Here is a 56,842-nt window from a genome sequence, read left to right as displayed (position 1 = left end):
CGAAGCGGCCCCGGCGCAGGCGATACTGAGACTGCTGGAACAGCGCCATCGGCAGCAGCACGGCAATGGCACCGCAGGCGGCCAGCACGAACATCAGTCCGGCGCCGTTGAGCGCCGGTAGCGGTGTGCGCCTGAATTCGAGTGCGAACAACAGGCCGCCCACCAGCTGGGCCGGCAGCATGCCGGCAGCCAGCACCGCCAGGATCGAGGCCTGGGCAAGGCGGCCGGCATCAGTGGCAGGAATCTTCATGTGCTGTCTCCCGTCCGTGGGAAGGCGGGAGGCGCCCGTTGCGGGCGCCCCGGAGCCACATGCGGCTCAGAACTCCAGGTTGTCGATCAGCCGGGTGCTGCCCAGGCGCGCGGCAATAAGCGCCACGCGGCCACCGCCGTCGAAGGTCGGCTCGGCCAGCTCCGGGGTGCGCAGCACCGCGTAGTCGACCTGGAAACCAGCCGTCTGCAGCGCGGCCGTCGCATCGGCCTCGATCTGCGCACGCGACTGGCCAGCCACATAGCCTTCGCGCATGCCCAGCAGGGTGCGGTGAAGGGTCGTCGCGACCGGGCGCTGTTCGGCGCTCAGGTACTGGTTGCGCGAACTCTTGGCCAGGCCATCCTCGTCGCGCACGATCTCCGCGCCGACGATCTGGATCGGGAACGACAACTCCGCCACCATCTGCCTGATCACGGCCAGCTGCTGGTAGTCCTTGCGGCCGAACACCGCCACATCCGGCTGCACCTGCAGGAACAGGCGTGCCACCACCGTGCACACGCCGTCGAAGTGGCCCGGGCGGCTGGCACCCTCCAGCACTTCGCTCACGCCCGGGGCGTGCATCTGCGTGGTCTTGTCCACGCCCAGCGGGTACATCGCCTCCACGCTGGGCAGCCACACGGCATCGCAGCCGACCTGCTCCAGCCCGGCCACATCGGCCTCGGGCGTGCGCGGGTAGCGACTGAAGTCTTCATTGGGGCCGAACTGGGTCGGATTGACGAAGATGCTCGCCACCACCCTGTCGGCGTACTGGCGCGCCAGGGTCACCAGCGAATGATGGCCGCCATGCAGGTTGCCCATGGTCGGCACCAATGCCACGCGCAGGCCTTCGCGCTTCCACTGGCCGATCTGCTCGCGCAGTGCGCCAAGCTCGTTGAAGGTCTGGATCATTGGGCGTAGGCGTGCTGTTCGTCAGGGAAGCTGCCGCCGCGCACGGCGTCGGCATAGGCGCGGGTGGCACCGGCCACCGAACCGCCTTCGGCAAGGAAATCCTTGACGAACTTCGGGCGGCGATGACCGCTGTCCAGGCCGAGGAAATCATGCAGTACCAGCACCTGGCCATCGCACTGCGGGCCGGCACCGATGCCGATGGTCGGCACGTCCACCGCCGCCGTGACCTCGGCAGCGACCGGGGTCGGCACGCATTCGAGCACCATGATGCTGGCACCTGCGGCGGCCACGGCCCTGGCATCTTCCACCAGCTGGCGCGCGGCATCGCCTCGGCCCTGGATCTTGAAGCCACCCAGGCGCAGCACCGACTGCGGGGTCAGGCCCAGATGCGCGCAGACCGGGATCTCGCGCTCGACCAGGTAACGGATGATGTCGACCTTGAAGCCGGCACCTTCGATCTTGACCATCTCGGCGCCAGCCTGCAGCAGCTGCAGCGAGGCATCCAGCGCGCGTTCGGGGGTGGCGTCGGCGCCAAACGGCAGATCGGCCACCAGCAGCGCACGCTGCAGCACGCGGGCCACGGCGCGAGTGTGGTAGACCATGTCGGCCACGGTCACCGGCAGGGTCGAATCATGGCCCTGCACGACCATGCCCAGCGAGTCGCCGATCAGGATCAGGTCAACGCCGTTTGCGTCGAAAGTGCGGGCAAAGCCGGCGTCGTAGGCGGTCAACATGACCAGCTTCTGGCCATTGCGCTTGGCCTCGGCCAGGGCGGGAACGGTCCAGGGCTTGCTGTCTGCGTGGGTGCTCATGTGCTGATAACCGGGGGAGATAACCCGGGCATTATCACTCTATCGGCGCGATCCCGCAGGCATCCACCCGCATCACTGCATCCCGCACGCGCCCATGGCCGGGAATGGCCAGATCCGGTGCGATTTCGGCCAGTGGCACCAACACGAACGCACGCTCGTGCAGGTACGGGTGTGGCACCTGCAGCCCGGGCTGGTCGAGTTCCTGCACGCCGTACAGCAGCAGGTCCAGGTCCAGCGCGCGCGGGCCCCAGTGCACCGCAGGGTCGCGCACGCGACCGAAGCGCTGCTCCAGCGCCAGCATCGCCTGCAACAGTTCGCCAGCCGGCAGCTCGGTATCGACCGCCGCCACCGCATTGACGAACGGCGGCTGGTCCTGGTTGCCCCAGGCCGGCGTGGCATACAGGCGCGAGGCCTGCCGCAGGCGGGTCCCGGGCAGCCCGTCCAGCGCGGCAATCGCCGCGCCGACGGTCCCAGCCGCGTCGCCGAGGTTGGCGCCGAGGCCGATCCAGGCAAGGGTCATCGCTTACTCGCCCGCCGCACCGGCCGGGGCACCCGGGCGACGGCGGCGACGGCGGCGCTTGCGCGGCGCCCCGCTTTCGTCATCCCCCTCGTCGCTGTGCATCGCATCCAGCGACGATTCCAGTTCGCGGCCGGACTGCGCCTGTGCCTCGCGCCAGAACTCGACATCGGCGGCGTGCTCGGCCGAAGCCACTTGGCGCAGGCTGAGGAAGTCGAACGCAGCACGGAAACGCGGATGGGTCAGGGTGCGGAACACGCGCTTGCGCTGGCGCGAGCCGAAACGCGACTGCAGCAGCCAGATCTCCTGCATCGGCAGCGAGAAGCGGCGCGGCAGTGCGATCGTGCTCAGCTGCTGCACGGTAACGCGGTCCGCAGCCCGGCGCTGCGCTTCTTCCGGTGCCACGCCCTGCTTGAGCAGGGTCGCCTGCGCGCGGCAGTAGGCGGGCCACAGCAGCAGCGCGAACAGGAATGCAGGCGAGACCGGCTCGTCGTTGGCCACGCGCGCATCGGTGTTGGCCAGGCCCTCGACCAGCATGCGGCGCAGCGCGCCGGTGCGGTTGGACTTGAGCGCCTTGGCGCTTTCCGGGAACAACACATCCAGCAGGCCGTAGCGCTCCAGGCCTTCGAAGCTGGCCACGCCATGCCCGGACAGGAACAGCTTGAGCACTTCCTCGAACAGGCGCGCCGGAGCCGCTTCGTTGAGCAGGCCGGCCAGCTGCGGGATCGGAGCGGCGGTGCCCTCTTCGATCTGGAAGCCGAGCTTGGCGGCCAGGCGCACGGCGCGCAGCATGCGCACCGGGTCCTCCTGGTAACGCTGCACCGGGTCGCCGATCAGTTTCATCAGCCGCGCCTGCACGTCTTCGAAGCCGCCGGTGTAGTCACGCACCGAGAAGTCCTCGATGGCGTAATACAGGGCGTTGCAGGTGAAGTCGCGGCGGACGGCATCGTCTTCGATGGAGCCGTACACGTTGTCGCGCACGAGCATGCCGTTTTCCATCTCGCGGTCGCCACTGCCGTCATCGCTGTTGGCACGGAAGGTGGCGACTTCGATGATCTCGCGGCCGAACACCACGTGGGCCAGGCGGAAGCGGCGACCGATCAGGCGGCAGTTGCGGAACAGCTGTTTGACCTGTTCGGGCGTGGCGTCGGTGGCCACGTCGAAATCCTTGGGTTGGCCATTGACCAGCAGGTCGCGCACCGCGCCGCCGACAAGGTAGGCGCCGAAGCCGGCATCGCGCAGGCGATAAAGCACGCGCAGGGCGTTCGGGCTGATGTCCTTGCGGGAGATCGTGTGCTGGTCGCGCGGGATGACGCGCAGGCTGAACGGTGATGTAGCAGAGGAAATGATGTTGGCGCTTCCGGTTGAAGTTTCGGGATTGCCCAATGGCATCGAGGTGCATATACTAGCGCTCCTGCCTCGGCAGCGACACAGTTACGCTCCCTTCGTCTAGTGGTTAGGACGTGGCCCTCTCAAGGCTAAAACAGGGGTTCGAGTCCCCTAGGGAGCGCCAGTCGCCGCAGCAGGAACCGAAAAAGCCCGCCTTGTGCGGGCTTTTCTGTTTTCCAGAGTTTGTGGCTTCGGGGTGCTTGGTCGCTGTGGCGCCTGCCTGTTCCTGCGTTTGAGGGGGCGGGCCACCCTGACCTGGACACGCAAAAGCCCATCCATGGTGCTCGATGGCGCCATCCATGGCGCCAACGGTCCAGGCCAGGGTGGCCCGCCCCCTCCTGACAGTTTCCCTCGACGGCGGCACGAACAGCCTCGCTCCTCCGCAGCCAATTCAATCCCGACGCGCAGACCTGCGTCCGCCACCCGCAATGTGTCGAGAGGCTGCAGGCCAGCCGATCCAGGACCGTTGGCGCCATGGGTTCGGCGCATGCGCCGGACGGGCTGGGCAGGACGCCCAGCCCCGGTCTTGCCGAGTGCGCAGGATGGCGCACTCGAGCAAGGCGCCATCGAGCCCCCATGGATGGGTTTACGGCGTGTCCTGGATCGGCTGGCCTGCAGCCTCCCCACGGAGAAAGGAGGCGCTGAAACCCAGGCTGGGACGTCAGCCTTCCATCTGCTCCAGTTCCTTGCCCTTGGTCTCGCGCACATGGCGGACGACGAAGAAGATCGAGAGGATCGCTGCGACCGTATAGATGCCGTAGGCCCCGGCCAGGCCGATGCCGGCCAGCAGCATCGGGAAGGTCACGGTGATCGCGAAGTTCGAGGTCCACTGTGCCGCGCCGGCCACTGCCAGTGCCGGGCCGCGGATCTGGTTCGGGAACATCTCGCCCAGCATCACCCACATCACCGGGCCCCACGACATGTTGAAGAACACCACGTAGACGTTGGCCGCGACCAGCGCCAACCGGCCCATGCCGTCGGACAGCTGCAGGCGGCCATCGGCCAGGCTGCCACTGGCAAAGGCCACCACCATCAGCACCAGCGCCACCGACATACCGACTGAACCGACCCACAGCAGCGGCTTGCGGCCGATGCGGTCGATCAGCAGCACGGTCAGCAGGCAGGCCCCGATGCTCAGTGCACCCGACAGCACGTTGATCAGCAGTGCATCGCTTTCCGAGAAACCGACCGCCTGCCACAGCACTGCCCCGTAGTAGAACACCACGTTGATGCCGACCAGCTGCTGGAACATGGCCAAACCGATGCCGACCCAGAGGATCGGACGCAGCCGGCCGGTGGCCTTGTCGAGCAGATCACTGAAACGCGGCTTGTGCTGATCCTGCGCCAGGCTGGCTTCGATCTCGGCCTGCTTGGCTGCCGCCGCGCCGTCGCCGTACAGCCGCGACAGCACCGCCCTCGCCTGCGCCTGCCGCCCCTTCAGCACCAGGAAGCGCGGGCTTTCGGGAATCACCAGCAACAGCAGCAGGAACAGCCCGGACGGCAGCGCCTGCATCCAGAACATCCAGCGCCAGGCCTCGTGGCCCAGCCACAGGGGCTCGGTTGACGCCCCGGCTGCGCGGGCCAGCAGGTAGTTGCTGAGGAAGGCGGCGAACAGCCCGCAGATGATGGCCATCTGCTGCACCGTGGCCAGGCGGCCGCGATAGCGTGCCGAGGCCACTTCGGCAATGTAGGCCGGCGACATCACGCTGGCTGCACCCACGGCAAAGCCGCCGAGCACGCGCGCGGCGATGAACAGCCAGGAGGCATGGGCGGCGCCGGCGCCCAGCGCCGAGACCAGGAACATCAATGCCGAGACGATCAGTACGCCGCGGCGCCCCAGGCGATCCCCCAGCCAGCCGGCCAGGAAGGCGCCGATCGCGCAGCCCAGCAGCATCGAAGCAACTTCGAAACCCAGTGCCACTTCGCTGGAGTTGAAGGCCTGGCGCAGGCCATCGACCGTGCCATTGATGACACCACTGTCGAAACCGAACAGGAATCCACCGAGGGTGGCCACGCAACTGATCAGGACGATGAACGCGGTGTTCTCACCGCCGTGCGGGGCGGTGCCGGTCTGGACTTGGGACATGGACGATCCTGCTGGAAAGGGAATTCGGCCACCCCTGCGGCCGATGGCCCGCAGCGTCGCACAGGCTCGGCCGTGCCGCCAATGGCCGCAGCGGTCGCGCCTGCCAGGCGCCCGTTTTCCGTCCCGCGCCGACACCGGGGGCCAACCTGTTCTAGAATTGTCAGGTTCAGGAATCGATCCACCCCCAGCCCATGCCCTTTGTCGTCACCGAAAACTGCATCAAGTGCAAACACACCGATTGCGTGGAAGTGTGCCCCGTGGATTGCTTCCACGAAGGCCCGAACTTCCTGGTGATCGACCCGGATGAGTGCATCGACTGCACTCTCTGCGAGCCGGAGTGCCCGGTCAACGCGATCTTCCCGGAGGACGATGTCCCCGCCGGGCAGGAAGGCTTCGTCGCCCTCAATGCCGAACTGGCAAAGGAATGGCCGGTGCTGACCGTGCGCAAGGACCCGCCCGCCGACGCCGGCGAATGGGACGGCAAGCCGGACAAGCTGAAGCTGCTGGAGCGCTGAGAAGCGCTCACTGCGGCAACGAAAAAGGGCGCCGAGGGCGCCCTTTTCTGTTCTTCGGCAGATGCCAACCGCGCGATCCGGTAGGTGCCAACCTTGGTTGGCACAGAAGCGTCGACCAAGGTCGACCTCTACCAGGGCACGTCATCCGGTAGGTGCCAACCTTGTTTGGCACAGAAGCGCCGACCAAGGTCGGCCTCTACCAGGGCGGCTCTTACTGGGCCAGCTTCGCCTTCAGTGCGGCAATCAGCTTGACCGGCGCTTCGGCCGTGGCCGGCAGGCCACGCGGATCGACCGCGGAGATGTAGGCGCCGGCATCGACCGCAACCACGCGGACCAGGAAGTTGCTGCCTTCGTAGGCCACGTCGTACGAGCCCAGCAGCTGCGCGCGGCTGGCGATGGTCACGCCTTCCACGCCTTCCAGCGCGGTGCCGACCTTGGCGAAAGCCTCGTCCTTGCCGCCGGCGATGGTGAAACCGGTATTGCCCACGGCCGGGGCCGCAGCCACCGGCGCCGCCGGCTTGGTCGCCGAAGCCAGCGTCGGCACCTTGTTGTCGGAGGTGGCGTTGGGCAGGTTCAGGTCCGGCGGCACTTCCAGCGGACGCATTTCCGGGGCCAGGGCGTAGTCGCCCTTGACGCCACGCTTGAAGCAACCGGTGGTGCCGGCCGCGACAGCTACAGCAAGCAGGGCGTAGGACAGCACGCGGACGGTGGAAACGGATTGACGCATGTGAATCTCCTGGGTCAGACCAAGACGGAAGGTCAGTGGCTGGAAAGGGCTTCGAGGGCGGCGATGTCGCCGGCAAGATGGTCGGCAGCCGGATGATGCGCCGCCGACAGCGGCAGCAGCGGCAGGCGCAGGTCGTGGCCGATGCCGATGCGGCGCAGCAGCGCCTTGACCGGAATCGGGTTCGGCTCGACACCGCAGAAGTCGTGGAATGGCTGCAGGCGCGCATCCCACGACCCGGTGGCTTCGTGGTCATGGGCGGCGGCCAGTTCGCACATGCGGCGATAGGCGCCGGGCAGCACGTTGGAGCCGACCGATATCAGGCCGTCGATACCGGCCTGGATCGAGCGCGCGGCCGTGCCGTCATCGCCACTGAGCACCGCGAACCGCGGGCTGCGCAGCGCCAGCAGCGCCTGCACCCGGCCGGTGTCGCCCACCGCTTCCTTGATGCCGACAATGTTGGGATGGCCGGCCAGTTCGGCCACGGTCTCCGACTGCATGTCGCAACCGGTGCGGCCGGGCACGTTGTACAGCACGACCGGCAGCCCGCCCTGGTCGGCAACCGCGCGGTAGTGCGCGATCAGGCCGGCCTGGGTCGGCCGCACGTACGGCGGGGTGACCACCAGCGCATGGCTGGCACCCAGTGCGGCAGCGCGGCGGGTCTGTTCGATGGTTTTGGCCGTACCCGACAGGCCGGTACCGGCCATGACCGGGATGCGGCCACCGATGCGCTCGACCGCGCTGGCCAGCAGCTGGTCGTACTCGGCATCGGTGAGGGTCGCCGCTTCACCGGTCGAGCCGGCTACGACAACGCCATGGACGCCACCTTCCAGTTGCAGGTGCAGCAGGCGCTGCCAACCGTCGGGATCGAGGGCGCCGTCGGCCCGGAACGGGGTCGCCAGCGCGGTGATGAGGCCGGAAAGGGACAAGGACGTGCTGCTCTTGGCTGGGAAGGGAAAACGCCCGCCACGAAAGGCCGGGGGCGACCTGAATGTTACTTGCGGCGCGAAAGCACGGGCAAGTATGCTGGACACCGGTGGATCCCCGCCTCTGGCGGGCATTCAGACTAACGCATGCATTACCCGGAATCGCCTTGACCGACACCACCCCGCGCCCCGCGCCGAGCGAAAACCACCTCCTGATCAACGCCTATACGACGCATCCGGAGTCTCCCCTGCTGTCCGTCACCCGCCGCATTGCCGACAGCGGCTGCAACCTGGTGGACGCGCGCCTGGCCACGGTCGGCCGCGATGTCTCGGTCACCGCCCTGGCCACCGGCTCCTGGGACTCGGTGGCCAAGCTGGAAGCGATGCTGACCCGGCTGGAGCGCGAGGAAGGCCTGAAGCTGGTCTGGTACCGCACCGCTGCCAAGCAGGCGCAGTCCAACCTGCTGCCGTACATCGTCGAAGTGATCGCCGCCGACAAGCCAGGCATCCTGTTCCAGCTGGCCGATTTCTTCGACCGCCAGGGCATCACCATCGAGAACCTGCAGAGCACCCGCTACCGCGCCATGCAGACCGGTGCGGAAATGTTCAGTGCGCAGGTGACCATCGGCGTGCCGGCCAACATGCACATCGCCGCGCTGCGCGACGATTTCCTTGAGTTCTGCGACCACCTGAACCTGGACGCGATCATGGACCCGATGAAGTTCTGAATGAATTCCTGATTTTTCGCGCGTCCCTCACGGGCGCGTGGCGTTTCATGCAATTGTCGTAGAAAGAACCCAGGCTCGACAGAAGGACCTCATGAACAACGGCGACACCCTGGACAGCACCACCCTCTCCCTGCCGCTGGCCCTGTCCGGTGGCGACCAGGCCACTCTCGGCGATTACGCCGGCCACTGGCTGGTGCTGTACTTCTATCCCAAGGACAGCACCCCCGGCTGCACCACCGAAGGCATCGACTTCAACGCGCTGCTGCCGGCGTTCAAGAAGGCCGGTGCGGTCGTGCTCGGTGTCTCGCGCGATTCGGTGAAGTCGCACGACAACTTCTGCGCCAAGCAGGGCTTCAACTTCCCGCTGGTCAGTGATGGCGACGAAGCGCTGTGCAGCGCCTTCGGCGTGATCAAGATGAAGAACATGTACGGCAAGCAGGTACGTGGCATCGAGCGCAGCACCTTCCTGATTTCCCCCGACAGCCGCATCGTGCAGTCCTGGCGCAAGGTCAAGGTTGCCGGCCATGCCGATGCCGTTCTCGCCGAACTGAAGGCCTCCCAGTCCAAGTGAGTCCCACTGCCTACTGTGTCTGCCATCACCCTGCCCTGCGGCAGGCCGTGATGGTTTTTCCCTGTCCGTAACCAGGAATCGACGATGACCCGAGGCAAGCGCATCTACGTGCTGGATACCAACGTGCTGATGCACGATCCCACCGCGCTGTTCAAATTCGAGGAGCACGACGTTTACCTGCCCATGCAGGTGATCGAGGAGCTGGACAACGGCAAGAAGGGCACGTCCGAAGCGAGCCGCAATGCCCGCCAGGTGAGCCGCTTCCTCAACGAGCTGGTGCAGGCGTCCGGCCTGGACAACCTGGCCGACGGCATTCCGCTGCAGCGCCCCAATGGGCTGCAGCTGCGGGGCAAGCAGAGCGCCGGCAAGCTGCGCTTCCAGACCAGCCATTTCGACGCCGGCAAGAGCTTCGGCAAGGTGATCCCGGACAACGCCATTCTCGGCGCGATCCTGGCGCTGAAGGAAGACACCCCGGACCTGCCGGTGGTGTTCGTTTCCAAGGACATCAACCTGCGGATCAAGGCGGCGATCGCCGGCATCGTGTCCGAGGACTACGAGAACGATCGCGCGCTGGACGATTTCAGCCTGCTCTACACCGGCGCCACCGAGCTGCCGGAAGACTTCTGGAAGCGCCACGGTGAAGACCTGCGCAGCTGGAGCGACAAGGGCCGTACCCATTACGAAATCCAGGCCCAGGACGGCGAGGAGTGGTACCCGAACCAGTACGTCTACCTGCCCGGCGAAGATGAAGTCGAGCTGCGCGTCAGCCGCGTGGTCGGCGACGGCAAGGTGGTGCTGTCGCTGGTCGACGATTTCCGCCATGGCAGCCATGCCGTGTGGGGCATCAGTGCACGCAACCGCGAGCAGAACTTCGCGCTCAACGCGCTGATGGATCCGGAGATCGACTTCGTCACCCTGCTCGGCACCGCCGGCACCGGCAAGACCCTGTTGGCACTGGCTGCCGGCCTGGCGCAGACGATGGACCAGCAGCGCTACCGCGAGATCATCATGACCCGCGCCACGGTCAGCGTCGGCGAGGACATCGGCTTCCTGCCCGGCACCGAGGAAGAGAAGATGACACCGTGGATGGGCGCGCTGACCGACAACCTGGAAGTGCTGACGCACAACCAGGAAGGCGGCACCTGGGGCCGCCAGGCGACCAACGACCTGCTCGCCAGCCGCATCAAGATCCGCTCGATGAACTTCATGCGCGGCCGCACCTTCCTGTCGCGCTACCTGATCCTGGACGAGGCGCAGAACCTCACCCCGAAGCAGATGAAGACACTGATCACCCGTGCCGGCCCGGGCACCAAGATCGTCTGCCTGGGCAACGTCGAGCAGATCGACACCCCGTACCTGACCGAGACCACCTCGGGCCTGACCTATGCGGTGGATCGCTTCAAGAACTGGCCGCACAGCGCGCACATCACCCTGCGCCGTGGCGAGCGTTCGCGCCTGGCCGATTACGCTTCGGAGGTGTTGTGAGCCGCTGCGCCCGCCTGCTGATGCCCACGGCTGCGATCGCCCTCGCAGCCGTGCTGGGTGCCTGCACCACCATGCGCGGCCCGGCCAGCGTGCCGACCGCCGAGCGTACCGGACAGTCCTGGGTGGTCACCCGCCCGATCATCGCCGCGCAGGTGCTCGACACCTGCTCGCGCCCCAGTCCCGGCCGCGAGGCCGGGCGGGTCAGCGGCTACTGGGCACCCAGCCGGCAACAGATCGATCAGCTGGAAGCGAAGCTGTCCTCGCTGGAGGCGCAGGTGCCGAAAGTGCTGGACTTTGATCGCCAGTACGTCGGCATCGAAAGTGCCGGCAAGCGGCTGATCTACATCAACGCCTTCCACCTGCCTGACGACAGCGGCATCAATCCGGCCCGCGAAGCGATCCGCGTCTGCGATGGCGGCACACAGTTCTGGGGCGCCGTGTTCGACCCGGCCAGCAATACCTTCAGCGAGCTGCAGTTCAACGGCGGCTTCGGCGGACCCTGAGCGGCCCTGCCGATGGGAATACGCCTGCCCACCTGGGTCTGGATCGGTGCGGTCGCGCTCTCGTGCGTGGCCGGCATGGTCAACGTGGTCGGTTTTCTGGGTTTCGAGCACCAGGCGGTCAGCCACATGACCGGCAGCACCAGCCAGCTGGGCATGGCGCTGGCCCAGGGTGACTGGCGTGCGGTCGGGCACCTGTGGGGGCTGTTGATCGCCTTCTCGCTGGGCGCAATGCTCAACGGCCTGTTGATCCAGGACAGCGCCCTGCAGCTGGGGCGTCGTTACGGCGTCGCGCTGGCGCTGGAATCGGCGCTGCTGCTGGTGGCCATTCCGCTGTTTGAACAGCACCAGATCTGGGGCGCGCTGGCCGCCGCCATGGCCTGCGGCCTGCAGAATGCGCTGGCCACCACCTTCAGCGGCGCAGTGGTGCGCACTACCCACCTCAGCGGCATGTTCACCGACCTCGGCATCGGCCTCGGCCACCTGCTGCGCGGCCTGCCGCTGCAGGTTCGCCGGCTGACCCTCAGTGGCCTGATCATCAGCGGCTTCCTTGCCGGTGGCATCCTCGGCGCCTGGTTGTTCGTGCGCTGGCAATACGATGCCCTGCTCGCCCCTGCCCTGCTGACCGGCCTGACCGGGCTGGGCTACGTGGTGTACCAGCAGTGGGCGCGCTGGCGGCATTGAGTTGAAGCGCATCCACGCATGGCGTGGATCTACCTTCCCCAGCGGGACCACGGCACAATCGCTGGATGAGCCCGACCACTCCCGTATCCGCCCTCACCATCGCCGGCTCCGACTCCGGCGGTGGTGCTGGAATCCAGGCCGACCTGAAGGCGTTCGCTGCACATCGCGTGCATGGCCTCTCGGCGATCGCCGCGCTGACCGCACAGAACACCCGCGGCGTGATCGCCGTGCACGTGCCGCCGATCGACTTCCTGCGTGCGCAGCTGGAGGCCTGCTTCGACGATTTCGATATCCACGCGGTGAAGCTCGGCATGCTGGCCAACGCGGAGGTGATCAACGTCGTTGCCGACGCACTGCAGCGCCATCGCCCGCCGCACGTGGTGCTGGACCCGGTGATGGTCGCCACCAGCGGCGCTCGCCTGCTGGAAGACAGCGCATTGCAGGCCATGCGTGAGCGCCTGATTCCCCTTGCCACGCTGATCACCCCGAACACACCGGAAGCGGAGCTGCTGGTCGGACGGAAGATCAGCAACGGCAATGATGCCGAGCAGGCCGCCAGCGCCCTGCTCGACCTCGGTGCGGGTGCCGTTCTACTCAAGGGCGGCCATCTGCATGAGGGCAATCGGGTGGTCGACCGCTACTTCGATGGCGTCAGCAGCGAAGAGTTCATCCACGCCCGGCTGCCGCTGGATGCGCACGGCACCGGCTGCACGCTGGCCTCGGCCATCGCCGCGCAGCTGTGCAACGGCCTGAGCCTGGCCAATGCCTGCGAGGCCGGCATCGACTATGTCGCGCGCGGGCTGCAGAGGGGCTACGCCCCCGGCCGCAGCGAAGTGCTGGTGCTCGATCACTTCGGCGCGGCACCGCACGCATGAGCCTCACTCCGGACGTGCTCGCTGTCCAGTGCGACGACGGCCATCGTTACGAGGTGATTGCCTGCGTGCCTGAACAGCCCATCGCGCGCCTGCTGTGGCTGCCGGCACTGGGCGTGGCGGCACGCCACTACCTGCCGCTGGCGCAGGCGCTGGCGGCCAGGGGCGTGGCGGTCTACCTGCATGAGTGGCGCGGCAACGGCAGCAGCTCGCTGCGCCCGTCACGCACGCAGGACTGGGGCTATCGCGAGGTACTCGAACAGGATCTGCCGGCCAGCCAGGCCGTGCTGGCCGCCGCGGATGATGAAGCTGGCGCCCTGCACTGGATCATCGGTGGCCACAGCCTGGGCGGACAGCTGGCCTGCGTGCATGCCGGCCGCGCCCCGCAACACTTCAACCGTCTATGGCTGGCGGCCAGTGGCTCGCCGTTCTGGCGCGGCTTTCCGCCACCGCGTGGCTGGCTGCTGCCGTTGGTCTACCGCTTCCTGCCGTGGATCGCGCAGCGCCAGGGCGTGCTGCATGGCCGGCGCCTCGGCTTCGGTGGTACCGAGGCGCGGGGACTGATCGCCGACTGGGCGCGCGTCGGCTTGAACAACCACTACGCCGCCGTCGGCATGAGCGAAGACCTCGATGCGCAGATGGCGCGCGTGCACGGCAGTGCGCAGGCGGTGCTGATGGAACACGACTGGCTGGCGCCGGCCGGCTCGATGCGCACGCTGCTGGCGAAGCTGCCGAATGTGGACGCGCAGCTGCGCGTGCTGTCCGCGCAGGAACTGGGCACGCATGCCGATCATTTCGCATGGCTGAAAGCCCCGGACGCCGTGGCTGACTGCTTTTTCATTCAGTTGGGTGAAAATTTTCACAAAACTGTTGACGGTGCGCGCCGACATCCGCATAATTCCGCTCCTGTCGCAGGGCGCCCGTAGCTCAGTTGGATAGAGTACCTGGCTACGAACCAGGCGGTCGGGAGTTCGAATCTCTCCGGGCGCACCACTCGACAGGTTTCCAGCATCCGCCGCTGGAAATGCAGTAAAATTTGGCAGTAAGTTGATTGTGTACCGCGCGCCCGTAGCTCAGTTGGATAGAGTACCTGGCTACGAACCAGGCGGTCGGGAGTTCGAATCTCTCCGGGCGCACCATACACAGTCGGCACAACAAGTTTATGTAATTGGCGCCCGTAGCTCAGTTGGATAGAGTACCTGGCTACGAACCAGGCGGTCGGGAGTTCGAATCTCTCCGGGCGCACCATTACACCGAAACAGCAGGCCTCGGCCTGCTGTTTTTTTATGCGTGTTTTTTGGCAGGGCTGCGCCCTGCACCTGCAGATGCTTCAAGCCAAGGCAAGCCAAGCCAAGCCAAGGCAACAGCAACGGCAAAAGCTGGCATTCCGTGGATTGGCGGGGCGGTGTCGGAGTGCGGGGACGCCGTGAACCCATCCCTGGGGGCTTGGCCGCGGCATCCATGCCGCGGACACCCCGCACTCCGACACCGCCCCACCTCTGACAGATTCCCGCGATCTGATGGATCCACGCCATGCGTGGATGAATCTCCATCGAATTCGAACATTTCGACAATTGATCGAAGAGCATCCACGCATGGCGTGGATCTACCGTGTCGACCAAGGTCGACACCCACCAACCGCACCAGCACCGACAGATCGCCGGAAACTGTCGAAGGCGGGGTGGGTCCGGTTGCGGGAGTGTCCGCGGCATGGATGCCGCGGCCAAGCCCCCAAGGATGGGTTTACGGCGTCTCCCGCAACCGGACCCACCCCGCCATCCATCAGGAAACCTGCTTTTGCTTTTGCTGTTGAGGTTGCCGGCCAGCGGCCGGCACTACCAGGGGTGCAGGGCGCAGCCCTGCCAAACCCCTACCCCCCGGCCATGGCCTGCCACCACTGCGACAGCAGCTCCGGCCTGCGCAGGCGCTCGCGCCACCAGCGCAGTGCCGCGCCATCCTCACCCGTGCGCCAGGCCAGCCAGAAGGTCTCTTCCGGCTTGTGTTCCTCCACCTCGCGGATCACCAGCTGGCCGCGCGCCACGGCTGCGCGCGCACACGGCTCAGGCAGGAAGCCGAAGCCAACGCCCTCGCACTGCAGCTTCAGCTTGCTGGCCATGTCCGGCACCGTCAGCATCTCCTGCCCCATCAACAGGCCCACCGTGCGCGGCAGCAGCCGGCGCGCCGAATCGGAAACGGCGATCGCGCAGTGTTCGACCAGCTGCTCGCGACCGAGCACGCCCGGCACGTTGGCCAACGGATGATCCGGCGCGACCGCGAACACGAACGCCACCGTGCCCAGCGGCTCGACCACATACCCACCGCCACTGGGGCCCTCGCCCGGTGCGCCCACCAGCAGGTCGGCACGTCTGTCGAGCAGGGCCTCCCAGGTGCCGGACAGGGCTTCGCCGATCAGCCGCAGCCGGGTCGGCGCCTCGGCCTCACGGAATGCAGCGATGTCAGGGCCCAGCAGCCAGGTCGGGAAAACCGAATCCACCGCAAGGGTCAGCTCGGTCTCCCAGCCCGATGCCACCCGGCGCACCCGCAGTTCCAGTTCGCGGGCCGCGCGCAGCAGGTGCCGGCCCTCGTCCAGCAACGCGCGGCCGGCCTCGGTCGGCTCGGCACGCGGCCCGACCCGGTCGAACAACTGAACGCCCAGATCCTCCTCCAGCTTGGCCACGGTGTAGGAGATGGTCGAGGGCACCTTGTGCAGGGCCTTGCCGGCGCCGGCGAACGAGCCGCGGCGGTCAATGGCATCGAGGATCTGCAGGGCATCGAGGCTGAGCTTGAGCATTCGAATTTTTCGATGATGGCTGTCAAAACTATCCGTTTTTCAAACCATGGGTGCAAGCGGATACTTCTCTCCAACGGGGAAACACGGCGGCTACCGCCCCACCCCGCCCCATCGAAACCATCGAACAAGGAGATTCCATCATGCTGCAGATCCGCAAGAGCGCTACCCGTGGCCTGGCCGAGCATGGCTGGCTGTCCTCGCGCCATACCTTCTCCTTCGCCAACTACTACGATCCCCGCTACGTCAGCTTCGGCCCGCTGCGGGTGATCAACGAAGACAAGGTGATCGGCGGCCAGGGCTTCGGCACCCACAGCCACAGCAACATGGAGATCGTGTCCTATGTGCTGGGCGGCGCGCTGGAGCACAAGGACTCGATGGGCACCGGTTCGGTGCTGCGCTACGGCGACGTGCAGCGCATGAGCGCCGGCAGCGGTGTCAGCCACAGCGAGTTCAACCACTCGGCCGACGAGACCGTGCACTTCCTGCAGATCTGGATCTTCCCGGATGCGGAGAACATCACCCCGTCCTACGAGGAGACCCACTTCACGCCGGACAGCAAGCGCGGCCAGCTGCGCCTGATCGCCTCGCCGGACGGCGCCGACGGTTCGCTGCGCATCCACCAGGATGCCCGCATCTTCGCCACCATCCTCGATGGCGGCCAGAAGCTGCACCATGCGCTCGGCAACGGCCGCGGCGCCTACGTGCAGGTGGCCCGTGGCCAGTTGCAGGTGAACGGCATCACCCTTGAAGCCGGTGATGCGCTGCAGGTCAGCGACGAAGCGCAGCTGACCCTGGAAAACGGCAACGACGCCGAAGTGCTGGTGTTCGACCTGCCGCTGTAACCATGGCGCCCGCGATGCCATGACGCATCGCGGGCGTTTTCGTGGGGCGACTGGCGTCAGAACCTGTACGTCATCGCCAGACGTACATTGCACGGCTCACCCCAGGTGTACGTGCTGTACCAGCTGAAGATGGTGTAGTAGCGCTTGTCGAGCAGGTTATTGACGTTGAGCGTGGCCGACAGGCGATCGTTGAATTCATAGCGCGCCATCGCATCCAGCAACCAGTATGGCTGGGTGCGATGCACCACCTTGGCCTGCGTGGCCGGGTTGGTGATCTCGCCGAAGGTGGAATCCTGCCAGCGCGCGCCACCACCCAGCGTCAGCCCCTTCCAGTCGCCACGCAGGCGATAGCTGGTGTGCAGGCTGAACTGGTTTTCCGGCTCCAGCGTGGTCACCTTGCCACCGGCCTGGCGCGCGATCTTGTGGGAGAACCCACCCTGCACCTGCCAGCCCTCGGCCAGCTGGCCAGACATTTCCAGCTCGTAGCCCTTGGTACGCACCCCCATCAGGGCGCGATAGGCATCCTGACCATCCGGTGTCTTGCCACCGGTGGGCTGGGCAAAGTTGTCCTGGTCAAGCTGGAACAGCGCTGCACTGGCGTTGAAGCGGCCATCGAGGAACTCGGCCTTCAGGCCCATCTCGTAGCTGCGGCCTTCCAGCGGATCCAGCGCCTTGCCCTGTTCGTCACGCTCGCCCTGTGGCTTGAAGATGGTGCTGTAGCTGGCGTACACCGAATAGTGCTCGCCGAGGTCGTAGACCACGCCGGCATACGGCACGAACACGCCGGTCTCGCGCGTCTGCGGCGAGCGGTAGCTGGCCAGGCGGCTGCCAACGATCACCTTCAGCGGATCGGCCAGGTCAAAGCGACCGACCACGTACAGGCCGTTCTCACGGGTCACTTCGTTGTTGTCGTAGCTGCGCTGCCATTGCGGCTCGGCGATGTCGCCGTCCCAGCGGCGATAGTCCGGCACTGTATCGGGGAAACCATCCTGTGGGCCGTAGCCGGTATTGGTCCAGCGCTTGCGCGAGGCACTGCCGCCGATCACCAGCTCATGCGCGCGGCCGAACAGGCCGAAATGCCCGCTCACATAGAAGTCGGCGGCGTTGCTGACCGTCTTTCCGACGTACTTGCCGAGCCACAGGCTGACGCCTTCTCCGGTCAACGGATCGGGATTGCCCGCGGCGGCACCGGCCAGCGCAGCGTCGTAACCGTTGACCTGGTGGTTGAGCTGCAGCTTGGCCACCCAGTCGTTGGAGAACGTATGCTCCAGCGTGGCAAAACCAGTGCGCACATACTGACGCCAGCCGGCCCAGCGTGCGCCGTTGTTGAACGAGCGCGGCATGCGGTTGAAGTTGCCGGCACTGTCCAGCAGCGGAATACCGCCCCACGTCGAACCCTTCGGATCGCTGTCCATCGCATCGACACCCACGGTCAGTAGCGTGCGCTCGCCCAGATCGGCTTCCAGCACTGCGTAGCCGACCTTGCTGGTGCGCTGGTAGTGGTCGAGGTTGGAATGCTTGTCTTCCCATGCCCCCACCGCGCGGCCGCGTACGCGGCCATCGGCAGTCAGCGGGCCACCGACATCGAGCTCGGCACGGTAGTCGTCCCAGCGGCCGACACCCAGCGAGGCGCTGCCAGCGAACTCCCTGCCCGGCTTCTTGCGCACCAGGTTGATGGTCGCGCCGGGATCGCCCATACCGGTCAACAGGCCGGTGGCGCCCTTGAGCACTTCGATGCGGTCGTAGATGGCGGTATCGCTGAGCGTGTTGCCGGCGGAGTAGGCCGAGTCACGCGACATCGGGATGCCGTCGTACTGGAAGTTCTGCACCGCGAAACCACGTGCGTAGTACTCGGTGCGCTCGCTGTCGTAGGTGACGATGCTGATGCCCGGGGTCACCCGCATCACGTCGTCGATGCCGTGCAGGCCAAAGTCATCCATCTCTGCACGGGTGATCACGCTGATGGTCTGCGGGGTCTGCCGCGGGGTCAGCACCAGCCGGGTGGCGGTGGCGATGGTGCCCGGTGTGTAGGCGCCGCTGCCTTCGGTGATGGTACCGAGCTGGTTGGCGGTGACCTGCACGGTCTGCAGGGTCTGCGAGGCGGGCGACTGCGTGGCCTTGTCGCCGTCATCGGCGGACTGTGCGACGGCGCTGCCGCTGCCGGCCAGTGCAGCGATCAGCAGGCTCTGTGCGAGCGCCTGCGGCAGCGGGCGGCGGCGCAACAGCGAAGACGGGATACGGGCAACGGGTACGGGCAGCACGACGGGACCTCCACGATCGGGTGGGATCCTCTGGCGACGGCTGGAGGGGATGGGGATTCGGCCGGGTGGCCGCAGGCGCAGGAGTGTACTCCCCTGCGCCCCGGCTGTCGTGCGATGTGCTGTCGTGCGTCGCGATGGCGCGGGATCAGCCGCCGATGGCGGCGCAGGCCTCCAGGATCAGCGCGGTTACTTCCTTCGGCTGCGAGGCCAGCGAGGCATGGCTGGCATCCAGCTCCAGCAGTCGCTTGGGCTGCATCCTGCCAGCCATGGCCTTCTGGTTCTCCGGCGCGATCATGCGGTCATGGCGGGACAACTGGTACCAGCTGGGCCGGTGCTTCCACGCCGGGTCACTGACCGCATCGCCGAAGGTGCTGGCCAGCGGCGCCTTCTGGGTCACTGCCATCACCCGGCCCTCGTCGGCGCTCAGGTCCTGGCAGAAACTCTCATGGAACTTGTCCGCGCGCAGCCACAGGTAGCCATCGCTGTCCGGTGCGAGGTTCGGCGCCGCCTCCGGCAGGTGCTGCTGGGTGATGCCGCCCGGGCTCTCGCCGGCATCCGGGGCGAAGGCGGCAATGTAGACCAACCCCTTCACGTTGGCCTCGTTGCCGGCCTGGCTGATCACTGCGCCACCATAGGAATGGCCGACCAGCAGCACCGGCCCGTCGATCTGCCGGATCATCTTCTGGGTACGACCCGCATCGTCAGCCAGCGAGGTCAGTGGCAGTTCCACCGCCTGCACGCGGTCATGGCCGTTGCGATGCAGTTCCAGGATCACCTTGGCCCAGTGTGCGGCCCCGCCCCAGAATCCATGGACGAGGAGGATGGTCGGTGTGGTGCTCATGTACGGATCTCCGGCAGCGGCCGGCGGAATGCCGACCGTGCAGCCACTGTCCGTGGGCGGCGTTAACCACTGGTGACGCAATCGGGTCACTGCAATCGTATGCGTCGTCCAATGTCATGCATGGCACTTGCCGATCCCGCCTGAAAACGTTTCCATGAGCGTTCCTCTGGAGCTTCACATCGCGCATGACGCCTTCATCCCCGCTTGCCCAGCAGCACGCGACCCGTGCCGCCTTCTTCATTCCCGGATTCGCCACCGCCGCGTGGGCGCCGATGGTGCCCTACGCCAAGGCCAAGGCCGGGTTGTCCGATGCCAGCCTTGGCGCGGTGCTGCTGTGCCTGGGCTTGGGCTCGCTGCTGGCGATGCCATTGGCGGGCGCACTGACCGGGCGGCTGGGCTGCCGTCGGGTGATGGTCATCACCTGCGCGATGATGTTGTGCGCGCTGCCCCTGCTGGTACTGGCCCCTTCACCCATGGCACTGGGCGCGGCGCTGTTCGTGTTCGGCGCCGGCGTAGGGGCACTGGACTGTGCGATGAACATGCAGGCGGTGGCCGTCGAGCGCGATGCCGGGCGCGCGATGATGTCCGGCTTCCACGCCTTCTACAGCATCGGCGGCTTCGTTGGTGCCGGCTGCATGACCGGCCTGCTGATCCTGGGGACGCCGCTGTGGCTGGCCGCGCTGGTGTCGGTTGCCGCGCTGCTGCTGGTTGCAGTCCTGTCGGCGCCGCACTGGCGACCGCAGCGCATCCTGCACGAAGGGCCACTGCTGGCACTGCCGCATGGCGTGGTGCTGTTCATCGGCGTGCTGGCGTTCGTGGTGTTCCTCGCCGAGGGCTCGATGCTGGACTGGAGCGCGGTGTTCCTGGCCGACGTTCGGCAGGTGCCGCGCGACCAGGCCGGCGCGGGCTTCGCGGTGTTCACCCTGGCGATGACCGCGATGCGGCTGTTTGGTGATGGCATCGTCGAGCGCCTCGGGCGAACCCGCACGATCGTCATCGGCGGCATCACTGCGGCCGCCGGTTTCGGCCTGGCCACGCTGGTCCCGTCGTTCCCGGTGGCGCTGGCCGGCTACGTCCTGGTCGGGCTGGGCTGCGCCAACATCGTGCCGGCGCTGTTCTCGATGGCCGGCCAGCAGCGGGTGATGCCGGAGAGCATCGCCATCACCGCGGTGACCACGCTGGGCTACGCCGGTATCCTCGCCGGCCCGGCCGCGATCGGAGCGCTCGCGCATATGACCAGCCTCGGCTTCGCCTTCCTGTGCGTGGCCGCATTGCTGCTCGGCGTGGCCGCGTCCGCACGCTCACTGGCACGCCGCCTGCCCTGACAGAAAAAGGGGACGGAGGGGATTAAGCCGTATCTGCCTCGGGTGGGCTGCAAACGACTTAATCCCCTCCGTCCCTTTTTTGTTCAGCCGCGCGTTGGAGACTTCGGCGAAGTATCAGCGTCGTCGTGCACCAGCCACTCGGCCTGCGCCGGCAGCTGCGGGGCCGGGCACGCGCTCTTCGGCTGGTGCTCGTCGCGGGCCATCCAGTCATCGACCACGCCGGCCAGCAGATCCAGCCGCAGCGGCAGGGTGATGTGGTCCTCGCCACGCATCTCGATGTAGTGCGCGCGCGGATTGGCCAGGGCCAGCTCGCGGCCCTGGCTGACCGGAATATGCTGGTCGCCCTGCCCGTGCAGCAGCAGCACGCAGGCACGGGTATCGGCCAGCGCGCGCGCCACGTCCACGCGATCCAGATCGACATCGATGCGGCGGCTGGCTGCAGCGATCACCTGGTTGATGTCCTGGCCGCCGTAGCGCCAGCGCGCGTAGGACGCCACCGCCTTCGCCTTCAGGCCTTCCGGCTGCAACCCCATCAGGTGCGGGATCATGCTGCGGATCGCCACGCCGGCATTGGCGAACGACTCCATCGCCACCACCCCGGCCACCTGGTCACCCAGCTTGTCGGCGGTGAACACCGCGGTGGCGGCGCCGTAGGAGACTCCGAACAGGTATAGCGGTCCAGTGATCTCGCCGCGCGTGCGCAGTTCGCCGATCACATCGACGACGTCGTCGGATTCATACGTGCCATAGCCGGACGGGCCTGCGCCGGACTGGCCGTGATTGCGCAGATCGAGGGTCACCACCCGGTAGCCCGATTCGGCCAGCTGCAGCGACCACGGCAGCATCGAATCACCGTTCATCATCCAGCCGTGCAGCAGTACCACGGTGCCGCGTGGCGCCTGCGCACGGAACGGCCGCGGCACGGCCAGGCTCAGTCCGGTATCCAGCGGCAGGCCGTTCTCGTGGCGCTGCGGCAGGTAGTGGTAGCGCGCACCGTAGTCACCCGGATCGAACACGCGCCAGAAGATCGGCACGCCATCGCGGCCCGGTGCGAAGCCATGGCGGTTGGGCAGTTCGGCGATGGCCGCGGCGATGCGCGGGCGATCAAGCAGGGTCGACACGCCACCTGGCGCAATCAGCCTGTCGGCGAGCGAGGTGGACGCGGCATTCATCGAAGAAGAGCATGCAGCCAGCCACAGGCCGGCGCACGCCAGCAACAGCAGCAGCAGGCGCTTCATATCACGTGATAGGGGCAAATCAGACAGGGTGGGACGTTAACGCCTCAGTCGCGCGGCCATCTATCGCGCGCGGATGACGGCTTGATGACAACGCAGGAACGATTCAGCTTGGTGTACAGGGTGTCTCCGTCCAGTCATTGATCCGGATCAATGAACGCGACTGCCGGATTGCCCACAGTCCCGCCATGCGCACCTCGCTCAAGCTCGCCATTGCCCTGGCCGCCACGCTGGCCGCCGCCTACGGTATCGCCCGCACCACGCCCTACTGGTTCGCGCCGCGACAGACGGCGCAGGTCGACATCCACGATCCAGCCCTCATCACGCAGGGGCAATACCTGTCGCGCGCCGCCGACTGCGCGGCCTGCCATACCGCGCCGGGCGGCAAGCCGTTCGCCGGTGGCCTCGGCATGCAGACGCCGATGGGCACGATCTACTCGACCAACATCACGCCCGACCCGGACACTGGCATCGGCGCCTACGACTACGCCGACTTCGAACGCGCCGTACGCCGCGGCATCCGCCACGATGGCCAGCCGCTGTATCCGGCGATGCCGTATGCCTCGTACGTGATCGCCAGCGACGCCGAGATCAAGGCGCTGTACGCCTATTTCATGGGCTCGGTGCAGCCGGTGAGGCAGGACAACGCCGACAGCACGATTCCATGGCCGGCCAACATGCGTTGGCCGCTGGCGTGGTGGCAGCTGCTGTTCGCACGACCGCGCAGTTTCAACCCGGACCCGTCGCTGGATGCCGGGCAGCAGCGCGGTGCCGAACTGGTGGAAGGCCTGGCCCATTGCGGTGCCTGTCACACCCCACGCGGCCTGGCGTTCCAGGAAAAGGCGATGGCCGACGATGGCAGCCGCCAGTTCCTGTCCGGCTCGGTGCTGGAAGGCTGGTACGCGAAGAACCTGCGCAACGAGTCGACCGGCCTGGCCAGCTGGAGCGAAGGTGAGATCGTCGACTTCCTGCGCACCGGCCGCACTGATCGCTCGGCGGCCTTCGGTGGCATGGCCGACGTGGTCGAACACAGCACGCAGTACCTGTCCGACGCCGACCTGCTGGCGATGGCGCGCTATCTGAAGCAGCTGCCGGCGCGCGAGGGCCGCAGCGCGCAGTGGGCGGCCGGTACCGACGCCACCACCGCAGCGCTGCGCAATGGCGACTACCGCGTGGCCGGCTCGCTGGCCTATGCCGAGCACTGCCAGGCCTGCCACCGCGCCGATGGCCGCGGCATGCCACGCGTATACCCGGCGCTGGCCGGCAGCTCGATCGTATTCGCCGATGATCCCAGCTCGCTGGTGCAGGTGACCTTGATTGGTGGGCGCACGCCACATACCCCGCATGACCGCATGGCGTTCACCATGCCGGGCTTCGAGCAGCTGCCGAACGCACAGCTGGCACAGATCCTGACCTTCATCCGCAGCAGCTGGGGCAACCAGGCCAGCGCGGTCAGCGAGGTCGACGTGGCGCGCATGCGGCGGGTGGTGCGCGACAAGCCGGTGCACTACGTTCCGCAGGAGGCCGCACGATGAAGCGCTCGCGCAAGCATTCCCGCCTGCTGTTCGGCAGTGCGATCGCCGCCCTGGTGCTGGCCGGTGCCGGCACCCTCGCCTATCGCCATCTTTACCCGGACCTGGATGCCGCCACGGCCAACACGTTCGACATGCTCGATATGCAGGGCAAGGTGGTCGGGCACTACCAGCCACCCAGCGCCGAAGAGATCGCCGCGCTCGGCAACGCCGAGTCGGTGATGCTCGGACGCCGCCTTCTCAACGAGACCGCACGGCTGTTGCCGGACAATGTCGGCAACGATCTGAACTGCAACTCGTGCCACATGGCCGAGGGCAAGCGGCCCTTCGGCAACCACTACTTCAATACCGGTGGCGGTGCCTATCCGCGCTACATGCCGCGCCCGGGCAAGGTGATCGGGCTGACCGAGCGCATCAACGGCTGCCTGCAGCGCTCGATGAACGGCAAGCCGCTACCGAAGGACGCGCCGCAGATGCGCGCGATGCTCGACTACATGGCATGGCTGAGCAGTCCGGTACCCGAGGGCGCCCGCGTGGCTGCGCCCAGTGAAGGGCCGATCGACAGCACGCTGACCCCGGACCCGATCCGCGGCCAGGCGCTGTACGCCGCCCAGTGTGCGGCCTGCCATGGCGACAATGGCGAAGGCCGGCGTGATGCCAGCGGTGACATCGCCTTCCCGCCACTGTGGGGTGAGCACAGCTTCAACATCGGCGCTGGCATGGCGCGGCTGTACAAGGCCGCCGGCTTCGTCAAGCACAACATGCCACCGGCGGTAACCCGCGAGCCGCCGCTGGGGCAGCAGGTGATGCCCGACCAGGACGCGGTGGACATCGCCAGCTACTTCATCAACCAGCCGCGGCCGGACTTCGCCAACAAGAGCAAGGACTGGCCGCGCGACCCGAAACCCAAGGACGCGCGGTACTGAGCAGGCGCCCGCTCAGCGCTTGACCAGCTCCACGCGGCGATTGCGTGCCTTGCCGTCCTCGCTGCCATTGTCGGCCACCGGCTTGTCCGCACCGAAGCCGGCCGCCTGCAGGCGATCGGCGGCGATGCCCCTGGTGGTCAGCGCGGCCACCACCGACCGTGCGCGATCCTCCGACAGGCTGCGGTTATGCGACACGGCGCCACTGTTGTCGGTGTGGCCTTCAATCGACAGCTTCAACGCAGGATCACCCTGCAGTAGCTGCAGCACCTGCGCCAGCTGCGGTTCGGAGGCCGGCAGGATCTGCGCCTTGTCGGTGGCGAAGTTGACCTGGATCGCCACCCGGCCGTCGCTGTCCAGCTTCTTCTTCAACGCATCGGCCGGCAGCAGCGCCGCGGTCTGGGTGAAGCCCTTGCGCTCGGCCACCACCCAGCCGGCACTGAGGTATTCCAGCCGCGCGTGCACCCACACCTGGCGGCCATCGGCCAGATCGACGCGGTAGACCACGCTGTCGTAGTTGTTCCAGTTGTAGCTGGCTGCATTGCTGTAGGCCGACTGCACCGGCTTCGGCACCCCCTCGGCCGCCTCGCGCGGGATGCGCCCCTCGAACACATTGGTGCCGTTGACTTGGGCCATCATCGCTTCCAGGTTGCGGCGCACTTCGTGCATCGAGTACTCGCGCTCACCCTTGTCGAAATCGACGGCGAAGGTACGACCCTCGACCTGCTCGAAGTGATCGCCGGTCCAGAACGGGAACGCATCGAAATCACGTTGCTGGGCCTTGTTGCGGTCGCCATAGCCGGCCGGCAGGGACAGGTGCGGGAAACTGTCCGACCACTGCGCAGAGGCCTTGAACGGCACTTCATCCACCACCACCAGGCCTGCGCCGTTGCTGTCCACCGCCAGCTGCAGCCAGACGGTGCGGTTGGCCTGGCGCAGCACGTAGACCGTGGTGGGCGCGTCCTGTTCGCCGTTCACCGCGTCGATGAAGCCACCGCCGATCTCGCCTTCCAGCTGCGGGCCATAGTAGATATCGCGCAGCAGTGTGCCTTCAAACACCTTGCGGCCACCGGCGGCCGTGATCACACCGTCGAAGTTGCGCTGCACTTCCAGTGCGGAGAACGTCTTGTCGGGTACCGCTTCACTGTCGGCCACGATGCGGGCCGACCAGCTTAGGCCTTCCACCCAATGCACGCCCTCGCCCATGCGGAACGGAAATCGTGCCCACGCGCGCGGGTGCGGTGCGTTCTGCGGCGCATAGCCTTGCGGCAGGCTGAAGAACGGCAGTTCGCCCAGCGCGGCAGTGCTCAGCGGCACGCTGCCGGTGTCGAACGGCACCAGCGGCACCGGCTTGCCATCGCGGTCGGTGAGTGCGGCGCCATCGGCCGCAGTGGAGGAAGCCGGCGGCGCTGCCTCGGGTGCGGCGTTCTCACCGGCGGTGGGCGGCGGAGGCTGTGCGCCCGCCTGTTCGCCTGAAGGCGCCCGGTTGCAACCTGCCAGCAGCACCAGTGCTGCGCCCCCCAGCCAGATCTTCGACCGCTTCCGCATCGCCAGCACCTCAGCTCCATTGAAGCGCCGAGCATACCCGAAGGCCGTGACCGGCCCCACAGTGCCATCGTAGTTGCGTGGCCACGTCATGCCGATGTCATTGGCGCTGCCGACACTCCGGGGCTTCCCTCCCTTGCAGGTCCGGTTTCGATGCGAACGATTGCGCGCTTTCCCCGTATTTCGCTGCTTGCCCTGCTGATCGCCCCCGCACTGGACGCCCTGGCCGAAGCACCGCAGGGCGAGACGGCCGAAGCGCGCAGCAGCGACGCCCGTACGCTGGACCAGGTGCAGGTGATCGGCCAGGCCACCAGCTACGCCAAGACCTCGGTACGCGCGGAGACGCTGAACCGGCAGACGGTGATGAGTAGTGTCAACGACGCGCTCAATGAAGTGCCGGGCGTGGTGGTCAGCGAGGCCGACGCCACCGGCTCGTCGGTGTGGGGTACGCAGATCAGCATGCGTGGCTTCGTCACCAACCGCGACACCCAGCAGATCGGCACCACCATCGACGGCCTGCCCAATGGTGGCTCGGGCTACGGTGGCGGTTCGCTGGCCAACCGCTACATCGACACCCTCGATCTGGAAACGGTGGAAGTCAGCCAGGGCACCGCCGACATCTCCTCGCGCTCGAACGAGGCGCTGGGCGGTACGCTGAACTTCCTCACCAGCGACCCGCTGCAGGACAGCCGCCTGCGCTTCGTGATCGGCGCCGGTGACAACGACGCACGCAAGTACTACGTGCGCTATGACACCGGCCTGCTCGGCGGCCACACCCGCGCCTGGGTCAGCGCTTCCTCGTCCAAGGTGCACGATTGGATCGATGGCACCGGCCACGCCAGCAACGACCATATCGCCGGCAAGTTCATCACCGAACTGGACCGCTGGACGCTGACCGGCTACCTGTCCTACAACGATGCGGACGAGCCTGAGTACACCAGTGTCTCGCCCGCCGGCTTCGCCACCAACCCGGACCGTGACAATCTGGTGGGCACGCTCACCGGGATTCCGTACCTGGACCAGAACTACCGCTCCGGTTCGCGTGCGCTGCGCGAAAACACCTTTGGCTACCTGCGCGCCGCCTTCGATGGCGGCAACGGCTTCAAGGCCTCGGTGGCGGCCTACGGGCACCGCATGGAAGGGCGCGGCGACTGGCTGCCGCCGTACCTGGCGCAGGTCAGCGATGATGGCGCCGGTCGCCCGGAGTCGGAATACATCGGCGGCAAGACGGTCTACGGCGGCAGCAATCGCGGCCAGATCTTCTTCGTCAATCCCGATGGCAGCGCCGCCCAGCGCCTGGCCAGCTGCACCCCGCGACTGGGCTTCACCGCCGAGTACGACCCGAACTGCTACGCCGGCAATGTACTGGGCGCACAGTCCTACCGCCACACCCACTACGACAACGATCGCATGGGCGTAACCGCCGACGTTGAATGGCGGCAGAGCTTCGGCGCGGTCGACAACACGATCCGTGGTGGCCTGTGGGTGGAGAAGCTGGACCGCTCGGCGCGCCGCGACTGGCATCGCCTGCTCAATGTCGGCCAGAGCATCGCCTTCGACCACCAGCCGTACTGGGTACAGTTCGAGGACAAGTACTCGGTTGACGAGCAGATGTACTACGTCGAGGACGTCGCGCGCTTCGGCCCGTTCAGTGCGCGCCTGGGCGTAAAGCAGTTCTTCGTCGACCAGTCACGCCGTCGCGTGATCGGTGCCGCCGAGCATGTGACCTCCGACTCCAAGTCCGACCCGCTGCTGTCGACCGGCTTCACCTGGGCGCCGGGCGTGGAAGGCATGGAGCTGTTCGCCGGCTTCTCGCAGAACTTCGCCGCCATTCCCTCTGGCGTGCTGGGCGAGACCGATCCGCAGCGCTTCCGCAACGTCGAGCCGGAAACCGCCGACAACATCGAAGTGGGCATGCGCATCAGCCGCTGGCCACTGACCGCCTCGGTCACCCTGTACAACATCAAGTTCGACAACCGCATCGTCTACCTGCCGGCCGGCTTCGTCAGCGGCATCGACTACCTGGGCGAGACCGACGGCGTCTACGAGAATTTCGGCGGCGTGGAAAGCAACGGCCTGGAAGCCGCCTTCGGCTACGGCTGGGACAACGGCTGGCGGATCAATGCGGCCTACACCTACAACCGCTCCAAGTACCTGGGCAGCGGCAACGGCGCACGCGATACCCAGCTGGGTATCGTCGACGGCGCCAAGGTGATCGGCCAGCCGGAGAACACCCTGGTGTTGTCGGCCGACTGGCAGGGGGCGAACTGGAACCTTGGCCTGTCCGGGCGCTACCTGGGCACCCGCTACCTGGACGCCGCCAACGTCAACAAGCTGCCGTCGGCCACCGTGTTCAACGCCAACATCGGCTTCGACCTGCAGGGCCTGTCCCCGCGCCTGAAGGGCATGGGTGCCAACCTGGTGGTGAGCAATCTGACCGACAAGCGGTATCTTGCAGGGGTGGACGGTCGCGACAACGCCTTCATCGGCGCCCCGCGCACCGTCGGCATCTCCTTCCGTGTGGACCTGTGAGTGAGCCCGTGACCGATATCGGCCGACGCCGGTTGTTGCAGGCCGGCGTTGCCGCCGGCCTTTCCCCGCTGCTGCCCAGCATCGCCCGGGCCGCAGCGATCGCCCCTGCCACGCAGACGCGCAGCCTCGAAGACCTGCAGCACATCGTGGTGTTGATGCAGGAAAACCGCTCGTTCGACCACTACTTCGGCACCCTGCCGGGCGTGCGTGGCTTCGGCGACCGCTTCGTTGCGCCGGCCGCTGCACTACAGGCCGGTGGCCGCACCCGCAGCCTGTGGCTGCAACCCGACGCCAGCGGCAAGCGCGCGATCGCGCCGTTCCCGCTGGATACCGCCGCGCACTTCGGCTACATGCGCGTGGAAGGCACCCCACACACCTGGCCCGATGCGCAGCGCGCATGGGACCACGGCCGTATGGGGCAATGGCCGAAGGCCAAGCAGAATCACTCGATGGGCTACTTCCAGCGCAGCGACCTGCCGTTCCAGTTCGCGCTGGCCGATGCCTTCACGATCTGCGACGCCTACCACTGCGCGATGCAGGCCGGCACCAACCCGAACCGGGTGTTCCTGTGGACCGGGCACAACGATGCCGCCGCGCGCGCCGGTGGCCCGGTGATCGCCAACTCGCACGACAACTTCCCCGAATACGGCGGGCATCCGGCGTCGTACCGCTGGACCAGCCATGTCGAACGCCTGCAGCAGGCGGGCGTGTCCTGGCAGATCTACCAGGACATGGCCGACAACTTCACCGACAACCCACTGGCCGGCTTCGAGGCGTTCCGTCGCGCCTACAGCGCTGCACCCGGGCATGACCCACAGCTGCGCGCGCGTGGCGTCAGCACGCGTGGGCTGGCGCAGCTGCGCCAGGATGTACTGGACGGGCGCCTGCCGCAGGTCAGTTTCATCATCGCCGACGCCGCCGGCAGCGAACATCCCGGCCCGTCCAGTCCCGCCCAGGGCGCGGCCTATACCGCGCGCGTGCTGGATGCGCTGACCGCCGACCCGGAGGTCTGGAGTCGTACGGCACTACTGCTGATGTTCGACGAGAACGACGGCTTCTTCGACCACATGCCGCCACCGGCACCGCCTTCGCCCTTGGACGGGGGCTGGGCCGGTGCCTCATCGGTCAGTACCGACGGCGAGTATCACCGTCATCCGGCACCCGGTGATGAAAAGTACGATGCCGCCGAGCTTCGCGGCCGCCCGTATGGGCTCGGCCCGCGCGTGCCGCTGTACGTGATTTCGCCGTGGAGCCGCGGCGGCTGGGTCGATTCACAAGTGTACGACCACACCTCGGTCATCCGCCTGATCGAGCGCCGCTTCGGCGTGGCCGCGCCGGACATCTCGCCGTGGCGCCGTGCGGTCTGTGGCGACCTCAGCAACGCCTTCGACTTCGCTCAGCGCGATACCCGCCCGTTCGTGCGCGGCCTGCCCGATGTGAGCGCGGTGGCGGCACGCGCGGCGGCACTGCCAGGACGTACCGTGCCTGCGTTGCCGGAGGGACTGGAACCGGCGAAGCAGGAAAGCGGCATACGCCCGGCGCGCGCCCTGCCCTATCGGCCGCAGGCGTCGATCGCCCGCCTGGATGCATCGGGCGTGGATCTGGTGCTGTCCTGCGAAGGTGCGGCGGCGGTACTGCATGTCTACGACCGCCTGCGGCTTGGGGCCATTCCGCGCCGCTACACGCTGGTGCCGGGGATGCCGCTGCAGGAGCACTGGCCATTGGATGCCCAGGGGCGCTACGACCTGTGGCTGCTCGGCCCGAATGGCTTCCACCGCCACTTCCAGGGCGCGGCAAAGGCGCCGGCCCTGCAGGCGACGGTCGAGCGCGCGGACGGCCAACTGCGGTTGCAGCTGCGCAATCTCGACGACAGCGCGCTGCACCTGCGTGTGCAGGCCGGCGCCTATGCCGGGCTCATGCCCGAGCAGGCGCTGGCGCTGCCGGCGCGTGCGGAAACCTCATTGGCGTGGGACGCGACGCCTACCGCTGGCTGGTATGACCTGCAGGTCAGCGCGGGCGAGAGCACCCTGCGCCTGGCCGGGCGCGCCGAGGATGGACGTCCCGGCACCAGCGACCCGGCGATGGGCAGCGAACCGCTGCGCTTCGAGCACGATTGAGCTGCTCCGCCGTAGTAGAGCCGAGCCATGCTCGACTGCCTTTCGATCACTGAACGAAAGAAGCCGTCGGGCATCGCTCGACTCTACCCAGGCGAAGCAACGCTGGATTGGCGCAGACCCAAGCCGCGCCCATCTACTCGCGATCCAGGCACGCACCTACGCTTGTCTCCTCGGTGGCCAGCCAGGCCACCTCCCGCCTCCCGGCCCCGCCGTGGCAACCCCGCTCCAGTGCTGTGCGCCCTGCCGGTGTTGTCGCCCCGGCAGGCGGCCGGCCGGCGCCTTCTGGAGACCGCCATGAACCAAGCCCTCATCCCCTTCGATACCGACCCGCTGGAAACGCGGGAGTGGCGTGAATCGCTGGAGGCGGTGATGCAGGCCGGTGGCCGGCCACGCGCGCATTACCTGATCGACCAGCTGAGCGATCTGGACGCCCAGCAGCACGGCGACCTGCACACCCGCGCCTGGACCGCCTACGTCAACACCATTCCGCCAGAGCGCGAACCTGCCTATCCGGGCGACCTGGCCATCGAGCGCCGCTTGAACGCGATGATCCGCTGGAACGCGATGGTGATGGTGCTGCGTGCCGGCAAGCATTCCAACGTCGGCGGGCACATCGCCACCTACCAGTCAGCCGCCGTGCTGTACGACGTGGGCTTCGACCACTTCTTCCGCGGCCGTACCGACACCTTCGATGGCGACATGATCTATATCCAGGGCCATTCCGCACCGGGCATCTATGGACGTGCCTATGTGGAAGGCCGCATCGATCCGCAGCGGATGGACAACTTCCGTCGTGAAGCCGGGCGCGAGGGACTGTCTTCCTACCCGCACCCGCGGCTGATGCCCGAGTTCTGGCAGTTCCCCACCGTGTCGATGGGGCTGGGCCCGCTCACCGCCGCCTACCAGGCACGCTACATGCGCTACCTCGAGTACCGCGGCCTGAAGGAACACCAGGGTCGCAAGGTGTGGGCCTTCCTCGGTGACGGCGAGATGGACCAGCCCGAATCACTGGCGGCGATCTCGCTGGCCGGCCGCGAGCGGCTGGACAACCTCGTGTTCGTGGTCAACTGCAACCTGCAGCGCCTGGACGGTCCGGTACGCGGCAACGGCAAGGTCATCCAGGAGCTGGAAGGCACCTTCCGCGCGGCCGGCTGGAACGTGATCAAGCTGATCTGGGGCAGTGGCTGGGACGACCTGCTGGCCCGCGACCACAGCGGCCTGCTGCGCCAGCGCATGATGGAATGCGTGGACGGCGACTACCAGACCTTCAAGTCGCAGAACGGCGCGTATGTGCGCGAGCACTTCTTCGGCCGCTATCCCGAACTGCTGGACCTGGTCTCGCACATGAGCGACGACGACATCTGGGCGCTCGCACGGGGCGGCCACGATCCGCAGAAGGTGTACGCCGCCTACCAGCAGGCAGTGAACACCAGCGGCCGGCCCACCGTGATCCTGGCCAAGACGGTCAAGGGCTTTGGCATGGGTGAAGCCGGCGAAGGCCAGAACATCAACCACCAGCTGAAGAAGATGAGCGCCGACGCGGTGCGTGCGTTCCGCGACCGTTTCAACCTGCCGGTCAGCGACGACCAGCTGGAGGAGATGCCTTACTTGCGCCCGGAACCCGGTAGCGCCGAAGCGCTGTACTTCGCCGAGCGCCGCCGCATCCAGGGCGGACAGCTGCCGGCGCGCCTGGCCCGGGTCGATCCGCTGCCACTGCCGCCGCTGTCGATCTTCAACAGCCAGTTGCAGGGCAGCGGCGATCGCGGCCAGTCCACCACGATGGGCTTCGTGCGCATCCTCACCAGCCTGCTGAAGGACCCGGAACTGGGCAGGCTGGTGATTCCGATCGTGCCCGATGAATCGCGCACCTTCGGCATGGAGGGGTTGTTCCGCCAGATCGGCATCCATTCGTACCTCGGCCAGCTGTACACCCCGCAGGACGCCGGCCAGTTGAGCTACTACAAGGAAGCCAGGGACGGGCAGATCCTGCAGGAAGGCATCAACGAATCCGGTGCGATCTGTTCGTGGATCGCCGCCGGCACCGCCTACAGCAACCATGGCCTGGCCACGATTCCGTTCTACATCTTCTATTCGATGTTCGGGCTGCAGCGCGTCGGCGACCTGGCATGGGCCGCGGCCGACGCGCGCACGCGCGGCTTCCTGCTGGGCGCCACCTCCGGCCGCACCACGTTGATGGGCGAAGGCCTGCAACACGACGATGGCCACAGCCACGTGCTGTCGTCGGTGATTCCCAGTTGCGTGTCCTACGACCCGACCTTCAACTACGAACTGGCGGTGATCATCCACGACGGCCTGCGCCGCATGTATGTCGACCAGGAAGACATCTACTACTACATCACCGTACTCAACGAAAACTACCCGCATCCGGCCCTGCCCGAGGGCGCCGAGGCCGGCATCCTGAAGGGACTGTACCTGCTGCACCCCGCGCCCACCGAACGAGGGACCTCGCAGCCACGCGTGCAGCTGATGGGCAGTGGCTCGATCCTGCGCGAAGTGGAGGCCGCGGCCGAGTTGCTGCAACAGGACTTCGGCATCGCCAGCGACGTCTGGAGCGCGACCAGCCTGACCGAACTGCGCCGCGATGGCCTGGCTGCCGAACGCTGGAACCTGCTGCATCCGGCCGCGGAACCCCGTGTGCCATACGTGCAGCAGTGCCTGCAAGGCCACGAAGGGCCGCTGGTGGCGGCCACCGACTACATGAAAATCGTCGGCGACCAGATCCGTCCCTTCATCAATGACCGCCGTTTCACTGCATTGGGCACCGACGGCTTCGGCCGCTCGGACACGCGTGAATCGCTGCGCACGTTCTTCGAAGTGGATCGCCACTTCATCGTGCTGGCGGCCCTGAAAGCGCTGGCCGATGAGGGCCGCATCGAGCGCTCGCGGGTGCAGGAGGCCATCGACCGATACGGCATCGACACCGGCAAGCCCGATCCGGCCGCGGTCTAGAGCGGCAGACGCAACGCCTGCGGATCTTCCCCGCGGGCGCGGCGCGCGCAGTGCCGCTACGGCAGCCGCTTGAACAGGTTGGTCTGCAGGATCGGCGTACCGTCATGGCCGTAGAACGCCTTGGTCTCGGTCATCGTCGCGCGGTCATCGGCCACGGTATAGATGCGGGTCGAGGCGGGCGTGCCATGGTCCACCAGCTGCATCACCAGCGTGTTCGGCGCCGGCAGCTTCAGGTTGGCCTTGTCCGCGCCATAGGTGCCGGACAAGGCGCCCGGCGTGCCATCCAGGGCCAGCGTGCCATCGGACTTCATGGTCTTGCCGTCATGCAGGACGATATCCACATGCGAACTCCAACGGCCGCTGCCGGCGTCCTTGAACTCCAGCACCACCTGCTTCGGGCGCTGCGCTTCGGGCAGCGCCGAGGTGGTGATATCCAGCGACCAGCGCCCCAGCAGCGGTGAGGGTGAGGCCTCCATCGCCAGCGCCGACGCGGCCGGCAGTGACAGGGCGGACAACAACACAGCGGACAACAGCTTCATACGATGCTCCGTTCGAGTGAAGAAGGTTCTGCGTAGGACATTGTGGGGCGCAGCGCTTCGGATCGTGCCCGTCACCCGTGCCGGGTACAAGCCGAAGCGCTGAACACAGGGCAACGTCGCGCCTTAATAGCCGACCTTCACGGTGAACATCACGTTTCGCGGCGCGCCGTACCAGCCCTGGTTGTAGAAGCCGATCTGCGAGTAGTAGTGGCGGTCGAACAGGTTGTTGATGTTGACCGCCGCGGACAGGTTGGAACTGAACTGGTAGCGCGCCATCAGGTTGACCAGCGCATAGCCGGGCTGCTCCACCGGCACCCGGCGGTTTCCGGGTGCCGTGGCGGTCTGGTACATGCGGTTCTGCCAGTCCACGCCACCACCAAGGGTCAGCCGGTCCCAGGTACCGGGCAGGCGCCAGGTAGTGAACAGCTTGAACAGGCTGCGTGGCTTGGCGGTATTGATGGCCCTGCCCTGCGCGTCCTGCGCGATGAACGTGGTGAAGCTGGTGCCCAGGCTCCAGCCCGGCAATGGCTCACCGGCCAGTTCCAGTTCCAGTCCATCCACCGTTGCACCCTTCACTGCGCGGTACGCGGCCTGCGTACTGCCCTCGACCAGCCCGCCGGTCGCTTCGGCCAGGTTGTCCTGCCGGGTACGGAACAGCGCGGCTGAAGCATTCAAGCGCTCCTGCAGCCAGCTGCCCTTGAGGCCCAGCTCATAGCTGCGGCCGCTGACCGGGTCGAGGATCTGCCCGGATGCATCGCGGTTGTTCTGCGGCTTGAAGATGCCGGTGTAGCTGGCGTAGACGCTGCTGTAGCCATTGAGGTCCCAGACCAAGCCGGCATACGGCACGAACTCGTTGCGATAGCGGTACGTGCGCTTGCTGCCGAAGTAGACCTGGTCCGTCTCCCAGCTGCTCAGGCGAGCACCGAGAATCACATGCAGCGGGTCAGCCAGCGACAGCCGCGCCACTGCATAGGCGCCGCTCTGATGGTTGTCCAGATCATCGGCCTGGGTCTTGCTGCTGGCCCACACCGGCTCCGGCGTCCCCGGCCCATGCCAATCGAAATAGCCAGCCAACGGAGGCAGCGGCGCCAGCGCGCGGTACTGCCCCAGCGCGATCTCGTCGCGCGACCGCGACCAGCCGATCGACGCCGTGTGCTGGCGACCAAACAGCTGGAACGGGCCCGACAGGCTGGCAGTGAGTGCCTCGCGCCGCACCGGTCCATCGTAGCGGGTGAAGCTGTTGCCATTGGGCATGGCGCCGGTGACCGGATCGGGATAGCCGCCTCGATAGAGGTGCTTCATCTCCATGTCGGTATGCGAACGGCTGTAGGACACCCGCGCCTGCCAGTCGTTACCGAAGCGGTGGTTGAAATCGAAGAAGCCGTTGCGGGTATCGGTGCGCATCCGTGCCCACGGGGCCGTGGCCGATACCGAGCGATCGAAGGCGGTGCGCGTGCCATCGGCGTTGAACAGCGCGAAGCCACTGCCAAAGCCACGGTTGTCATTGCCCTGGTAGGAGATGCCGGCGATCAACCCGGTGTCCTCGCCCAGATCCACGCTGACCACGCCGTAGAGCGTCTTCGCGGTGCTGTCCAGGCCGGCGGTGTAGCTGTCGGCCTCTGCTTTGGCTGCCACCAAGCGACCGCGTACGCGGCCTTCCCTGCTCAACGGGCTGGACACATCCGCCCACGCGCGCCGTGCGTCCCAGCTACCGAGGCCGATGCCAGCACTGGCAGCGAACTCGCGCAACGGTCGCTTGCGCACGTAGTTCACCGCTGCCGAAGGATTGCCGGCACCGGTCATCAGGCCGTTGGCACCACGCACGATCTCGATGCGGTCATACACCACCATGTCCAGGTTGTTCTCACCGAAATTCCATGGCGACAGCACCGGCATCACCACGCCATCGAACTGGTAGTTGTCGATCTCGAACCCGCGCGCCGAGAACGAATAGCGGTTGGCATCGCTGCGCGTGACCGAGATGCCTGGCGCGGTGGCCAGCGCATCGGCCGTACTCAGCAGCGCGCGGTCCTCGATCTGCTGGTGGGTGACGACGCTGACCGACTGCGGTGTCTGCCGCGAGGTCAGCGACAGGCCGGTCGCCGTGCCCATGGAATCGGTGGTGTAGGAGCGATACGATTCGGTACTGCCGTCGAAATCGGCGGTGACCTGCACGGTGGGCAGTTGCGAGGCTGTGGCGGCAGGTGCGCGTTCGGCGGCATGGGCAGCATTGAACAGCGCCAGGGTCGTGCCGATGGCGGTTGCCAGGGCACACGGGCGGAAACAGGCAGGCATGGGAGGTCCAGCGGAAAGGAAAGGCTGGATGAGAATTATTGTCATTTGTACGTGAGCGCACGTATGCGCGGACGCAGCAGGTATTTGCGCGCTGCCGACGATGATCGAGTGTCAGCGGAACCGGCTCGGTGCGATGCCATAGCGCGCACGGAACGCGGTCGCGAAATTGGTGGCATGCCGGTAGCCGGCGAAATGCGCGGCCTGCTGCACGCTGCAGCCCTGCCGGAGCTGCTCGCAGGCCCGCTGCAACCGATGCTCGCGCAGCCAGGCAAATACCGAGCATCGATACACCTGCAGGAACTTCAGGCGCAGGCTGCTGGGGCTCATGCAGGCCACGCGCGCCAGATCGTCCAGGCTGTGATCGGCGGCCGGCGCTGCCTGCAGGCAATCGATCACCCGCTGCAGCATGCGGCGATCGCGCGCGGACACGCGCAGCTCCACTACGGCATCGCGTGCAGGCGCCCCCAGGGACAGTGCCAGCATCTGCAGGCCCACGCCCTCGCACAGCAGCGCATGCATCGCGCCGTCCCATACACCCGACAGCAACTGGTCGGCCGCGTGCCCGAGATGCGCGGGTACCTGCCAGCTGTGCAACGGCCGGCCGTCGGAGCGGTGCGCGGACAGCAGTTCGTTGATCACCGGCTCATCCAGCGGCGCCGATGCATCCAGCGAGACATTCAGGCTGCGCATGCGCTGCCCCGCAGGGTGGATCGCGGTCATCGGCGCCGCACCGGCCAGTATCCTCGCGCCCGCGCCCGGGTGCATGCCGATCTGCGCCTGCCCTGACAGCCTCGCTCCGGCGCGTCCCTCCAGCATCACGATGGCCGAGAAGGCCGGCGGCGCCTCCGAGGTCGCCTCGAAGGCCTGGTGCGCAACCACGTCCGACAGGGCCAGGGTCAAGCCCGGGCGCAGGCAGCGCTGCTCCACCCTGCCCTCGACCACGCAGGATTCGCCAGCAACGGCAGGCGGTTCCGGCAGTCGGTAGCGGAAGCCGCTGCGGCGGCCCAGGTGGTCCAGGTCGGCAAGGGTGAGGGCGTGCATGGAATCACCGGCGGAGGAGCGGACGTCGGTCATTCTCATATGAGAACCACTCTCATCTCCAGTCCGGCTGGCAAGGCCCATTCGTCCCTTGTCGATACAAAGAGTTACGTTATAACATTTCACACTATTTTCACGGAGCGTGTCATGCGTCGCCATCTGCTTGCTGCCGCCATTCTGTTCGCCGTCCACACCGCCCACGCGGCGGACGAACCCACCCTTCCCACGCTTCAGGTCGAGGCCTCGAAGCCCTCGCGCATCGACAGCCGCGTCACCGTCGACAATCCACAGGCGCAGAACCGCACCCTGGGCGGCCTGCTCGAGCATGTCTCCGGCGTGCAGAACAGTGCGTTCGGGCCGAACGCGGGCGCCCCGGTCATCCGCAGTCTCAGCGGCAACCGGGTTCAGATCCTGCAGGATGGCCAGTCCATCCTTGGCATGAATGCGATCAGCGGTGACATCAACATTCCCTTCGACCCACTGTTCGTGCGCAGTGTCACCGTCAACAAGTCCTCCGACACGGTGCGCTATGGCGGCAACGCGATCGGCGGCAGCGTGGAGGTCGACTCGGGCCTGATCTCGCGCAGCATGGAAGACAAGGACCAGTCGATGGAACTGGTCCTGCGCAAGGGCTTCAACGCCGCCGACGCGCAGGGCTTCCGCATGAACTTCAACAACCAGCGCAACATCTCCACCAACCTGCAGGTATCGCGCCAGCGCATTTCCCACTACGACATCCCCGGCAACAGCAAGGCCAGCGTCTGCAACACCCGCCTGTTCCCCGCCACCGGCGGCGTCAACTCGGCGCTGGCCGACAGCTGCCAGAAGGAGGCACGCGTCCAGCAGATCTACAACAAGGCCTCGCAGCCCTATATCGACCAGTTCATGACCGAGAACCCGGACTGGGCCGACGGTGACTTCTCCTTCTATACCAACAACCCGACCTCGGTCTGGCAGCGCCGCACCTACATCAACCCGGTCAACCCGGCCTATGTGCCCGGCACGCCCTCGTACGTGCAGAAGCAGATCAACAATGACGTGACTCCCGACTATCACCACCGGTTGGGCAACAGCTACTCGCGCAATTCGCAGGTGGCCGCCGGCTCGACCTTGTTCTTCGACCGCGGCTACGTCGGTGTCAGCATCGATGCCAAGGACAGCGAATACGGCGTGCCCGGCTTCTCCATGCAGAACCTGTCATTCGGCTCGAACTACGCCGATGGCCTGCCGGTGGGCGTGGTGATCAAGCAGCAGCGCTACGCGCTGGAAGCGCTGCTGCGCGATCCGCTGCCCTACTTCGAGCGTGCCGAACTGCGTGTCTCCAAGCTGGACAACACCTCGGGCGAACGACTCGGCGCATCCAAGGCCAACGACTACGACTTCGAAAGCGTCCAGGCCGAGCTGCTGCTCAGCCACCAGCGCGTCGGCCCGCTCAGCGGCATGCTCGGCCTCAGCCGCCAGTCGCGAGATGTCACCGGCAGCGGCTCGCTGCGCTACCTGCCCGATGTCGATACCCGCAGCAATGCGGTGTTCCTGAAAGAGACGCTGGACTTCGGCTGGGCCACCTTCGATGCCGGCGTCCGTCATGAGCGTGTCGACCACACGCTGCAGCCCAGCCGCTTCAAGACCGCGCGCAATGCCGCCAACACGAAACTGCAGGACCGCGACTACCGGCTCAACAGCTACAGCCTCGGCTCGTACGTCGAGCTCGGTCCCTTGTTTGCCGCCAAGGTGCGCTACTCGTCCTCGCAGCGCGCACCGGAGATCAACGAGCTGTATGCCAGCAACGCGCACTATTCGGTGATGACCCAGGAGGAAGGCAACCAGAACCTGCAGCCGGAGCGTGCAAAGAACCTGGAGCTGACCGGCCTGTTCCACCTCGGTGGCTTCGAGCTGTCGGCCACCGCCTACCGGATGAAGTACGAGAACTACCTCTACCTTGGCTACTCCGGCCTGCAGACCGCCAACCGCCTGCCGCTGAAGTACTGGAAGCAGACCGACACCACGGTGAAGGGCTTCGAGATCGACGCTTCACAGGCGCTGGATCTCGGCCGCTATGGCACGTTGAACATCTCGGCCTTTGCCGACCTGGTGAAGAACAAGGCCGACCACCCGGACGCACTGCGCGCCCACAATGATGGCGAGTACCTGCCGAACATGCCGACCAACCGCTACGGCGCCAACCTGCAATGGCAACGCCAGGGCTGGAAGGCGCAGCTGTCCAGTACCTACTACGGCACGCAGAAGTATCTCGGTCGCAATGTCAGCGAGGAGATTCCGCTGGACGCGTTCAACCTGGTCGACCTGCAGGTCAGCCGCGAACTGCCGGTGCGCAACAGCTACATCGCCGGCATGGAAGTGTTCGTCAACGGCAGCAACCTGCTCAACGAGGAAGCGCGCCCGCACAACTCGCCGTTGAAGTACATCGCCCCGCTGCCGGGGCGTGGCTTCCAGGTGGGTGTGACGGTCAGGCTCTGAGCCCCGGCGGAAGGAGAACCGGCCTGCAGGTGGATTACCTGCAGGCACCCGGCACGGCGACGCGCCGGGTTGCGTCGCGAACCCGGGTTGATCCACCATCCGTCGAAAAGGAGATGGCCATGAACTGGAAGCAAGTGATTTCCCTTGGGGTGTTGTTGACCATCACCTCGGGGGCAGGTGCCGCATCTGCGATCACCTACGACAAGGATGGCCGCTACGGCTACTCGATGAACCAGCATTCCCTGACCACCGCGATGCAGCAGTCGCTGCACTACTGCGCGCTGCAATCGCGCAATTGTGGCCAGTCTGCCAGCACGACCAGCGAAGGCTATTCGGCCATCGCGACGGGCACGGTTGCGTTGGGCTTTGCACTGGGTGAGAAGACTGCGGACGCCGCGCAGCGCAAGGCCGAAAGAATGTGCAGGGAGCGCGCCAACGACTGCACGCTTGCATTGTTGTGGCGCGAAACCCCACCGCGTGATCTCGAGCCGCCACAGCGTCCTGCTGCCGCCGCTCCGGCACCTGCAACGACGCCTGCTGCAGTACCTGCCATCCGTAGCGATCACTAAGCACAGGCAGCCCCGCGCAGGCTGCACCTTCGAACACCGGACAAAGAAAAACGCCTGCAGATCGAGGATCTGCAGGCGCTTCTTTGTATCTGGCGGAGTGAGAGGGATTCGAACCCTCGATAGAGCTTTTGACCCTATACTCCCTTAGCAGGGGAGCCCCTTCGGCCACTCGGGCATCACTCCGGGGTATTCACCGCGTCTGGTGCGTTGCACCTCAGCGGGGCGTGAATCATAACGTTAATCGAGTGCGAAGGTAAAGCGTTATTCGGCAGAATTTTCGCTACCGGCGCCACCGGCTTCGTCACCGCGCTGGATGCGCTGATAGATCTCTTCGCGATGCACAGCGACGTCCTTCGGCGCGGTGATGCCGATACGCACCTGGTTACCCTTGACGCCAAGCACGGTGACGCTCACCGAGTCACCGATCATCAGGGTTTCGCCGACGCGGCGAGTCAGGATCAACATTTTTGCAAGTCTCCATGGAACCGTGTGGAAGGGTATCCCCCACCGGCTTGACGCTCCGTCAAGAAGCGCTACCACGACAAAGGGAAAAGATTCGCAATGGTACCGTCAGCCGTCCCGCTCCTACAAGGAGGGGGACGGCCGGGTTCATCACAGGCGGGGGCTGACCCATTCGACAACTGCAGCCAGCGCAGTGGCAAGGGCGGGCCCGTCCTCGCCACCACCCTGGGCGAGGTCCGGGCGTCCGCCGCCCTTGCCCCCGATCTGACCGGCGATATGGGACAACAGTTCCCCGGCCTTGACCTTGCCCATTGCGCTGCCGTTCACACCCGCAACCAGGGCCGCTTTGCCGTCCTGGGCGCCGGCCAGCACGATCACCGCGTCACCCAGCTGCTGCTTCAGGCGATCCATGGCGTCACGCAGGGCCTTGGCGTCGAAGCCCTCCAGGCGGGCAGCCAGGACCTTCACCCCGGCGACCTCGACAGCCTGGCCGGACAGGTCGGCGGTGGCACCGGCCGCGACCTTGGCCTTCACGGCTTCCAGCTCGCGCTCCAGCTGCTTCTGGCGCTGGCCGAGGGCGCGGATCTTCTCGACCACGTCACCGGCGCTGCCACCGAGCAGCTCGGCGGCTTCGGCCAGGCGGGCCTCTTCGGCGTCCACATAGTCAAGGGCGCCCTGGCCGGTGACCGCCTCGATGCGGCGCACGCCGGCGGAAACACCGCCCTCGGAGGTGATCTTGAACAGGCCGATATCACCGGTACGGTTGACGTGGGTACCGCCGCACAGCTCGGTGGAATAGTCACCCATCTTCAGCACGCGCACATGCTCGCCGTACTTCTCGCCGAACAGGGCCATCGCGCCGAAGTCCAGCGCTTCCTGCATGGCCATGGTGTGCACTTCGGCGGCGTTGTTGGCACGCACCTGCTGGTTGACCTTGCGCTCGATCACCGCCAGCTCTTCCGCGCTGATCGGCTGGAAGTGCGAGAAGTCGAAACGCAGGCGGTCCGGCGCGACCAGCGAGCCCTTCTGCTGCACATGGGTGCCCAGCACTTCGCGCAGGGCGGCGTGCAGCAGGTGGGTCGCCGAGTGGTTGAGGATGGTGGCGCCGCGACGCTCGCCGTCAACCTGGCCGGACAGCACGTCGCCGACCTTCAGGCCGCCTTCGGACAAGGTGCCGACATGGCCATGGAACTGGCCGGCGAACTTCTGGGTATCTTCCACCGCCAGGCGCACACCGTTGCCGGTCAGCACGCCGGTGTCGCCGACCTGACCGCCGGATTCGGCGTAGAACGGGGTCTGGTTGGTGATGACGATGACCGCATCACCGGCATCGACCGACTGCACCGGACGACCGTCCTTGAGCAGCGCCAGCACGGTCAGGCCATCGGCCTGCAGGCGGTCATAGCCCAGGAACACGGTCGGGCTGAGGGTGGCCACCAGCTCGGCCGGCAGGGTCACGCCGCCGCCGAACTTGCCGGCCGCACGCGCGGTCTCGCGCTGCTGCTCCATCGCGGCATCGAAGCCGGCGATGTCGACGGTCAGGTCGCGTTCGCGGGCGATGTCCTGGGTCAGGTCGAGCGGGAAACCGTAGGTGTCGTACAGGCGGAAGGCGTCAACGCCCGGGATCACGCCATTGCTGGCTTTGCCAGCCACGTCCTCGAAGATCTTCATGCCGGCGTCGAGGGTTTCAGCGAAACGCTCTTCCTCGGCCTGCAGCGCACGGGTAACGGTGTCCACTGCCGCCGGCAGTTCCGGATAGGCCTCGCCCATCTGTTCGACCAGGGTCGGCACCAGCTTGCTGAAGAACGGCTGGCGCACGCCCAGCATCCAGCCGTGGCGCAGGGCGCGGCGGATGATACGGCGCAGCACGTAGCCGCGGCCTTCGTTGGAGGGCAGCACGCCGTCGACGATCAGGAACGAACAGGCGCGGATGTGATCGGCGATCACGCGCAGCGACTTGTTCTCCAGGTCGGCCGTACCGGTCAGCTCCGACGCCTTGCGGATCAGCGCCTGGAACAGGTCGATCTCATAGTTGGTATGCACGTGCTGCAGGATCGCCGCCAGGCGCTCCAGGCCCATGCCGGTATCCACGCACGGCGCCGGCAGCGGCACCAGGGTGCCGTCGGGCTGGCGGTCGAACTGCATGAACACCAGGTTCCAGATCTCGATGAAACGGTCGCCGTCCTCATCCGGGGAGCCCGGGGGGCCGCCGGCGATATGGTCGCCGTGGTCGTAGAAGATCTCGGTGCACGGGCCGCACGGACCCGTGTCGGCCATCTGCCAGAAGTTGTCCGAGGCGAACGGCGCGCCCTTGTTGTCACCGATGCGCACGATGCGCTCTTCCGGAATGCCGACCATGTCGCGCCACAGCGCGTAGGCTTCGTCATCGGTCTGGTAGACGGTGACCAGCAGGCGCTCGGCCGGCAGCTTCCAGACCTGGGTCAGCAGCTCCCAGGCCCAGGCGATCGCGTCCTTCTTGAAGTAGTCGCCGAACGACCAGTTGCCCAGCATCTCGAAGAAGGTGTGGTGGCGTGCGGTGTAACCCACCTGGTCGAGGTCGTTGTGCTTGCCGCCCGCCCGCAGGCAGCGCTGGACATCGGCCGCGCGCACGTAGCTGCGCTTCTCCGCGCCAAGGAACACGTCCTTGAACTGCACCATGCCGGAGTTGGTGAACAGCAGGGTCGGATCGTTGCCCGGCACCAGCGGCGCCGACGGCACGATGGTGTGGCCTTTGCCCTTGAAGAATTCAAGGAAATCGCTGCGGATCTGGGAGGTCGTGAATTTGGCGGATGCGTTCATTGGGGGCTGGCAGTCTGCGGGCCGGCGGACCCGGACCACCGGCCACATTGGCCAGGGTCGCAAGGGACCGCCGAAAACCTAAAGGGTATCAGGCCCGGCGCCGCCAGTCTCAGTCATCCGGGTCGTAGCGGGTCGCGCGGCGGATGCTGTCGCCGTCAAAGCCACGTCTAGCCAACAGATCGGCGGCCTTGCGCCGCTGCGTCAGGTCCTGCGGGCCAGCCTCGCCGAAGCGGCGGCGGACCAGGTCACGGGCGTTTTCCTGCCAGTCCCCCTCATAGCTGTCCATCGCCGCCGCAATCGCAGCACTGTCCAGCCCATGGGTGCCCAGCTCGGCGCGGACATGGATCGGCCCGTAGCCGGTGTTGGCGCGCATCCGCACCAGGTTCTCGGCAAAACGGGTGTCGTCCTGCCAGCCCGCCTCGGTCAGCTTGGCCACGGCAGCCTGCGCGGCTTCGTCTTCGATGCCACGGGCGGTCAGCTTGCGGGTCAGCTCCCTGCGCGAATGCTCGCGGCGGACCAGCAGGCCCAGCGCGCGTTGCACGGGCGTCTGCTCACGTGGCCGGCGCTTGCGGCCGGTTGGAATATCGTCGGAGTCGGACATCGGTGCTCCAAGGGTGGCGCCGTCCGTGGCGCCCTGCCCATCCCTGGGCGATTCGAACCTGCGAGGCAGGGCGACGTCACTGACGGCGCCGCCCTGCCCCACAGCAAGCCTTACTCGTCGTCGCCGTCGTCGTCGCCTTCCTCGCGGACGGCTTCAGTCGGCTGGAACTTCTCGCGCAGCTCGGCTTCGAGCTTGGCGGCGACGGTCGGGTTGTCACGCAGGTAACCGCGGGCGTTGTCCTTGCCCTGGCCGATGCGCTCCTCACCGTAGCTGTACCAGGCGCCGGCCTTCTCGACCAGCTTGGCCTCCACGCCCATGTCGATCAGTTCGCCTTCGCGGCTGATGCCCTCGCCGTACAGGATCTCGGTGATGACCTGCTTGAACGGCGGTGCCAGCTTGTTCTTGACGACCTTGATCTTGGTCTGGTTGCCGATGATCTCGTCGCCCTTCTTGATCGCGCCGATGCGGCGGATGTCCAGGCGGACCGAGGCGTAGAACTTCAGCGCGTTACCACCGGTGGTGGTTTCCGGGCTCTGGCCCGGCATCATCACGCCGATCTTCATGCGCAACTGGTTGATGAAGATCACCAGCGTATTGGAGCGCTTGATGTTGCCGGTCAGCTTGCGCAGCGCCTGGCTCATCAGGCGGGCCTGCAGGCCCGGCAGCTGGTCGCCCATCTCGCCTTCGATTTCGGCCTTCGGGGTCAGCGCGGCGACCGAGTCGACCACCAGGATGTCCACCGAGCCCGAACGGACCAGCATGTCGGCGATTTCCAGCGCCTGCTCACCGGTATCCGGCTGCGACAGCAGCAGGTCATCCACGTTCACGCCCAGCTTGCCGGCGTAGATCGGGTCCAGTGCATGCTCGGCGTCGATGAAGGCCGCCGTGCCGCCCAGCTTCTGGCATTCGGCGATGGCCTGCAGGGTCAGGGTGGTCTTGCCCGAGGATTCCGGCCCGTAGATCTCAACGACACGGCCCTTCGGCAGGCCACCAATGCCCAGTGCGATGTCGAGCATCAGCGAACCGGTCGGGATGGCTTCAACGGGCTCGACCACGCGGTCGCCCATGCGCATCACCGAGCCCTTGCCGAACTGCTTCTCGATCTGGCCCAGAGCTGCAGCGAGGGCGCGCTTCTTGTTCTCGTCCATCGGTTGGGTCCTTGCAGAGGTGATGTCGTTGGAGGTGCTGTCTTTGGGGGTCTTCTTTGCCATGGGCTCACTTTAAGTCGGACGTATCGCACAGGCTGAGATTCTGCCCGGCGCTCTGAAAAGAATTATCGGACATCCGTACCAACCTCAGTGGAACCAGAGAATCGCCACAAAAGACCGCGGGGAAATGCAATGCGAAACGGGTCAACGGTTGGGTCGCAGCAGGCCGCAATAGAGGCCTTCGATCGCAAAGTCCTGATCCGGCAGCACTTCGATCGGCCTGTAGTCGGGGTTGCGCGGCAGCAGACGGATGCGGTCCTTGGCGATCTTCAGCAGCTTGACCGTGATCTCGTCATCGATGCGGGCCACCACGATCTGCCCGGAATGGGCGTCACGGGTACGGTGCACGCCGATCAGGTCACCGTCGAAGATGCCCTCGTCGATCATCGAATCGCCCTGCACCTTCAGCAGGTAGTCCGGCGCCGGCGAGAAGAACACCCGGTCCAGCACCACGAAATCGTCCGAGCCGATATCGGCACCGATCGGCAGGCCGGCCGCCACCCGACCCAGCACCGGCAGCCGCAGCACGCTGTCGGGCAAGCCCGGCTCGGCCAGCTTCTCGACCGGCGGGGCCTGCACCAGGCGGATCCCGCGGGCCTGGCCTGGGATGCGGCGGATCGCGCCGGCCTGCTCCAGGGCTTCCAGGTGGTACTGGGCCGCGCGCACGCCCTTGAAGCCGAACGCACGTGCGATTTCAGTCTGCGACGGCGGTGCGCCTTCGCTCTCGATACGCTCGGCGATCAACTGCAGGATCGCCTGCTGGGTGTCGGTCAGGTCCATGGTTAGTAGTATTACTACTAACGTTCAGATCTGCAAGTGCCGGGTGCGACAGGAGGTGACACCTACCTGCGGGGACGAGGCATGGTCGGCAACCGTCGCAGGGCATGGCCCGGCGGGTAAAGGCAAAAGCAGCCGACCAGCGGTCGGCTCTACAGGAATCGCTGCGCGATTCAGCGGTAAACACACTCATGTGTGTTTACCGCTTCTCCATATCGAGAACAGGATCCAGACGCCACAGAAGCCGGCGCCGATGAAGCCGCATACGCCCAGCGCCAGCAGCCAGCGGCTGGAGACGCCGCCGACGCTGTGCATCACGATCGACGAGCCGATGATCAGGGCGGCGGTCACGATGCCCATCACCAGCCGGTTCGCCGCGCGGTTCACCTGTTCGCCGAAACCCTGCAGCGCCGTGGTCTCCACCTTCAGCTGCAGGCGACCACGGCGCGCGGCCTGCACCAGCTTGCGCAGGTCACGCGGCAGTTCACCGGCGAAATCGACCAGGCCCAGCAGGCTGCGCCGACCGCGCTTGAGCAGCGCCTTTGGCGCATAGCGCTGCAACACCACCCGCTCCAGGAACGGGCGCGCGGCGCTGGCCATGTCGAAATCCGGGTCCAGCTGGCGCCCCATGCCTTCCAGCGTCAGGAACGCCTTGATCATCAGCGCCAGGTCGGCCGGCAGGGTCAGGCTGTAGCTGCGCAGCAACTGGGTGATGTCGCCCAGCATCAGCCCGATGCGCAGGTCCTTCAACGGCACACCGCGGTACTGGTCAACGAACTGGCTGATGTCGTGCTGCAGCCGGTTCTCGTCCACTTCCACACCACCGGCCCAGTCCAGCAGCACGTCGGCCACGCTCTGCGGGTCCTGCTCGACCAACCCGTGCAGCAGCTGTGCGACCTGGAAGCGACGCACTTCCGACAGCGCGCCGACCATGCCGAAATCGATCACGCCGATGCGGCCATCGCGCAGGTAGATGATGTTGCCTGGGTGGGGATCAGCATGGAAGCTGCCGTCCTCCAGCACCATCTTCAACACGATGTCGGCGCCGCGCCGTGCGAGTTCGCGCCGGTCCAGGCCAGCCGCGTCGACACCCGCCAAGTCCCGTCCGGGAATGCCGTCGACGAAGTCCTGCACGTTCAGGCTTTCGCAGGTCCACTGCCAGTGCACGCGAGGAATCAGGATGTCGTCGCGGCCATTGAAGTTACGTGCGATGCGCTCGGCGTTGCGGCATTCGGCGGCGAAATCCAGCTCGCGGCGCAGTGACACGGTGAATTGCTGCACGACCTCGGCCGGACGATAGCGGCGCAGGTCCGGCAGGCGCGCTTCGACGATCTCGGCCAGCCGCGCCAGCAGCCGCAGGTCGGCCTCGACCACATCGCGGATGCCGGGGCGACGCACCTTCAGCACCACCTCCCGACCGTCATGCAGCCGCGCACGATGGGCCTGCGCCAGCGAGGCGGCTGCCATCGGGGTTTCATCAAGGAAAGCGAATACCTCCGCCGGCGACGCGCCAAGGTCGGCCTCGAGCTGCTCGCGGATGTCCGCGTACGGCAACGCCGGCACTGCGTTCTGCAGCTCGGAGAGCTCGGCAATCCATTCCGGAGGCAGCAGGTCGACACGGGTCGCCAGCACCTGGCCGAGCTTGACGAAGGTCGGGCCGAGATCCTGCATCGCGCTGCGCACGCGCACCGGCGCGGTCATCCGCAGCAGTTCCTGCCGCTCCTCGTTCCAGTGCAGCAGGCGCCCTGCCCGTTCAAGCGTGGTGGCCAGGCCGATGCGCCGCACCACGTCGCCGAAGCCATAACGGATCAGGACAACGGCAATTTCCTGCAGTCGGCCCAGGTCACGGACCGTGCCCAGCGTTTCCCACATCATGCGTGCTCCGGACGATTACCGGAGCAGCATGTCACAGCTGGGCGTCGATGCCGCGCAATGCCGCCGCCACGGTTTGCCGGCGGATGGCTTCGCGGTCGCCGTCGAACTGGAACAGCTCGGCGCGGGCGTAGCCGCCACGGCGCTTCCAGCCGATCCAGACACTGCCGACCGGTTTGTCCGGGCTGCCGCCGCCGGGGCCGGCGATCCCGGTCACCGCCACGGCGATGCCGGCACCGGAATTGACCAGTGCACCCGAGACCATTTCCAGCACGGTTTCGCGGCTGACCGCGCCGAACTGCTCCAGGGTCTGCGCGCGCACGCCCAGCAGGCGCTGCTTGGCTTCGTAGCTGTAGACCACCATGCCGCAGTCGAAGAACGCCGACGACCCGGCGATATCGGTCATGCATTTGGCGATCCAGCCACCGCTGCAGCTCTCAGCGGTCACCAGCTGCAGCGAGGCCTGCTGCAGGCGCTGCCCGAGCGCGGCGGACTGGGCGTTGAGATCGGCGTCGGTGGGAATGGACATCGGCATGATGGTGGGGTGAAGAACCTGCACGTTGTACCGCAGATGACAGGTCGATGTCGCGGGCCGGCGGCACGGTTGCGCTGCCGGCCAGCGGCCGGCACTACCGGGCCTTGGTCGCTACCTCACCACTCCGGCAGCTTTTCCGGCAACAGGGCCCGGATCGGCGCGCCGTCGGCACTGGCGGCAAGCTTCTCGGCCTCGGCGATCGGCAGGTCAACCTGCAGCAGCCAGCCCTCTTCATCGGCCTGTTCGCTGCGGATCACTTCCAGCTGGTGCAGGCGCGCGCGCAGGCGGCCGGCATCGGGCGGCAGGCGCAGTTCACCGGTCACGTGCTGCAGGCCCAGGCGCTTGCCCAGCACCGCCTGCAGCAGGTCCAGGCCCCGCCCGTCACGCGCGGAAATCCATACCCGCTCGCGTCGCGATTCATCAGGAATGCCGTCCTGGCCATCGTGGCGGACGTCGGCACCGTCGATGCGGTCGATCTTGTTGAACACCAGCAGCTGCGGCAGATCGCCAGCGCCGACCGCGGTCAGCACCTCGTCGACCTGGGCGATGCGCTCCTCGCGATGCGGATCGGCGGCGTCGACCACGTGCAGCAGGAAGTCCGCTTCGCGCGCCTCTGACAGGGTCGAGCGGAACGCGGCGACCAGGTCATGCGGCAGGTCGCGGACAAAGCCGACGGTATCGGCCAGCACCACGTTACCCCCGGGGACCGCAATGCGGCGCACGGTCGGGTCCAGCGTGGCAAACAGCTGGTCGGCGGCGTAGGCCTCGGCACCGGTCATGGCATTGAACAGGGTCGACTTGCCGGCGTTGGTGTAGCCCACCAGGGCCACGCGCGGCAGTTCGCTGCGCACGCGAGCACGGCGCATCTGGGTGCGCTGCACTTCCACCTTCTCCAAGCGCTTCTGCAGCTGCTCGACCCGCTTCTGCAACAGGCGCCGGTCGGTTTCCAGCTGGGTTTCACCCGGACCACGCAGGCCGATCGAACCGCCGCGCTGGCGTTCAAGGTGGGTCCAGCCGCGCACCAGCCGCGTGGCCAGGTGGCGCAGCTGCGCCAGCTCGACCTGCAGCTTGCCTTCGTGGCTGTGCGCACGCTGGGCAAAGATGTCCAGGATCAGGCCGGTACGGTCGATCACCCGGCGCTCCAGGAAGCGTTCCAGGTTGCGCTCCTGACCGGGGCTCAACGCATGGTTGACCAGGATCAGGTCGGCGCCGCTGGCATCGGCCGCCGCCTTGATCTCGTCCAGCTTGCCGCTGCCGATCAGGGTCGACGGGTTGGGACGGTCCAGGCGCGCGGTGATCGTCGCGGCGATGCTGGCCCCAGCCGAGCGGGCCAGATCACCGAACTCTTCCAGCACATCGTCTTCCAGCTTGCCGAAATGCGGCTGGATCAACAGGGCGTGTTCGCCCTTTCTCGAGCGGTCAAACATTCACCGCTCCGGTATTACTCGTCTGCTTCATCACCTGCCTGACCACCTTCACCCGATTGCACGTAACCACCGCCCGGACCGACCTTCACGTTGCGTGCCGGGACGACCGTGGAAATGGCGTGCTTGTAGACCATCTGGCTGACCGTGTTGCGCAGCAGGACCACGAACTGGTCGAACGACTCGATCGTTCCCTGCAGCTTGATGCCGTTCACCAGGTACACCGAAACCGGCACGCGTTCGCGCCGCAGTGCATTCAAGAAAGGATCCTGCAGCGATTGCCCCTTGGACATTGCACACTCCTGATTATTGTTCTTATTGGGTTGCCGACGGTTGCCACGGCCCCCGAGCCGCCCGCCGTCCAATGATGTTACACGGCTGGCGGGGGTTCAGCGTGCGACGAAGGTCGACACCGCGCCGGCCAGGCGCTCGTTGTCGATATGGGGGTCGAACCAGCGCGCATCAAGTTCGCCACGCAGCCAGGTCAGCTGGCGCTTGGCCAGCTGGCGGGTGGCGAAGATCGCCTTGTCACGGAAACGGGCGGCATCCCCCTCCCCGTCCAGGTATTCCCAGGCCTGGCGGTAGCCGACTGCACGTACCGCAGGCAGGTCCAGGGGCGCCTGCACCGTGGCCATTTCCGGCATCGCGCGCAGTGCCCGCACCTCGTCGAGGAAGCCCTGTGCCAGCATGAGATCGAAGCGGGCCTCGATGCGCTGGTGCAGGACGGCGCGGTCGCGCGGGGCCAGGATCAGCTTGAGGGTACGTACCGGCAGCGGCGCCACGCCCGGCCGGCGCTGCCATTCCGAGATGGGGGTACCGGTCAGGCGATAGACCTCCAGCGCCCGCTGGATGCGTTGCGGGTCGGTGGCATGGATGCGGGCAGCCGCGGCCGGATCGACCTTGGCCAGCTCGGCATGCAGCGCCGCCCAGCCACGCTCGGCCGCTTCGGCACTGAGCATTTCGCGCATTGCCGGGTCGGCTTCGGGCATCGGCGACAAGCCCTGCAGCAGGGCACGGAAGTACAGGCCGGTGCCACCAGCCAGGATCGGCATCTTGCCGCGCCCCACGATATCGGCCACGACACGGCCGGCATCGGCGGCAAACTCGGCCGCCGAATAGGTCTGCCAGGGCTCGCGCAGGTCCAGCAGGTGATGCGGGGCCTGCGCGCGTTCGGCGGCATCGGGCTTGGCCGAACCGATGTCCAGGTGCCGGTACACCAGCGCCGAATCGACACTGACGATCTCGCCATCCAGCTGCCGAGCCAGGGCAATGGCCGTGGCCGTCTTGCCACTGGCCGTCGGCCCCATCACGGCGATCGCCAATGGCCGCCGGTCGATGCCCATCAGTCTTCGTCCGGCCAGCGGAGGGTCGGCGTGGCGTCGGCGCGCGGTGCCGGCACGGCGTCGACCGCCTGCCAGATCTTCAGCGCATCGACAGTGGCGGCCACGTCATGCACGCGCACGATGCTCGCGCCGCGCTGCACCGCGATCAGGTGCGCAGCCACCGAAGCCGCCACCCGTTCCGACGGTGTGTCGCGACCGGTCAGTTCACCGAGACTGCGCTTGCGCGACAGCCCGGCCAGCATCGGCACAGCCAATTCCAGGAAGCGCTCCGAGCGCGCCAGCAGGGTCATGTTGTGCGCGGTGGTCTTGCCGAAACCGAAGCCGAGATCGACCAGCAGGTTCTTCTTGGGAATGCCGGCCATTTCCGCAGCGAACAGGCGCTGCACGAGGAACCCGTGCACCTCGGCAACGACGTCGTCGTAGTGCGGATCAGCCTGCATGTGGCCGGGTTCCCCCTGCATGTGCATCAACACCACCGGCACGCCGGCTTCAGCGGCGGCGTCCAGCGCACCCTCCTGGCGCAGGCCGAAGATGTCATTGATCATGCCGGCACCGGCGGCCACCGCCGCGCGCATCACCTCCGGCTTGAAGGTGTCGATGCTGATCGGCACCGCAGTGCGGGCGGCCAGCTGTTCAACCACAGGAATCACCCGGCGCAGCTCTTCCTCGATCGATACCGGGGCAGCACCCGGGCGGGTGGACTCACCGCCGACGTCGAGCAGATCGGCGCCTTCCTCGACCAGCTTCAGGCCATGTGCGACCGCAGCCTCGGTGGTGTCGTGCGCGCCGCCATCGGAGAACGAGTCCGGGGTGACGTTGACGATGCCCATGACCCGGGCACGGTCGAGGCGCAGGATGCGGCCGGCGCAATCGAGCTGGGGCGAGGTATCGAACATGGGCAATCCTGCAGGGACAACGGCGGGTAGTTTAGTTCGGCAGGGCGGCGCCCTGCACCCGCAGAGGCCAGAGCGACAGCAACGGCCAGAGCAACAGCGGGTTTACTGGGGAATGGCGGGGTGGGTCCGGTTGCGGGGGCCGCTGCAAGTACGTCCATGTAAGCTCGGTCGCCGCATCCATGCGGCTCACGCCCCCGCAACCGGACCCACCCCGCCTTCGACAGATTTCCGCGATCTGCCCGCGCTTCTGTAGAGCCGAGCCATGCTCGGCTCAAATCTCACAGATATCGAGATATTCGATTTAGATGGAAAGTCATCCAAGCATCGCGTGGATCTACCGTGTCGACCAAGGTCGACACCTACCAACAGCGACTGGAATCTGTCAGAGGTGGGGCGGTGTGGGTTGGCAGGACCGTTGGCGCCATGGATGGCGCCATCGAGCCCCCAGGGGTGAGGGCGCTTTGCTTGCGAAGCACTGCTTCGCAAGCGCCCGAACGCACAGCCGCCAGCGGCTGGGCCGGTCTGGGGGTTTACGGCGTGTCCTGCCAACCCACACCGCCCCGCCATCCCACGGAATGCCGCTGTTGCTGTTGCCGCTGAGGTTGCCGGCCAGCGGCCGGCACTACCACAGGTGCAGGGCGCAGCCCTGCCGATACCCCTCAACGACGGCGGCGCTTGCGGTCCACGTACAGGGTCTTGGCGATGCTCAACACGATGCCGACCGCGATACCCACCACGCAGCCCAGCAGCAGGTTGTCGGCACCCAGGCCTACCCCTACGCCCACCACGGTGGCGATGACCATCTCGACGGTGTGGGAAATCGGTTCGGGCTTCGGGGCGGACATGCGGGCTCCAGCGTCAGTTCCGTGCTTCGGAAGGGGCCAATGGCCCGGAAACGACGAAGCCGGGTTGCCCCGGCCTCGTCTGGTGTCACGTGCAGCGGGCCGTCAGTGCGATTCGGCCGGGCCTGCGATCGGCGGCAGCGGACGGGCGTCGCCGCCCTTGTCGTTGCCACCATCCTTGTTCGACTTGTTCCAGCCGGCCGGCGGCGGCGGATCGCGGCCTTCCATGATGGCGTCGATCTGCGGCGCGTCGATGGTCTCGTACTGCAGCAGCAGCTGCGACATGGCGTGCAGCTTGTCCAGGTTGGCGGTCATCAGCTCGGTGGTGCGTGCGTAGGCCTCGTCGAGGATGTTGCGCACTTCCTCGTCGATGCGGCGCGCGGTGTCGTTGGACACGCTCTTGTGCTGGGTGACCGAGCGGCCCAGGAACACCTCGTCGTCCTCTTCGCCATAGGCGATCGGGCCGAGCTGGTCGGACAGGCCCCACTTGGTGACCATGTTGCGGGCCATCTTGGTGGCGCGCTCGATATCGTTGGACGCGCCAGTGGTGACCTTGTCGGCACCGAAGATCAGTTCCTCGGCCACGCGGCCACCGTACAGCGAGCACAGCTGCGACTTGATCGCCACGCGGTTCATCGAGTACTTGTCGCCTTCCGGCAGGTACATCGTCACACCCAGCGCACGACCGCGCGGAATGATGGTGACCTTGTAGACCGGGTCATGCTCGGGCACCAGGCGGCCGACGATGGCGTGGCCCGCTTCGTGGTAGGCGGTGAGGGTCTTCTCCTCCTCGCTCATGGCCATCGAGCGGCGCTCGGCACCCATCAGGATCTTGTCGCGGGCACGGTCGAAGTGGTCCATGCGGACTTCCTTCTCGTTGCCACGCGCGGCGAACAGCGCCGCCTCGTTGCAGAGGTTGGCCAGATCGGCACCGGAGAAGCCCGGGGTACCACGCGCGATCACCATCGGCTCGACGTCGTCGGCCAGCGGCAGCTTGCGCATGTGAACCTTCAGGATGTGCTCGCGGCCCTTCACGTCCGGCAGGCCCACCACGACCTGGCGGTCGAAACGGCCCGGACGCAGCAACGCCGGGTCCAGCACGTCCGGACGGTTGGTCGCGGCGATCACGATCACACCCTCGCCACCCTCGAAGCCGTCCATCTCGACCAGCAGCTGGTTCAGGGTCTGCTCGCGCTCGTCATGACCGCCGCCCAGGCCGGCACCACGGTGGCGACCGACGGCGTCGATTTCGTCGATGAAGATGATGCATGGGGCGTGCTTCTTGGCCTGCTCGAACATGTCGCGCACGCGGCTGGCGCCGACGCCGACGAACATTTCCACGAAGTCCGAACCGGAGATCGAGAAGAACGGCACCTTGGCTTCGCCGGCGATGGCCTTGGCCAGCAGCGTCTTGCCGGTACCCGGCGGGCCCACCATCAGCACGCCGCGCGGAATCTTGCCGCCCAGCTTGGTGAACTTGGACGGGTCGCGCAGGAAGTCGACCAGCTCGCCCACTTCTTCCTTGGCCTCGTCGCAGCCGGCGACGTCGGCGAAGGTGACCTTGATCTGGTCTTCGCCCTGCAGCTTGGCGCGCGACTTGCCGAAGGACATCGCGCCCTTGGCACCGCCGCCACCGCCCTGCATCTGGCGCATGATGAACAACCAGAAGCCGATGATCAGGATGACCGGCAGGAAGTTCATCAGGATCGCGCCCAGGGAGATGCCGCTGGACGGCTCTTCCTGCACGATCTCCACGTTCTTGGTGCGCAGCACGTTGATCAGGTCACGATCGAACGGTGCGGTGATGGTGGACGACTGCCCACCGCGGGTGGTGTAGGTCAGCTGGCTGGTGCCGCCGCGCATGTCGCCGCCGAAGGCGACCTTCTGCACGTTGCCGCTGTCCACCTGGTCCAGGAACTGCGAGTACGACGCACCCTGCGCCCCGGCCCCGGAGGTCTTGGGCGAGAAGCTCTGGAAGACCACCATCAGCACGACGGCGACGACCACCCATAGCAGGAGGTTCTTGGTCAAGTCGTTCATCCTCATTGGCTCCGGTGTTCCTCTTAGTGCTGGCGTTGCGTTGGGGTCGAACTTGCGTACGTTGCGAGCTTACTTCATGTGGGCGCGTTTTCCCTGACCCAAGGCATACACCTCGGGAGAGCGCTTGCGCGAGGCCTCCGGCTTGCGGATGGAGACCTTGTCGTACCTGCGGCGCATTTCGCGCACATAGTCGTCAAAGCCTTCACCCTGGAACAGCTTGATCAGGAATGCCCCACCGGTCTTCAGGTGGTTGTCGGCAAAATCCAGGGCCAGCTCCGCCAGGTGCATCATCCGCGGCTGGTCGACCGCGCCCACACCACTCTTATTGGGGGCCATGTCCGACAGCACAAGGTCTACCGGCTGATCCCCGAGCATGGCTTCAAACTGAGATAGGACGGCTTCTTCCCTGAAGTCACCATGAAGGAACTCCACGCCGGCCAGCGGCGGCATGTCCAGGATGTCCAGCGCCAGCACGCGGCCAGTGTCGCCAATCTGTCTCCGAACCTGCTGAGACCAGCCTCCCGGGGCCGCTCCCAGGTCGACCACGACCATGTGCGGCTTCAGCAAGCGGTCACGTTCGAGCAGCTCTTCGAGCTTGTAGGCGGCGCGCGAGCGCATGCCTTCGGCCTGCGCCTTCTTCACGAAGGGGTCGGAGAAATGTTCCTTGAGCCAGCGCTGGCTGCTTTTGCTGCGGGTTGCCATTGAAAATAGGGGCTGATGGGGTCCTCATGATACCCTGATCGCCCCATTCAACCGTGTTTTCCTGCATGTCCATCGCCCTGACCGCCTCCCAGACCCGTTTCCTGCGCGGCCAAGCCCACGACCTGAAGGCCCTGCTGCAGACCGGCGGCAAGGGCGTGACCCCGGCCTTCATCGCTGAGCTGAACGAAGTGCTGGAGCGCCATGAGCTGGTCAAGGTGAAGGTCGCTGCCGAGGACCGCGACGCCCGTGACGTGATGATCGGCGAGATTGTCGCAGCCACCGAAAGCGCGCTGGTGCAGCGCATCGGCCACGTTGCCGTGCTGTACCGCCCGAGCAGGGAACAGCGCCAGATCGTGCTGCCGCGCGGCTGATCGCCCTACTGCCATGCAGCTGAACCACGAACCGCCTGATTACGCCTACAGCCTGCGCGCCGCCGACGGCCGCTCGGCGCGGGTCAACGACCAGGCGCTGGGCAGCAGCTTCTTCCTGACCCCGGAGCAGCTGGTCGAGCACTGGCCGGTGAAGCAGGCCGCCGAGCTGCAG

General features: G+C 66.6%; 49 protein-coding genes and 5 tRNA genes (2 of these 54 only partly in view). 23 read left to right on the top strand and 31 right to left on the bottom strand.

Translation table 11 applies throughout. The annotated features are described in order from the left end of the window. The 5 genes from AC5P7U_RS15385 to pcnB form a co-directional block, all read right to left on the bottom strand. A protein-coding gene (locus tag AC5P7U_RS15385) for a hypothetical protein (RefSeq protein ID WP_197564606.1) crosses the window boundary here: on the bottom strand, positions 1 to 250 show its 5' portion. Its footprint begins 248 nt before the window's first position; the window shows 250 of its 498 coding nt (coding positions 1-250); its start codon is at positions 248 to 250; the stop codon falls past the left edge of the window. Positions 251 to 316: 66 nt separating this feature from the next. Then, a complete protein-coding gene (gene panC, locus AC5P7U_RS15380) occupies positions 317 to 1,156 on the bottom strand; it encodes a pantoate--beta-alanine ligase (RefSeq protein WP_006432440.1) in 840 nt (279 codons plus the stop codon). Then, positions 1,153 to 1,968, bottom strand: a complete 816-nt coding sequence (gene panB, locus AC5P7U_RS15375; protein WP_006432439.1) for a 3-methyl-2-oxobutanoate hydroxymethyltransferase — start codon at positions 1,966 to 1,968, stop codon at positions 1,153 to 1,155. The genes panC and panB overlap by 4 nt, the downstream gene beginning before the upstream one ends. Before the next feature lie 34 nt (positions 1,969 to 2,002). Continuing rightward, a complete protein-coding gene (gene folK, locus AC5P7U_RS15370; protein WP_197564607.1) occupies positions 2,003 to 2,488 on the bottom strand; it encodes a 2-amino-4-hydroxy-6-hydroxymethyldihydropteridine diphosphokinase in 486 nt (161 codons plus the stop codon). 3 nt (positions 2,489 to 2,491) lie between these two features. Continuing rightward, the gene (gene pcnB / locus AC5P7U_RS15365; protein ID WP_197564608.1) at positions 2,492 to 3,871 is read right to left on the bottom strand and encodes a polynucleotide adenylyltransferase PcnB; all 1,380 of its coding nucleotides are present in this window, start codon (positions 3,869 to 3,871) and stop codon (positions 2,492 to 2,494) included. A gap of 52 nt (positions 3,872 to 3,923) precedes the next feature. Here pcnB and AC5P7U_RS15360 point away from each other — a divergent pair. Beyond that, a tRNA-Glu gene (locus AC5P7U_RS15360) sits at positions 3,924 to 3,998 on the top strand. Between the two features lie 537 nt (positions 3,999 to 4,535). On the opposite strand, the gene AC5P7U_RS15355 is transcribed toward AC5P7U_RS15360, so the two are convergent. Next, the gene (locus AC5P7U_RS15355) at positions 4,536 to 5,960 is read right to left on the bottom strand and encodes a sugar porter family MFS transporter (protein WP_197564609.1); all 1,425 of its coding nucleotides are present in this window, start codon (positions 5,958 to 5,960) and stop codon (positions 4,536 to 4,538) included. 191 nt (positions 5,961 to 6,151) lie between these two features. On the opposite strand from AC5P7U_RS15355, the gene fdxA reads away from it, so the two are divergent. Continuing rightward, a complete protein-coding gene (fdxA, locus tag AC5P7U_RS15350) occupies positions 6,152 to 6,475 on the top strand; it encodes a ferredoxin FdxA (protein ID WP_005409054.1) in 324 nt (107 codons plus the stop codon). 211 nt (positions 6,476 to 6,686) lie between these two features. On the opposite strand, the gene AC5P7U_RS15345 is transcribed toward fdxA, so the two are convergent. Further along, positions 6,687 to 7,202, bottom strand: coding sequence for a hypothetical protein (locus AC5P7U_RS15345; protein ID WP_006432432.1), 516 nt, complete (start codon positions 7,200 to 7,202; stop codon positions 6,687 to 6,689). Between the two features lie 32 nt (positions 7,203 to 7,234). Further along, entirely contained in the window at positions 7,235 to 8,128 is an 894-nt protein-coding gene (dapA, locus tag AC5P7U_RS15340) for a 4-hydroxy-tetrahydrodipicolinate synthase (protein WP_197564610.1), read from the bottom strand. A gap of 164 nt (positions 8,129 to 8,292) precedes the next feature. On the opposite strand from dapA, the gene AC5P7U_RS15335 reads away from it, so the two are divergent. The 10 genes from AC5P7U_RS15335 (at position 8,293) to AC5P7U_RS15290 (ending at position 14,213) form a co-directional block, all read left to right on the top strand. Continuing rightward, positions 8,293 to 8,853 carry a glycine cleavage system transcriptional repressor gene (locus AC5P7U_RS15335; RefSeq protein ID WP_005409051.1) on the top strand — a complete coding sequence of 187 codons (561 nt, stop codon included), beginning with the start codon at positions 8,293 to 8,295 and terminating at the stop codon, positions 8,851 to 8,853. Positions 8,854 to 8,944: 91 nt separating this feature from the next. Then, entirely contained in the window at positions 8,945 to 9,424 is a 480-nt protein-coding gene (locus AC5P7U_RS15330) for a peroxiredoxin (protein WP_197564611.1), read from the top strand. Positions 9,425 to 9,508: 84 nt separating this feature from the next. Further along, positions 9,509 to 10,909 carry a PhoH family protein gene (locus AC5P7U_RS15325; protein ID WP_197564612.1) on the top strand — a complete coding sequence of 467 codons (1,401 nt, stop codon included), beginning with the start codon at positions 9,509 to 9,511 and terminating at the stop codon, positions 10,907 to 10,909. Then, positions 10,906 to 11,412 carry a hypothetical protein gene (locus AC5P7U_RS15320; protein WP_197564613.1) on the top strand — a complete coding sequence of 169 codons (507 nt, stop codon included), beginning with the start codon at positions 10,906 to 10,908 and terminating at the stop codon, positions 11,410 to 11,412. Before AC5P7U_RS15325 ends, AC5P7U_RS15320 begins: the two co-directional genes overlap by 4 nt. Before the next feature lie 12 nt (positions 11,413 to 11,424). Further along, a complete protein-coding gene (locus tag AC5P7U_RS15315) occupies positions 11,425 to 12,093 on the top strand; it encodes a DUF1275 family protein (RefSeq protein WP_197564614.1) in 669 nt (222 codons plus the stop codon). A gap of 65 nt (positions 12,094 to 12,158) precedes the next feature. Further along, positions 12,159 to 12,968 (top strand): bifunctional hydroxymethylpyrimidine kinase/phosphomethylpyrimidine kinase, encoded by an 810-nt coding sequence (thiD, locus tag AC5P7U_RS15310; protein ID WP_197564615.1) that lies wholly within the window; start codon positions 12,159 to 12,161, stop codon positions 12,966 to 12,968. Then, the gene (locus AC5P7U_RS15305) at positions 12,965 to 13,891 is read left to right on the top strand and encodes an alpha/beta fold hydrolase (RefSeq protein WP_197564616.1); all 927 of its coding nucleotides are present in this window, start codon (positions 12,965 to 12,967) and stop codon (positions 13,889 to 13,891) included. The genes thiD and AC5P7U_RS15305 overlap by 4 nt, the downstream gene beginning before the upstream one ends. After that, positions 13,882 to 13,958 (top strand) — tRNA-Arg (locus AC5P7U_RS15300). The genes AC5P7U_RS15305 and AC5P7U_RS15300 overlap by 10 nt, the downstream gene beginning before the upstream one ends. A 69-nt stretch (positions 13,959 to 14,027) precedes the next feature. After that, positions 14,028 to 14,104, top strand: a tRNA-Arg gene (locus AC5P7U_RS15295). Positions 14,105 to 14,136: 32 nt separating this feature from the next. Further along, a tRNA-Arg gene (locus tag AC5P7U_RS15290) sits at positions 14,137 to 14,213 on the top strand. A 622-nt stretch (positions 14,214 to 14,835) separates the two neighbouring features. Here the strand turns inward: AC5P7U_RS15290 and AC5P7U_RS15285 are convergent. After that, a complete protein-coding gene (locus AC5P7U_RS15285; protein WP_133934362.1) occupies positions 14,836 to 15,756 on the bottom strand; it encodes a LysR family transcriptional regulator in 921 nt (306 codons plus the stop codon). Positions 15,757 to 15,896: 140 nt separating this feature from the next. Here AC5P7U_RS15285 and AC5P7U_RS15280 point away from each other — a divergent pair, with 140 nt between their 5' ends. Then, positions 15,897 to 16,598 carry a pirin family protein gene (locus AC5P7U_RS15280; RefSeq protein ID WP_049457850.1) on the top strand — a complete coding sequence of 234 codons (702 nt, stop codon included), beginning with the start codon at positions 15,897 to 15,899 and terminating at the stop codon, positions 16,596 to 16,598. 56 nt (positions 16,599 to 16,654) lie between these two features. On the opposite strand, the gene AC5P7U_RS15275 is transcribed toward AC5P7U_RS15280, so the two are convergent. Continuing rightward, positions 16,655 to 18,859: a TonB-dependent siderophore receptor gene (locus tag AC5P7U_RS15275; RefSeq protein ID WP_495221234.1), complete on the bottom strand. Its 2,205-nt coding sequence runs from the start codon at positions 18,857 to 18,859 to the stop codon at positions 16,655 to 16,657. 145 nt (positions 18,860 to 19,004) lie between these two features. Continuing rightward, on the bottom strand, positions 19,005 to 19,700 hold the full coding sequence (locus AC5P7U_RS15270; protein ID WP_006432237.1) for an alpha/beta hydrolase: 696 nt from the start codon (positions 19,698 to 19,700) through the stop codon (positions 19,005 to 19,007). Positions 19,701 to 19,885: 185 nt separating this feature from the next. Here AC5P7U_RS15270 and AC5P7U_RS15265 point away from each other — a divergent pair, with 185 nt between their 5' ends. After that, the gene (locus AC5P7U_RS15265; protein ID WP_006432236.1) at positions 19,886 to 21,025 is read left to right on the top strand and encodes an MFS transporter; all 1,140 of its coding nucleotides are present in this window, start codon (positions 19,886 to 19,888) and stop codon (positions 21,023 to 21,025) included. A gap of 83 nt (positions 21,026 to 21,108) precedes the next feature. On the opposite strand, the gene AC5P7U_RS15260 is transcribed toward AC5P7U_RS15265, so the two are convergent. Continuing rightward, on the bottom strand, positions 21,109 to 22,263 hold the full coding sequence (locus tag AC5P7U_RS15260; protein ID WP_197563956.1) for an alpha/beta hydrolase: 1,155 nt from the start codon (positions 22,261 to 22,263) through the stop codon (positions 21,109 to 21,111). Between the two features lie 185 nt (positions 22,264 to 22,448). Between AC5P7U_RS15260 and AC5P7U_RS15255 the strand changes: the two genes are divergently transcribed. Beyond that, positions 22,449 to 23,795 (top strand): c-type cytochrome, encoded by a 1,347-nt coding sequence (locus AC5P7U_RS15255; RefSeq protein ID WP_006432234.1) that lies wholly within the window; start codon positions 22,449 to 22,451, stop codon positions 23,793 to 23,795. Next, complete coding sequence (locus tag AC5P7U_RS15250; RefSeq protein ID WP_006432233.1) at positions 23,792 to 24,718, top strand: c-type cytochrome; 927 nt, start codon at positions 23,792 to 23,794, stop codon at positions 24,716 to 24,718. The genes AC5P7U_RS15255 and AC5P7U_RS15250 overlap by 4 nt, the downstream gene beginning before the upstream one ends. Before the next feature lie 12 nt (positions 24,719 to 24,730). Here the strand turns inward: AC5P7U_RS15250 and AC5P7U_RS15245 are convergent, their stop codons facing one another. Beyond that, positions 24,731 to 26,263, bottom strand: a complete 1,533-nt coding sequence (locus AC5P7U_RS15245; RefSeq protein ID WP_197563957.1) for an OmpA family protein — start codon at positions 26,261 to 26,263, stop codon at positions 24,731 to 24,733. Between the two features lie 150 nt (positions 26,264 to 26,413). Here AC5P7U_RS15245 and AC5P7U_RS15240 point away from each other — a divergent pair, with 150 nt between their 5' ends. The 3 genes from AC5P7U_RS15240 (at position 26,414) to aceE (ending at position 33,879) form a co-directional block, all read left to right on the top strand. Next, a complete protein-coding gene (locus AC5P7U_RS15240; RefSeq protein ID WP_197563958.1) occupies positions 26,414 to 28,792 on the top strand; it encodes a TonB-dependent receptor domain-containing protein in 2,379 nt (792 codons plus the stop codon). An 8-nt stretch (positions 28,793 to 28,800) separates the two neighbouring features. Beyond that, positions 28,801 to 30,909, top strand: coding sequence for a phosphocholine-specific phospholipase C (locus AC5P7U_RS15235; protein ID WP_197563959.1), 2,109 nt, complete (start codon positions 28,801 to 28,803; stop codon positions 30,907 to 30,909). Between the two features lie 294 nt (positions 30,910 to 31,203). Next, on the top strand, positions 31,204 to 33,879 hold the full coding sequence (gene aceE, locus AC5P7U_RS15230) for a pyruvate dehydrogenase (acetyl-transferring), homodimeric type (protein ID WP_197563960.1): 2,676 nt from the start codon (positions 31,204 to 31,206) through the stop codon (positions 33,877 to 33,879). Between the two features lie 56 nt (positions 33,880 to 33,935). Here the strand turns inward: aceE and AC5P7U_RS15225 are convergent, their stop codons facing one another. The 3 genes from AC5P7U_RS15225 to AC5P7U_RS15215 all read right to left on the bottom strand — a co-directional run bounded on the left by AC5P7U_RS15225 (position 33,936) and on the right by AC5P7U_RS15215 (position 37,754). After that, the gene (locus AC5P7U_RS15225; RefSeq protein WP_164242185.1) at positions 33,936 to 34,418 is read right to left on the bottom strand and encodes a LuxR family transcriptional regulator; all 483 of its coding nucleotides are present in this window, start codon (positions 34,416 to 34,418) and stop codon (positions 33,936 to 33,938) included. A gap of 123 nt (positions 34,419 to 34,541) precedes the next feature. Beyond that, positions 34,542 to 36,713, bottom strand: a complete 2,172-nt coding sequence (gene fauA, locus AC5P7U_RS15220) for a TonB-dependent alcaligin siderophore receptor FauA (RefSeq protein ID WP_197563961.1) — start codon at positions 36,711 to 36,713, stop codon at positions 34,542 to 34,544. A 111-nt stretch (positions 36,714 to 36,824) separates the two neighbouring features. Further along, entirely contained in the window at positions 36,825 to 37,754 is a 930-nt protein-coding gene (locus AC5P7U_RS15215) for a helix-turn-helix transcriptional regulator (RefSeq protein WP_197563962.1), read from the bottom strand. Positions 37,755 to 37,898: 144 nt separating this feature from the next. Here AC5P7U_RS15215 and AC5P7U_RS15210 point away from each other — a divergent pair, with 144 nt between their 5' ends. Both AC5P7U_RS15210 and AC5P7U_RS15205 read left to right on the top strand, forming a co-directional pair. After that, positions 37,899 to 40,229: a TonB-dependent receptor gene (locus AC5P7U_RS15210; protein WP_197563963.1), complete on the top strand. Its 2,331-nt coding sequence runs from the start codon at positions 37,899 to 37,901 to the stop codon at positions 40,227 to 40,229. A 29-nt stretch (positions 40,230 to 40,258) separates the two neighbouring features. Beyond that, complete coding sequence (locus AC5P7U_RS15205; protein WP_414555013.1) at positions 40,259 to 40,798, top strand: DUF4189 domain-containing protein; 540 nt, start codon at positions 40,259 to 40,261, stop codon at positions 40,796 to 40,798. Positions 40,799 to 40,888: 90 nt separating this feature from the next. Here AC5P7U_RS15205 and AC5P7U_RS15200 read toward each other — a convergent pair. The 15 genes from AC5P7U_RS15200 to rlmE form a co-directional block, all read right to left on the bottom strand. Beyond that, positions 40,889 to 40,981 (bottom strand) — tRNA-Ser (locus AC5P7U_RS15200). Positions 40,982 to 41,059: 78 nt separating this feature from the next. Then, positions 41,060 to 41,263 carry a carbon storage regulator CsrA gene (gene csrA, locus AC5P7U_RS15195; protein WP_006432031.1) on the bottom strand — a complete coding sequence of 68 codons (204 nt, stop codon included), beginning with the start codon at positions 41,261 to 41,263 and terminating at the stop codon, positions 41,060 to 41,062. A 147-nt stretch (positions 41,264 to 41,410) separates the two neighbouring features. Next, positions 41,411 to 44,059, bottom strand: coding sequence for an alanine--tRNA ligase (gene alaS / locus AC5P7U_RS15190; protein WP_197563964.1), 2,649 nt, complete (start codon positions 44,057 to 44,059; stop codon positions 41,411 to 41,413). A gap of 109 nt (positions 44,060 to 44,168) precedes the next feature. Further along, positions 44,169 to 44,660, bottom strand: a complete 492-nt coding sequence (recX, locus tag AC5P7U_RS15185; protein ID WP_006431910.1) for a recombination regulator RecX — start codon at positions 44,658 to 44,660, stop codon at positions 44,169 to 44,171. A 110-nt stretch (positions 44,661 to 44,770) separates the two neighbouring features. Next, a complete protein-coding gene (gene recA, locus AC5P7U_RS15180) occupies positions 44,771 to 45,808 on the bottom strand; it encodes a recombinase RecA (protein WP_197563967.1) in 1,038 nt (345 codons plus the stop codon). A gap of 204 nt (positions 45,809 to 46,012) precedes the next feature. Next, a complete protein-coding gene (lexA, locus tag AC5P7U_RS15175) occupies positions 46,013 to 46,648 on the bottom strand; it encodes a transcriptional repressor LexA (protein ID WP_008267755.1) in 636 nt (211 codons plus the stop codon). Positions 46,649 to 46,834: 186 nt separating this feature from the next. Beyond that, positions 46,835 to 48,517, bottom strand: a complete 1,683-nt coding sequence (gene ubiB / locus AC5P7U_RS15170) for a 2-polyprenylphenol 6-hydroxylase (RefSeq protein WP_049457871.1) — start codon at positions 48,515 to 48,517, stop codon at positions 46,835 to 46,837. A 34-nt stretch (positions 48,518 to 48,551) separates the two neighbouring features. Then, positions 48,552 to 49,046: a CinA family protein gene (locus AC5P7U_RS15165; RefSeq protein WP_005409020.1), complete on the bottom strand. Its 495-nt coding sequence runs from the start codon at positions 49,044 to 49,046 to the stop codon at positions 48,552 to 48,554. Positions 49,047 to 49,168: 122 nt separating this feature from the next. Next, complete coding sequence (hflX, locus tag AC5P7U_RS15160) at positions 49,169 to 50,479, bottom strand: ribosome rescue GTPase HflX (RefSeq protein WP_006431806.1); 1,311 nt, start codon at positions 50,477 to 50,479, stop codon at positions 49,169 to 49,171. A gap of 14 nt (positions 50,480 to 50,493) precedes the next feature. Continuing rightward, positions 50,494 to 50,769 carry an RNA chaperone Hfq gene (hfq, locus tag AC5P7U_RS15155; protein ID WP_004152891.1) on the bottom strand — a complete coding sequence of 92 codons (276 nt, stop codon included), beginning with the start codon at positions 50,767 to 50,769 and terminating at the stop codon, positions 50,494 to 50,496. A 96-nt stretch (positions 50,770 to 50,865) separates the two neighbouring features. Continuing rightward, positions 50,866 to 51,819 (bottom strand): tRNA (adenosine(37)-N6)-dimethylallyltransferase MiaA, encoded by a 954-nt coding sequence (gene miaA, locus AC5P7U_RS15150; protein ID WP_197563965.1) that lies wholly within the window; start codon positions 51,817 to 51,819, stop codon positions 50,866 to 50,868. Beyond that, positions 51,819 to 52,715: a dihydropteroate synthase gene (folP, locus tag AC5P7U_RS15145; protein ID WP_197563966.1), complete on the bottom strand. Its 897-nt coding sequence runs from the start codon at positions 52,713 to 52,715 to the stop codon at positions 51,819 to 51,821. Before folP ends, miaA begins: the two co-directional genes overlap by 1 nt. 659 nt (positions 52,716 to 53,374) lie before the next feature. Then, entirely contained in the window at positions 53,375 to 53,560 is a 186-nt protein-coding gene (locus tag AC5P7U_RS15140) for a hypothetical protein (protein ID WP_008265807.1), read from the bottom strand. A gap of 102 nt (positions 53,561 to 53,662) precedes the next feature. Then, a complete protein-coding gene (gene ftsH / locus AC5P7U_RS15135) occupies positions 53,663 to 55,597 on the bottom strand; it encodes an ATP-dependent zinc metalloprotease FtsH (protein ID WP_014036751.1) in 1,935 nt (644 codons plus the stop codon). Between the two features lie 69 nt (positions 55,598 to 55,666). Beyond that, on the bottom strand, positions 55,667 to 56,299 hold the full coding sequence (gene rlmE / locus AC5P7U_RS15130) for a 23S rRNA (uridine(2552)-2'-O)-methyltransferase RlmE (RefSeq protein WP_006431652.1): 633 nt from the start codon (positions 56,297 to 56,299) through the stop codon (positions 55,667 to 55,669). 65 nt (positions 56,300 to 56,364) lie between these two features. Between rlmE and yhbY the strand changes: the two genes are divergently transcribed. Together yhbY and AC5P7U_RS15120 are read left to right on the top strand one after the other, a co-directional pair. Then, on the top strand, positions 56,365 to 56,670 hold the full coding sequence (gene yhbY / locus AC5P7U_RS15125; protein WP_135273104.1) for a ribosome assembly RNA-binding protein YhbY: 306 nt from the start codon (positions 56,365 to 56,367) through the stop codon (positions 56,668 to 56,670). A gap of 13 nt (positions 56,671 to 56,683) precedes the next feature. Next, a protein-coding gene (locus tag AC5P7U_RS15120; RefSeq protein WP_006431648.1) for an Mth938-like domain-containing protein crosses the window boundary here: on the top strand, positions 56,684 to 56,842 show its 5' end (the start). The gene runs 216 nt beyond the window's last position; 159 of the gene's 375 nt are visible here — the first part of the coding sequence; the start codon lies at positions 56,684 to 56,686; its stop codon lies off the right edge, out of view.

The sequence above is a fragment of the Stenotrophomonas sp. YJH_SMC_57 genome, from assembly GCF_059369755.1.
This window is presented reverse-complemented; position numbering and strand designations above follow the sequence as displayed.

Excerpts from the sequence above, each read along its gene's own strand:
- panC (WP_006432440.1), bottom strand. The coding sequence starts at position 1,156 with ATGATCCAGACCTTCAACGAGCTTGGCGCACTGCGCGAGCAGATCGGC.
- panB (WP_006432439.1), bottom strand. The coding sequence starts at position 1,968 with ATGAGCACCCACGCAGACAGCAAGCCCTGGACCGTTCCCGCCCTGGCC.
- folK (WP_197564607.1), bottom strand. The coding sequence starts at position 2,488 with ATGACCCTTGCCTGGATCGGCCTCGGCGCCAACCTCGGCGACGCGGCT.
- AC5P7U_RS15355 (WP_197564609.1), bottom strand. The coding sequence starts at position 5,960 with ATGTCCCAAGTCCAGACCGGCACCGCCCCGCACGGCGGTGAGAACACC.
- fdxA (WP_005409054.1), top strand. The coding sequence starts at position 6,152 with ATGCCCTTTGTCGTCACCGAAAACTGCATCAAGTGCAAACACACCGAT.
- AC5P7U_RS15345 (WP_006432432.1), bottom strand. The coding sequence starts at position 7,202 with ATGCGTCAATCCGTTTCCACCGTCCGCGTGCTGTCCTACGCCCTGCTT.
- AC5P7U_RS15330 (WP_197564611.1), top strand. The coding sequence starts at position 8,945 with ATGAACAACGGCGACACCCTGGACAGCACCACCCTCTCCCTGCCGCTG.
- AC5P7U_RS15325 (WP_197564612.1), top strand. The coding sequence starts at position 9,509 with ATGACCCGAGGCAAGCGCATCTACGTGCTGGATACCAACGTGCTGATG.
- AC5P7U_RS15315 (WP_197564614.1), top strand. The coding sequence starts at position 11,425 with ATGGGAATACGCCTGCCCACCTGGGTCTGGATCGGTGCGGTCGCGCTC.
- thiD (WP_197564615.1), top strand. The coding sequence starts at position 12,159 with ATGAGCCCGACCACTCCCGTATCCGCCCTCACCATCGCCGGCTCCGAC.
- AC5P7U_RS15305 (WP_197564616.1), top strand. The coding sequence starts at position 12,965 with ATGAGCCTCACTCCGGACGTGCTCGCTGTCCAGTGCGACGACGGCCAT.
- AC5P7U_RS15285 (WP_133934362.1), bottom strand. The coding sequence starts at position 15,756 with ATGCTCAAGCTCAGCCTCGATGCCCTGCAGATCCTCGATGCCATTGAC.
- AC5P7U_RS15280 (WP_049457850.1), top strand. The coding sequence starts at position 15,897 with ATGCTGCAGATCCGCAAGAGCGCTACCCGTGGCCTGGCCGAGCATGGC.
- AC5P7U_RS15270 (WP_006432237.1), bottom strand. The coding sequence starts at position 19,700 with ATGAGCACCACACCGACCATCCTCCTCGTCCATGGATTCTGGGGCGGG.
- AC5P7U_RS15265 (WP_006432236.1), top strand. The coding sequence starts at position 19,886 with ATGACGCCTTCATCCCCGCTTGCCCAGCAGCACGCGACCCGTGCCGCC.
- AC5P7U_RS15260 (WP_197563956.1), bottom strand. The coding sequence starts at position 22,263 with ATGAAGCGCCTGCTGCTGCTGTTGCTGGCGTGCGCCGGCCTGTGGCTG.
- AC5P7U_RS15255 (WP_006432234.1), top strand. The coding sequence starts at position 22,449 with ATGCGCACCTCGCTCAAGCTCGCCATTGCCCTGGCCGCCACGCTGGCC.
- AC5P7U_RS15250 (WP_006432233.1), top strand. The coding sequence starts at position 23,792 with ATGAAGCGCTCGCGCAAGCATTCCCGCCTGCTGTTCGGCAGTGCGATC.
- AC5P7U_RS15245 (WP_197563957.1), bottom strand. The coding sequence starts at position 26,263 with ATGCGGAAGCGGTCGAAGATCTGGCTGGGGGGCGCAGCACTGGTGCTG.
- AC5P7U_RS15240 (WP_197563958.1), top strand. The coding sequence starts at position 26,414 with ATGCGAACGATTGCGCGCTTTCCCCGTATTTCGCTGCTTGCCCTGCTG.
- aceE (WP_197563960.1), top strand. The coding sequence starts at position 31,204 with ATGAACCAAGCCCTCATCCCCTTCGATACCGACCCGCTGGAAACGCGG.
- AC5P7U_RS15225 (WP_164242185.1), bottom strand. The coding sequence starts at position 34,418 with ATGAAGCTGTTGTCCGCTGTGTTGTTGTCCGCCCTGTCACTGCCGGCC.
- fauA (WP_197563961.1), bottom strand. The coding sequence starts at position 36,713 with ATGCCTGCCTGTTTCCGCCCGTGTGCCCTGGCAACCGCCATCGGCACG.
- AC5P7U_RS15215 (WP_197563962.1), bottom strand. The coding sequence starts at position 37,754 with ATGCACGCCCTCACCCTTGCCGACCTGGACCACCTGGGCCGCCGCAGC.
- AC5P7U_RS15210 (WP_197563963.1), top strand. The coding sequence starts at position 37,899 with ATGCGTCGCCATCTGCTTGCTGCCGCCATTCTGTTCGCCGTCCACACC.
- csrA (WP_006432031.1), bottom strand. The coding sequence starts at position 41,263 with ATGTTGATCCTGACTCGCCGCGTCGGCGAAACCCTGATGATCGGTGAC.
- alaS (WP_197563964.1), bottom strand. The coding sequence starts at position 44,059 with ATGAACGCATCCGCCAAATTCACGACCTCCCAGATCCGCAGCGATTTC.
- recX (WP_006431910.1), bottom strand. The coding sequence starts at position 44,660 with ATGTCCGACTCCGACGATATTCCAACCGGCCGCAAGCGCCGGCCACGT.
- recA (WP_197563967.1), bottom strand. The coding sequence starts at position 45,808 with ATGGACGAGAACAAGAAGCGCGCCCTCGCTGCAGCTCTGGGCCAGATC.
- lexA (WP_008267755.1), bottom strand. The coding sequence starts at position 46,648 with ATGGACCTGACCGACACCCAGCAGGCGATCCTGCAGTTGATCGCCGAG.
- ubiB (WP_049457871.1), bottom strand. The coding sequence starts at position 48,517 with ATGTGGGAAACGCTGGGCACGGTCCGTGACCTGGGCCGACTGCAGGAA.
- AC5P7U_RS15165 (WP_005409020.1), bottom strand. The coding sequence starts at position 49,046 with ATGTCCATTCCCACCGACGCCGATCTCAACGCCCAGTCCGCCGCGCTC.
- hflX (WP_006431806.1), bottom strand. The coding sequence starts at position 50,479 with ATGTTTGACCGCTCGAGAAAGGGCGAACACGCCCTGTTGATCCAGCCG.
- hfq (WP_004152891.1), bottom strand. The coding sequence starts at position 50,769 with ATGTCCAAGGGGCAATCGCTGCAGGATCCTTTCTTGAATGCACTGCGG.
- miaA (WP_197563965.1), bottom strand. The coding sequence starts at position 51,819 with ATGGGCATCGACCGGCGGCCATTGGCGATCGCCGTGATGGGGCCGACG.
- folP (WP_197563966.1), bottom strand. The coding sequence starts at position 52,715 with ATGTTCGATACCTCGCCCCAGCTCGATTGCGCCGGCCGCATCCTGCGC.
- AC5P7U_RS15140 (WP_008265807.1), bottom strand. The coding sequence starts at position 53,560 with ATGTCCGCCCCGAAGCCCGAACCGATTTCCCACACCGTCGAGATGGTC.
- ftsH (WP_014036751.1), bottom strand. The coding sequence starts at position 55,597 with ATGAACGACTTGACCAAGAACCTCCTGCTATGGGTGGTCGTCGCCGTC.
- rlmE (WP_006431652.1), bottom strand. The coding sequence starts at position 56,299 with ATGGCAACCCGCAGCAAAAGCAGCCAGCGCTGGCTCAAGGAACATTTC.
- yhbY (WP_135273104.1), top strand. The coding sequence starts at position 56,365 with ATGTCCATCGCCCTGACCGCCTCCCAGACCCGTTTCCTGCGCGGCCAA.